The organism is Burkholderia sp. Bp8984 (assembly GCF_003853755.1).
Lineage (GTDB): Bacteria > Pseudomonadota > Gammaproteobacteria > Burkholderiales > Burkholderiaceae > Burkholderia.
On record NZ_QTQN01000030.1, the window covers coordinates 1 to 56,055 of the forward strand.

53 protein-coding genes and 1 pseudogene (1 of these 54 only partly in view) are annotated in these 56,055 nt (G+C 68.7%); 33 read left to right on the forward strand and 21 right to left on the reverse strand.

The genetic code is table 11. From position 1 onward, the window contains the following. From glyA to DID98_RS26170, 7 genes and pseudogenes are all read left to right on the forward strand, one after another. Window positions 1-324 (forward strand): annotated as a pseudogene (gene glyA / locus DID98_RS26140) (serine hydroxymethyltransferase); the annotation flags it as partial. A gap of 6 nt (window positions 325-330) precedes the next feature. After that, the gene (gene nrdR, locus DID98_RS26145; protein ID WP_006760615.1) at window positions 331-810 is read left to right on the forward strand and encodes a transcriptional regulator NrdR; all 480 of its coding nucleotides are present in this window, start codon (window positions 331-333) and stop codon (window positions 808-810) included. A gap of 153 nt (window positions 811-963) precedes the next feature. Next, complete coding sequence (locus DID98_RS26150) at window positions 964-1,521, forward strand: GspH/FimT family pseudopilin (protein WP_124571654.1); 558 nt, start codon at window positions 964-966, stop codon at window positions 1,519-1,521. Continuing rightward, a complete protein-coding gene (locus DID98_RS26155) occupies window positions 1,518-1,940 on the forward strand; it encodes a hypothetical protein (protein WP_044844097.1) in 423 nt (140 codons plus the stop codon). Before DID98_RS26150 ends, DID98_RS26155 begins: the two co-directional genes overlap by 4 nt. Then, window positions 1,924-2,763: a PilW family protein gene (locus tag DID98_RS26160; RefSeq protein ID WP_124571655.1), complete on the forward strand. Its 840-nt coding sequence runs from the start codon at window positions 1,924-1,926 to the stop codon at window positions 2,761-2,763. The genes DID98_RS26155 and DID98_RS26160 overlap by 17 nt, the downstream gene beginning before the upstream one ends. A 106-nt stretch (window positions 2,764-2,869) precedes the next feature. Next, a complete protein-coding gene (locus tag DID98_RS26165) occupies window positions 2,870-3,418 on the forward strand; it encodes a pilus assembly protein (RefSeq protein WP_124488706.1) in 549 nt (182 codons plus the stop codon). After that, complete coding sequence (locus tag DID98_RS26170; protein ID WP_124571656.1) at window positions 3,415-3,867, forward strand: type IV pilin protein; 453 nt, start codon at window positions 3,415-3,417, stop codon at window positions 3,865-3,867. Before DID98_RS26165 ends, DID98_RS26170 begins: the two co-directional genes overlap by 4 nt. Before the next feature lie 79 nt (window positions 3,868-3,946). Here DID98_RS26170 and DID98_RS26175 read toward each other — a convergent pair whose 3' ends face one another. From DID98_RS26175 to DID98_RS26185, 3 genes are all read right to left on the reverse strand, one after another. Beyond that, window positions 3,947-4,390 carry a DUF3318 domain-containing protein gene (locus DID98_RS26175; protein WP_124571657.1) on the reverse strand — a complete coding sequence of 148 codons (444 nt, stop codon included), beginning with the start codon at window positions 4,388-4,390 and terminating at the stop codon, window positions 3,947-3,949. A 43-nt stretch (window positions 4,391-4,433) separates the two neighbouring features. Continuing rightward, window positions 4,434-4,823 (reverse strand): phage holin family protein, encoded by a 390-nt coding sequence (locus tag DID98_RS26180; protein ID WP_044844100.1) that lies wholly within the window; start codon window positions 4,821-4,823, stop codon window positions 4,434-4,436. A gap of 124 nt (window positions 4,824-4,947) precedes the next feature. Continuing rightward, a complete protein-coding gene (locus DID98_RS26185) occupies window positions 4,948-5,250 on the reverse strand; it encodes a YqjD family protein (RefSeq protein ID WP_044844101.1) in 303 nt (100 codons plus the stop codon). A gap of 319 nt (window positions 5,251-5,569) precedes the next feature. Here DID98_RS26185 and DID98_RS26190 point away from each other — a divergent pair, with 319 nt between their 5' ends. Next, window positions 5,570-6,208 (forward strand): peroxiredoxin, encoded by a 639-nt coding sequence (locus tag DID98_RS26190; RefSeq protein WP_034182833.1) that lies wholly within the window; start codon window positions 5,570-5,572, stop codon window positions 6,206-6,208. A 138-nt stretch (window positions 6,209-6,346) separates the two neighbouring features. Here the strand turns inward: DID98_RS26190 and DID98_RS26195 are convergent, their stop codons facing one another. Next, the gene (locus DID98_RS26195) at window positions 6,347-7,534 is read right to left on the reverse strand and encodes an acyl-CoA dehydrogenase (RefSeq protein WP_044844102.1); all 1,188 of its coding nucleotides are present in this window, start codon (window positions 7,532-7,534) and stop codon (window positions 6,347-6,349) included. Window positions 7,535-7,657: 123 nt separating this feature from the next. Here DID98_RS26195 and DID98_RS26200 point away from each other — a divergent pair, with 123 nt between their 5' ends. Next, a complete protein-coding gene (locus DID98_RS26200; protein ID WP_044844103.1) occupies window positions 7,658-8,449 on the forward strand; it encodes an IclR family transcriptional regulator in 792 nt (263 codons plus the stop codon). Between the two features lie 144 nt (window positions 8,450-8,593). Here the strand turns inward: DID98_RS26200 and DID98_RS26205 are convergent, their stop codons facing one another. Then, complete coding sequence (locus DID98_RS26205) at window positions 8,594-9,397, reverse strand: EAL domain-containing protein (protein WP_044844104.1); 804 nt, start codon at window positions 9,395-9,397, stop codon at window positions 8,594-8,596. A 380-nt stretch (window positions 9,398-9,777) separates the two neighbouring features. Here DID98_RS26205 and DID98_RS26215 point away from each other — a divergent pair, with 380 nt between their 5' ends. The 5 genes from DID98_RS26215 to fahA are packed head-to-tail and all read left to right on the forward strand — an operon-like array spanning window position 9,778 to window position 15,735. Continuing rightward, window positions 9,778-11,466 carry an FAD-dependent oxidoreductase gene (locus DID98_RS26215; RefSeq protein WP_124571658.1) on the forward strand — a complete coding sequence of 563 codons (1,689 nt, stop codon included), beginning with the start codon at window positions 9,778-9,780 and terminating at the stop codon, window positions 11,464-11,466. 29 nt (window positions 11,467-11,495) lie between these two features. Next, window positions 11,496-11,726, forward strand: a complete 231-nt coding sequence (locus DID98_RS26220) for a DUF2783 domain-containing protein (RefSeq protein ID WP_044844106.1) — start codon at window positions 11,496-11,498, stop codon at window positions 11,724-11,726. Then, window positions 11,723-13,084, forward strand: a complete 1,362-nt coding sequence (locus DID98_RS26225; RefSeq protein ID WP_124571659.1) for an MFS transporter — start codon at window positions 11,723-11,725, stop codon at window positions 13,082-13,084. The genes DID98_RS26220 and DID98_RS26225 overlap by 4 nt, the downstream gene beginning before the upstream one ends. A 15-nt stretch (window positions 13,085-13,099) precedes the next feature. Continuing rightward, window positions 13,100-14,434 (forward strand): homogentisate 1,2-dioxygenase, encoded by a 1,335-nt coding sequence (gene hmgA / locus DID98_RS26230; protein WP_124571660.1) that lies wholly within the window; start codon window positions 13,100-13,102, stop codon window positions 14,432-14,434. Next, complete coding sequence (fahA, locus tag DID98_RS26235) at window positions 14,431-15,735, forward strand: fumarylacetoacetase (RefSeq protein ID WP_124488714.1); 1,305 nt, start codon at window positions 14,431-14,433, stop codon at window positions 15,733-15,735. The genes hmgA and fahA overlap by 4 nt, the downstream gene beginning before the upstream one ends. Before the next feature lie 231 nt (window positions 15,736-15,966). Here fahA and DID98_RS26240 read toward each other — a convergent pair whose 3' ends face one another. From DID98_RS26240 to DID98_RS26265, 6 genes are all read right to left on the reverse strand, one after another. After that, a complete protein-coding gene (locus DID98_RS26240; protein WP_124571661.1) occupies window positions 15,967-17,127 on the reverse strand; it encodes an MFS transporter in 1,161 nt (386 codons plus the stop codon). A gap of 125 nt (window positions 17,128-17,252) precedes the next feature. Continuing rightward, window positions 17,253-18,422 carry an MFS transporter gene (locus tag DID98_RS26245; RefSeq protein WP_124551394.1) on the reverse strand — a complete coding sequence of 390 codons (1,170 nt, stop codon included), beginning with the start codon at window positions 18,420-18,422 and terminating at the stop codon, window positions 17,253-17,255. 321 nt (window positions 18,423-18,743) lie between these two features. Further along, complete coding sequence (bluB, locus tag DID98_RS26250) at window positions 18,744-19,505, reverse strand: 5,6-dimethylbenzimidazole synthase (protein ID WP_124571662.1); 762 nt, start codon at window positions 19,503-19,505, stop codon at window positions 18,744-18,746. Between the two features lie 154 nt (window positions 19,506-19,659). Beyond that, window positions 19,660-20,658, reverse strand: coding sequence for a 2-hydroxyacid dehydrogenase (locus tag DID98_RS26255; protein ID WP_124522820.1), 999 nt, complete (start codon window positions 20,656-20,658; stop codon window positions 19,660-19,662). A gap of 30 nt (window positions 20,659-20,688) precedes the next feature. Beyond that, window positions 20,689-21,675: a LysR family transcriptional regulator gene (locus tag DID98_RS26260; protein ID WP_124571663.1), complete on the reverse strand. Its 987-nt coding sequence runs from the start codon at window positions 21,673-21,675 to the stop codon at window positions 20,689-20,691. A gap of 273 nt (window positions 21,676-21,948) precedes the next feature. Then, window positions 21,949-22,194 (reverse strand): hypothetical protein, encoded by a 246-nt coding sequence (locus DID98_RS26265; protein WP_124571664.1) that lies wholly within the window; start codon window positions 22,192-22,194, stop codon window positions 21,949-21,951. A 234-nt stretch (window positions 22,195-22,428) separates the two neighbouring features. On the opposite strand from DID98_RS26265, the gene DID98_RS26270 reads away from it, so the two are divergent. Further along, window positions 22,429-23,640 (forward strand): alanine--glyoxylate aminotransferase family protein, encoded by a 1,212-nt coding sequence (locus tag DID98_RS26270; protein ID WP_124571665.1) that lies wholly within the window; start codon window positions 22,429-22,431, stop codon window positions 23,638-23,640. A 68-nt stretch (window positions 23,641-23,708) separates the two neighbouring features. Here the strand turns inward: DID98_RS26270 and DID98_RS26275 are convergent, their stop codons facing one another. Beyond that, window positions 23,709-24,644, reverse strand: coding sequence for an AraC family transcriptional regulator (locus DID98_RS26275; protein WP_124522823.1), 936 nt, complete (start codon window positions 24,642-24,644; stop codon window positions 23,709-23,711). 133 nt (window positions 24,645-24,777) lie between these two features. Between DID98_RS26275 and DID98_RS26280 the strand changes: the two genes are divergently transcribed. Together DID98_RS26280 and DID98_RS26285 are read left to right on the forward strand one after the other, a co-directional pair. After that, window positions 24,778-25,668 (forward strand): DMT family transporter, encoded by an 891-nt coding sequence (locus DID98_RS26280; protein ID WP_124571666.1) that lies wholly within the window; start codon window positions 24,778-24,780, stop codon window positions 25,666-25,668. Between the two features lie 7 nt (window positions 25,669-25,675). Further along, complete coding sequence (locus DID98_RS26285) at window positions 25,676-26,089, forward strand: RES family NAD+ phosphorylase (RefSeq protein ID WP_260428112.1); 414 nt, start codon at window positions 25,676-25,678, stop codon at window positions 26,087-26,089. A gap of 27 nt (window positions 26,090-26,116) precedes the next feature. On the opposite strand, the gene DID98_RS26290 is transcribed toward DID98_RS26285, so the two are convergent. After that, window positions 26,117-27,331 (reverse strand): MFS transporter, encoded by a 1,215-nt coding sequence (locus tag DID98_RS26290; RefSeq protein WP_124571667.1) that lies wholly within the window; start codon window positions 27,329-27,331, stop codon window positions 26,117-26,119. Window positions 27,332-27,679: 348 nt separating this feature from the next. Between DID98_RS26290 and xdhA the strand changes: the two genes are divergently transcribed. From xdhA to DID98_RS26310, 4 genes are all read left to right on the forward strand, one after another. Beyond that, the gene (gene xdhA, locus DID98_RS26295) at window positions 27,680-29,224 is read left to right on the forward strand and encodes a xanthine dehydrogenase small subunit (protein WP_124571668.1); all 1,545 of its coding nucleotides are present in this window, start codon (window positions 27,680-27,682) and stop codon (window positions 29,222-29,224) included. An 18-nt stretch (window positions 29,225-29,242) separates the two neighbouring features. Further along, a complete protein-coding gene (gene xdhB / locus DID98_RS26300) occupies window positions 29,243-31,606 on the forward strand; it encodes a xanthine dehydrogenase molybdopterin binding subunit (RefSeq protein ID WP_124571669.1) in 2,364 nt (787 codons plus the stop codon). A 1-nt stretch (window position 31,607) separates the two neighbouring features. Further along, window positions 31,608-32,225, forward strand: a complete 618-nt coding sequence (gene xdhC / locus DID98_RS26305) for a xanthine dehydrogenase accessory protein XdhC (RefSeq protein WP_124571670.1) — start codon at window positions 31,608-31,610, stop codon at window positions 32,223-32,225. A gap of 97 nt (window positions 32,226-32,322) precedes the next feature. Continuing rightward, window positions 32,323-32,724 (forward strand): polyketide cyclase, encoded by a 402-nt coding sequence (locus DID98_RS26310; RefSeq protein WP_044844123.1) that lies wholly within the window; start codon window positions 32,323-32,325, stop codon window positions 32,722-32,724. 54 nt (window positions 32,725-32,778) lie between these two features. Here DID98_RS26310 and DID98_RS26315 read toward each other — a convergent pair whose 3' ends face one another. From DID98_RS26315 to DID98_RS26325, 3 genes are all read right to left on the reverse strand, one after another. After that, a complete protein-coding gene (locus DID98_RS26315; protein ID WP_044844124.1) occupies window positions 32,779-33,726 on the reverse strand; it encodes a LysR family transcriptional regulator in 948 nt (315 codons plus the stop codon). 68 nt (window positions 33,727-33,794) lie between these two features. Then, window positions 33,795-34,433: a 2-hydroxychromene-2-carboxylate isomerase gene (locus DID98_RS26320; protein ID WP_044844125.1), complete on the reverse strand. Its 639-nt coding sequence runs from the start codon at window positions 34,431-34,433 to the stop codon at window positions 33,795-33,797. Window positions 34,434-34,540: 107 nt separating this feature from the next. Further along, window positions 34,541-35,992 carry a TAXI family TRAP transporter solute-binding subunit gene (locus DID98_RS26325; RefSeq protein ID WP_124571671.1) on the reverse strand — a complete coding sequence of 484 codons (1,452 nt, stop codon included), beginning with the start codon at window positions 35,990-35,992 and terminating at the stop codon, window positions 34,541-34,543. A 452-nt stretch (window positions 35,993-36,444) separates the two neighbouring features. Here DID98_RS26325 and DID98_RS26330 point away from each other — a divergent pair, with 452 nt between their 5' ends. From DID98_RS26330 to DID98_RS26345, 3 genes are all read left to right on the forward strand, one after another. After that, entirely contained in the window at window positions 36,445-36,810 is a 366-nt protein-coding gene (locus tag DID98_RS26330) for a BON domain-containing protein (RefSeq protein ID WP_044844127.1), read from the forward strand. A gap of 241 nt (window positions 36,811-37,051) precedes the next feature. Continuing rightward, window positions 37,052-39,142: a D-(-)-3-hydroxybutyrate oligomer hydrolase gene (locus DID98_RS26335; RefSeq protein WP_124522825.1), complete on the forward strand. Its 2,091-nt coding sequence runs from the start codon at window positions 37,052-37,054 to the stop codon at window positions 39,140-39,142. Window positions 39,143-39,753: 611 nt separating this feature from the next. Beyond that, the gene (locus DID98_RS26345) at window positions 39,754-41,589 is read left to right on the forward strand and encodes a S10 family peptidase (protein ID WP_124571672.1); all 1,836 of its coding nucleotides are present in this window, start codon (window positions 39,754-39,756) and stop codon (window positions 41,587-41,589) included. A gap of 374 nt (window positions 41,590-41,963) precedes the next feature. Here DID98_RS26345 and DID98_RS26350 read toward each other — a convergent pair whose 3' ends face one another. The 5 genes from DID98_RS26350 to DID98_RS26370 form a co-directional block, all read right to left on the reverse strand. Next, window positions 41,964-42,752, reverse strand: a complete 789-nt coding sequence (locus DID98_RS26350; protein WP_124522827.1) for a sulfite exporter TauE/SafE family protein — start codon at window positions 42,750-42,752, stop codon at window positions 41,964-41,966. A gap of 277 nt (window positions 42,753-43,029) precedes the next feature. Continuing rightward, entirely contained in the window at window positions 43,030-44,469 is a 1,440-nt protein-coding gene (locus DID98_RS26355) for a DHA2 family efflux MFS transporter permease subunit (protein ID WP_124571673.1), read from the reverse strand. A 126-nt stretch (window positions 44,470-44,595) separates the two neighbouring features. After that, complete coding sequence (locus tag DID98_RS26360) at window positions 44,596-45,330, reverse strand: DsbA family oxidoreductase (protein WP_124571674.1); 735 nt, start codon at window positions 45,328-45,330, stop codon at window positions 44,596-44,598. 235 nt (window positions 45,331-45,565) lie between these two features. Continuing rightward, the gene (locus DID98_RS26365; RefSeq protein ID WP_124529000.1) at window positions 45,566-46,360 is read right to left on the reverse strand and encodes a transcriptional regulator; all 795 of its coding nucleotides are present in this window, start codon (window positions 46,358-46,360) and stop codon (window positions 45,566-45,568) included. Then, a complete protein-coding gene (locus DID98_RS26370) occupies window positions 46,357-47,319 on the reverse strand; it encodes an ornithine cyclodeaminase family protein (RefSeq protein WP_124571675.1) in 963 nt (320 codons plus the stop codon). Before DID98_RS26370 ends, DID98_RS26365 begins: the two co-directional genes overlap by 4 nt. A gap of 380 nt (window positions 47,320-47,699) precedes the next feature. Here DID98_RS26370 and DID98_RS26375 point away from each other — a divergent pair, with 380 nt between their 5' ends. The 9 genes from DID98_RS26375 to DID98_RS26420 form a co-directional block, all read left to right on the forward strand. Next, on the forward strand, window positions 47,700-48,479 hold the full coding sequence (locus DID98_RS26375) for an ABC transporter substrate-binding protein (protein ID WP_124571676.1): 780 nt from the start codon (window positions 47,700-47,702) through the stop codon (window positions 48,477-48,479). Between the two features lie 67 nt (window positions 48,480-48,546). Then, window positions 48,547-49,791: an FAD-binding oxidoreductase gene (locus tag DID98_RS26380; protein WP_124571677.1), complete on the forward strand. Its 1,245-nt coding sequence runs from the start codon at window positions 48,547-48,549 to the stop codon at window positions 49,789-49,791. 479 nt (window positions 49,792-50,270) lie between these two features. Continuing rightward, window positions 50,271-52,787 (forward strand): hypothetical protein, encoded by a 2,517-nt coding sequence (locus tag DID98_RS26390; RefSeq protein WP_124571678.1) that lies wholly within the window; start codon window positions 50,271-50,273, stop codon window positions 52,785-52,787. Window positions 52,788-53,063: 276 nt separating this feature from the next. Beyond that, entirely contained in the window at window positions 53,064-53,423 is a 360-nt protein-coding gene (locus tag DID98_RS26395; RefSeq protein WP_124488735.1) for a hypothetical protein, read from the forward strand. 46 nt (window positions 53,424-53,469) lie between these two features. Beyond that, window positions 53,470-53,985: a sigma-70 family RNA polymerase sigma factor gene (locus DID98_RS26400; RefSeq protein ID WP_044846302.1), complete on the forward strand. Its 516-nt coding sequence runs from the start codon at window positions 53,470-53,472 to the stop codon at window positions 53,983-53,985. Continuing rightward, the gene (locus DID98_RS26405; protein WP_409362345.1) at window positions 53,985-54,770 is read left to right on the forward strand and encodes an anti-sigma factor family protein; all 786 of its coding nucleotides are present in this window, start codon (window positions 53,985-53,987) and stop codon (window positions 54,768-54,770) included. The genes DID98_RS26400 and DID98_RS26405 overlap by 1 nt, the downstream gene beginning before the upstream one ends. Before the next feature lie 28 nt (window positions 54,771-54,798). Then, a complete protein-coding gene (locus DID98_RS26410; RefSeq protein ID WP_124488738.1) occupies window positions 54,799-55,212 on the forward strand; it encodes a quinol oxidase in 414 nt (137 codons plus the stop codon). Next, entirely contained in the window at window positions 55,209-55,841 is a 633-nt protein-coding gene (locus DID98_RS26415) for a DUF1571 domain-containing protein (RefSeq protein WP_124522837.1), read from the forward strand. Before DID98_RS26410 ends, DID98_RS26415 begins: the two co-directional genes overlap by 4 nt. Before the next feature lie 33 nt (window positions 55,842-55,874). Next, a protein-coding gene (locus DID98_RS26420; RefSeq protein ID WP_124488740.1) for an SRPBCC family protein crosses the window boundary here: on the forward strand, window positions 55,875-56,055 show its 5' end (the start). The gene runs 329 nt beyond the window's last position; the window shows 181 of its 510 coding nt (coding positions 1-181); its start codon is at window positions 55,875-55,877; its stop codon lies beyond the right edge, outside the window.

Below are 56,055 nucleotides of genomic sequence, written 5' to 3' on the forward strand. Positions count from 1 at the left end.
TCGGGGCGCACCGAAAGCCACGTGATGCTGGTGGACCTGCGCGCGAAGAACATCACGGGCAAGGCAGCGGAAGCGGCGCTCGGCGCGGCGCACATCACGGTGAACAAGAACGCGATCCCGAACGATCCGGAGAAGCCGTTCGTGACGAGCGGCATCCGCCTGGGCTCGCCGGCGATGACGACGCGCGGCTTCGGCACGGCGGAAGCCGAGCAGGTCGGCAACCTGATCGCCGACGTGCTCGAGAACCCGGAAGATGCAGCGACGATCGAGCGCGTGCGCGCGCAAGTGGCCGAGCTGACCAAGCGTTTCCCGGTCTATCGCTGATCCGGCATGCGCTGCCCGTTCTGCCGGCATGAGGACACGCAGGTCGTCGACTCGCGCGTGTCCGAAGATGGCGCCGCGATTCGTCGGCGCCGTCGTTGCTCGGCTTGCGACAAGCGCTTCACGACGTACGAACGGGTCGAGCTGAACCTGCCGGCCGTCGTGAAGAAGGACGGCAGCCGCACGGAATTCGACCGTCGCAAGATCGTCGCCAGCATGCAACTCGCGCTGCGCAAGCGGCCGGTTGCGGCTGACGCGATCGACGCGGCGGTTGCCCGCATCGAATATCAGCTGCTCGCAACCGGCGAGCGTGAAGTGCGTAGCGAGAAGCTCGGCGAGCTCGTGATGAACGAGCTGCGCGGTCTCGATACGATCGCCTATGTCCGTTTCGCGTCGGTTTACCGCCGGTTCGAGGACGTTTCCGAATTTGCCGACGTGATCGAAGAGTTCCGTCGCGCGTCCCCCTCCAAGCCTCCGCGTAAGCGCTGACGCGCTGCGTCCGTTCATCGTCTTCTCCGTGGGTTCAGTTCGCGCCGATTGTGTCGGCTGCGATCGCATGTCGCCAGTCGGCCGTTCGGCCAATGGCGCGCGTTCGCTCGCGTCGCTACAGTCGACGCATCACGTTGACGGAGGGCGATCGCGATGGGACTGCACCGGCAGGGTGTTGAAAAATGCATGCGATGCGGCGGCTTCACGCTCGTCGAGTTGATGGTCGCGATCGCGCTGGCAGCCGCGATCGGACTTTACGCCGCACCCGCATTCGATCAGTGGCGCATGCGCGAACGCGTGGAGGCCCGCGCGCTCGCGCTGCTTGGTGCGCTGTCGTTCGCGCGCACCGAGGCGACGCGTCTCGGCGTGCGTGTCACGCTGTGCAGGGCCGGGCGCGATGGCGACTGCGTGCGGCCCGGCGAGCGGTGCCATCCGGCGGAATGGTCGTGCGGCTGGATCGTCAGCGGGCAGTTCGACGGGCAGTCGCGCGTGCTGCGGCGCTATCCGCGCGATGCCGACGTCGCTATCGCGGGCGCGGCGCACGATCTGGCATTTGCGCCGTCGGCAGGCCAGGTGATCGGCGGGATCCGGCGTTTCGAATTGCGTCCGCAGCGTGCGCTGCCCGGCGATGACGCACGCGTATCGCGCTGCATCCGGATCGCGGCGGGCGGTCGGGCACGCGTCGTCGCCGGTCGTTGCGACGCGGCATGACGTGCGCACGCAAGTCGATGCGCGGCACGTCGCTGCTCGAAGCGGTGCTGGCCATCGCGTTGCTCGCAACCGTGATGCTGGCCGTGGCCGGCAGTCAGCTCGCGATGACGCGCACGCAGCGGGCGACGATCTGGCGTGAACGCGCGCTGTGGCTGGCCGACGCTCGCATCGAGCGCCGGCGCGCGGCGACGGGCGCCGACGACGGCATCGCGGCGCTCGCGGCTGCATCGCTGCCCGGCGGCACGATGACGCTCGACGATGGGCCGGCCGGTGTCCGCTACGTGGTGGTCGGCTGGCGCGACACCAACGCCTACGCGGCGACTTCCACGCGATGTGAAGGTGCGGGCGCTACGGTCAAGCCGGCGTCGTGCGTGCGGATACCGTTTCGGGAGGCCCATGCCGATGCGGACGAACGCTGATCGCCGCAGCCGCGCGCATACGCTGCTCGAAGTGCTGATCGCGATGACCGTCGGCCTGCTCGTGCTTGCCGCGGCCGGTGCGCTGTACCACGCCCAGCGCATCGCGCAGCGGCGCGCGGAAGACGGGTTCCGGATGCGCGATGCGGCCGCGACCGCGCTGATGCTGATCGGCCAGCAGATCCAGATGGCCGGGTTTCGTCCGCTCGATGTCGAAGGGGCGTCATCGCTGCCGCCGGTGTTCGGTTGTTCCGCGGGGCGCGTGCGAGGCGATGGCGCGCAGGTGCGCTGCGAAGCCGTGCGCGCAGCGTCGGATGCGGTGCTGGTTCGGTATGTCGGCGATGCCGTGTCGACGTGGCCGACGGTCGGTGCACAGGTGTCGGATTGTCTCGGGCAGGGTGTCGGCGCTCCCGGTGAGCGGCCGCTCGTGGAAAACCGTTTCGACGCGCATGTCAGCCCGTCGACCGGCGAGCCCGAGTTGTACTGCGAGGGAAGCGGGCGCCCGGGTACGCCGCAGCCCGTCGTGTCCGGCATCGATCAGTTGCGGGTCCGTTACCTGCGTCGCGAAGGCGCGCGGTTCGTCGACGCGGAGGCGATGGGTGCAGGCGACTGGCACGATGTCGTCGCCGTGCATGTATGCGTGCGGGCGCGTGGCGAACCGATTGACGGGCCCGCGCGTCATGTCGATTGCGACGGCCGCACGGCCGTTTCGCGGGATGATCGCGCGCATCTGGTGCTGCATCGAATCGTCGCGTTGCGCAATGCCGCGGTCGCCTTCGCGGATCCCGTCCGTGACGCGGCGCAGGACCACGAGGTAGCGCGATGATCCATGCAACCGGATTCGTCGGCGAGCTTGCGATGCGAATCGCGGCCGTCCGCGCAAGGGGGCGCATCGTTGCTTTCTTCGACTCACGGCAAGCGGTGAGGGCCTCATGCTGAGCGGAAGAACGACGCGCGCACGCTTTCCATCCGCCAGCCGCGGCTGGCGTCGCGACGCGGGCCTTGCACTGCCTGCCGTGATCGCTGTCGGCGCGGCGGTCGCCGCGCTGACCGGTACATGGTTCGAATCCGCGCTGACGGAATCGCGCCGCACGCGTGCATTGTCGGACCGGTTGATTGCATTTCACGCGGCCGACGCAGCACTGGCAGCCTGTACCGCGCGATTGCTCCGCGGCGGGGCGCCGTACATGGACGAACCGCTATCACCCGGCGAGCCGGATGCATGGCGGCGTACGCCCGCGCTGGGCGTCGACGATGCATTCGCGCCGTTCGCCTCCTGGCCGATGGCGGCCCAGCCGCCGCGTTGCCTGATCGAAGCCTGGCGAGGCGTCGGTCCGCAAGGGAGTCGCGCTTACCTCGTCACCGCGCGTGGTGTCGGTGGCCATGCGTCGAGCGTGGTCTGGCTGCAGAGCCAGGTCGCGCTGCGCGACGGACGCATCGTGGCGCAGCGCTGGCGTCGCGTCGCGGCGGTGCATCGATGAAAGCGCCTGGATTGCTGCGCCGGTTGGCGGCGTTCACGTTGCTCGAACTGATGATCGTGCTTGCGATCGTCGCCGTGCTGGCCGCGTGGGGCGTCCCGTCATATCGCGAACATGTCGCGCGCATGCATCGCGCGTCCGCGGTCGCCGCGCTGTATCGCGCCGCTCAATATCTCGAAACGCTCGACGGCCCGGCGCCGCAGACGTTGCCGGACGCATACGCACAGGCACCGCCGGACGGGCAGGCGATTTACCGCGTGGGGCTGAAACGATCGGTCGGCGACGATGCGCAGGTCGTCTACGAACTCGTTGCGAACCCGCTCGAGGCAGGCCCGATGCGCGCCGATGCATGCGGCGCATTCACGCTGCGTTCGGACGGCACGAAAGGCAATACGGGATCGAGCGACGCAGCGTCCGAGACACTGGAGCGGACATGCTGGGGCGTGCGCTGATCGCCCGATTACCCGATCGTCCGATCACGCACGGAAAAACGCGCACCGCCGGATGGCCGTGCACGCCCGTCGTTGCGTATCAGTCGTCGCTCGCGGCCATTGCGCGTTCATCGCGCGACTGTTTCCAGATCCGGTAGAACTCCCACGCGGCGAAGCCGACGGTGCCCCACTTCAGCGCGGGGCCCGCGCTCGCGCGCAGCAGCGATCGAATGGGTTTCGCCAGCACGAGCGACGCGAGCGAACTCAGCATCGGATACTGATTGACGAGCTGGCCGAGGTTCGCGTTCAGGTTCTTGGCGGACTGGCTCAACTTGCCGCTCGACAGGCCGGGGATGAACACCTTGAGCCAACTGAAGCGCGTGACGGCGTGGCGCATTTCGGCGGCGGCTTCGGCAAGCTCGAGCCGCTCGACCTCGGATCGCAGGATCAGCAATTCCTTGCGGAGCGCGCGATGCTGCGACGCGCTCCACTTCGATCGCGACGAATGGGGGCGGGGCGAGTGGCCCGTGACGTTCTGGCTCATGGCGCGTCGGCGAAGTAGGTGAGAGGGGTGAACGCGACTGCGTTCACGGCTTGCCGCGGAAAGCCTCGCGGTCTTTCTCGAGCTCGGCGAGCGTTGCTTCGAACACGGTCGGCGCCTCGCGCAGGCCCGTGCGCGCCTTCAGCGCACATGCGATACCGGCGATCGCGTACAGCGCGGTGATGACCGCGAGCGATTGCCACCGGTAGGTGTCCCAGAACGCGATCGTGACGAGCACGGTCAGGCTGATGAGCGCCATCGTCGCGAGCATCATGGCCGCGAGCCCGAGGAACAGCACGCCCATCAGGCGTTCCTTCTCCTCGGCGAGTTCGATGCCGACCAGTTCGAGGCGCGTCTGCAGCAGGCCGATCGCGGAGCCGACGAAGCGGCGCAACGGTCCCTGGCCGGACGGCTGCGAGTGGGTGTCTGTCGTCATGAATAAGGCGCTTGCGCGCGCAGTGAGCGTCTAGGTCAAAGCTGGCCGGCGGCGAACCGCCGGCCGGCTTCGGCGCCCATGTGCCGCACCGGGCGGCGCATGGGGCGGAACGGCGCCGAGCGCGTTACTTGCGGTTGATCAGCAGGCCGATCAGCACACCGACGCCGGCGGCGACGCCGATCGACGTCCACGGATGCTCGTGCACGTAGTCGTCGGTCGCGCGCGCGGCCTTCTTGCCTTTCTCGACCACCACGACCTGGACGTCGGTTGCCTTTTCCTTGGCCTGCTTCAGGCGCGACAGGGCTTTTTCGCGCAGTTCGGCCGCACGGTCGCCCGTGCTGCTCGCCGCTTGCTTAAGCAGATCCTCGGCGTCCGCGAGAACGGTTTTGATATCCGACATCAGTTTCTCCTTGTTGATTTCCGACATTGCAACTCCCTTCATGCTGTCATGCTGCAGGTTCACATCCTAGCGAAACGCCTGCCCGCTGGCGAGCCGGGACAAATAAACGGCGGCAGTGCAAGACTGCATGGTAAACGACTCGTAATCGTCAACAGAGCTTCAGACGATACGAAAAGTTTCCCTGGGCGCCATTCGTGCCGCGCCGCCACCCGGCAAAAATGACAAAAAAGTATGAATATCAAACGTAATAATCGTTCGCATGTCTCATTGCTTCCCGTAAGCTGATGGACTGTCCCGCGCCATCCAGCGCGCGGTTTCAACCAGCATCGTTCGAGGAGGGAACATCATGAGTCTGCGTCTTGGCGACATCGCACCGGATTTCGAGCAGGAATCGAGCCTGGGCCCCATCAAGTTTCACGAGTGGCTGGGCGACAGCTGGGGTGTCCTGTTCTCGCACCCGGCCGATTACACGCCGGTGTGCACGACTGAACTCGGGCTGACCTCGAAGCTGAAGGGCGAATTCGAGAAACGCAACGTGAAGGTGATCGCGCTGTCGGTCGACGGCGTCGAATCGCACAAGGGCTGGATCAACGACATCAACGAAACGCAGTCGACCGTGGTCGGTTTCCCGATCATCGCCGACGCGGACCGCAAGGTTTCGCAGCTGTACGACATGATCCACCCGAACGCGAACGAAACGCTGACGGTGCGCTCGCTGTTCGTGATCGACCCGAACAAGAAGGTGCGGCTCACCATCACCTATCCGGCCAGCACCGGCCGTAACTTCGACGAAGTGTTGCGCGTGATCGACTCGCTGCAGCTGACCGACAATTACAAGGTCGCGACGCCCGGCAACTGGAAGGACGGCGACGACGTCGTGATCGTGCCGTCGCTGCAGGATCCGGAAGAGCTGAAGAAACGCTTCCCGAAGGGTTTCAACGCCGTGCGGCCGTACCTGCGCCTCACGCCGCAGCCGAACAAGTAAGGAGCGGCTGCCGCATCGGCGGCGCGTGACGAACGCGCGTCGATGAAAACGGCCCGCCCGGCAGCGATGCCGGGCGGGCCGTGTCGTTTCAGCGGCGACGATGCGGCGCGAAGGGCGCCGCGCCGCGCATCAGAATGATCAGAAGAATGCCTGGATGCCCGTCTGGGCGCGGCCGAGGATCAGCGCATGGATGTCGTGCGTGCCTTCGTACGTATTCACCACTTCGAGGTTCACGAGGTGGCGCGCGACGCCGAATTCGTCCGAGATGCCGTTGCCGCCGAGCATGTCGCGCGCGAGCCGCGCGATGTCGAGTGCCTTGCCGCACGAGTTGCGCTTCATGATCGACGTGATCTCGACGGCCGCCGTGCCTTCGTCCTTCATCCGGCCGAGACGCAGCACGCCTTGCAGGCCGAGCGTGATTTCGGTCTGCATGTCGGCGAGCTTCTTCTGGATCAGCTGGTTCGCGGCGAGCGGGCGGCCGAACTGCTTGCGGTCGAGCACGTACTGGCGCGCGGTGTGCCAGCAGGACTCGGCTGCGCCGAGCGCGCCCCAGGCGATCCCGTAGCGCGCCGAGTTCAGGCACGTGAACGGGCCGCGCAGGCCGCTCACGTCGGGCATCAGGTTCTCTTCGGGCACGAACACTTCGTCGAGGACGATCTCGCCGGTGATCGACGCACGCAGCCCGACCTTGCCGTGGATCGCCGGCGCCGACAGTCCCTTCCAGCCCTTCTCGAGAATGAAGCCGCGGATTGCGTCCTTGCCGTTTTCTTCCAGTTTCGCCCACACGACGAACACGTCGGCGATCGGCGAGTTGGTGATCCACATCTTCGCGCCGGACAGCGAATAGCCGCCGGGCACCTTCTTCGCGCGCGTGACCATGCTGCCCGGGTCGGAGCCGTGGTTCGGCTCGGTCAGCCCGAAGCAGCCGATCCATTCGCCGCTCGCGAGCTTCGGCAGGTATTTCTGCTTCTGCGCGTCCGAGCCGAATTCGTGAATCGGCACCATCACGAGCGACGACTGCACGGACATCATCGAGCGGTAGCCGGAGTCGACGCGCTCGACTTCGCGCGCGATCAGCCCGTAGCTCACGTAATTGAGACCGGGGCCGCCGTATTCTTCAGGAATCGTCGGGCCGAGCAGGCCGATCTCGCCCATCTCGCGGAAGATCTCGGCGTCGGTGCGCTCGTGGCGGAACGCTTCGGTCACGCGCGGCGCGAGCTTGTCCCGCGCGTACGCGTGCGCGGCATCGCGCACCATCCGCTCTTCTTCGGTCAGTTGCTGGTCGAGCAGCAGCGGATCGTCCCAATGAAAGGTTGCAGCAGCCATCGTTTCATCTCCTGTCGGCCCCGGGTTGGCGCTTCGCCGCCTGGCCCGATGTCTAAAGTTCGCTTGACTCAGGTTCCGCTGTGCGGAACAATGTTTTGCAAAACGAACCCAGTGTAGCATCAGATGACGCTTTCAACCATCGACGAAACCACGATCGACGAACGCAAGTTTGTCGTTGCGCTCGCGCGCGGGCTCGACCTGCTGCGCGCCTTCCGGCCCGGCGAGACGATGCTCGGCAATCGCGACTTCGCGGAGCGCACCGGGCTGCCGAAGGCGACGGTGAACCGGCTCGCGTACACGCTGACCGTGCTCGGCTACCTGCGCTACGACGAGACGCTCGGAAAGTATGCGCTCGACGCCGGCGTGCTGTCGCTCGGCTACGCGCTGCTGTCCGGCTCGGGCACCCTCGATCTCGCGCGGCCGCACATGCAGGCGCTCGCGCGCGAGATCGGCGCGGCCGTGTCGCTCGGCTGCCGGGACGGGCTCGACATGATCTATCTGGAGACGATCCGCAGCGAAACGGCGCTGACGCTCGGGCTGGCGCCCGGCTCGCGGCTGTCGATGCTGACGAGCTCGATGGGGCGCGCGTACCTGGCCGTGCAGCCGGAGGACGTGCGCCGCGCGCTCTACGCGGATCTGCACCGGGCGGCGGGCGGCGCGGCCGATGCGGATGCACTCGTCGCGGCAGCCCAGGACGCGGTGGCCGAATTCTCCGCGGGCGGATGCTGTTATTCGTTCCGCGCGTGGCACATGGACGTGAACGCGGCGGCCGTGCCGTTTCGCGAGCCGCGCGAGGGGCGCTGGCTGATCCTGAGCTGCAGCGGGCCTGCGTCGTCGATGGACGAGGACGTGTTCCGCACGCAGGTCGGGCCGAAGCTGAAGGCGCTCGCGCAGCGGCTCGGGCAGACGGTCTGAAACAGGCCCTGCGCGGCGTGTCGCCGGGGCGCCCGAGCACGCGAGCGGGCGCGCCGACATCCCGATCCTCACCGCTACCCACTCGCTGAATCGAATCCACGATCCTGCGCGGCGCTCCCCGCGCGCCGGCAGCCACACCGCCAATCAGGCCGTGACGACCTTCGCGAACACCGGCCCCTGCATGAACCGCACGTCGTGCTGGCGCAGCAGCTCGCACTGCGTCTCGTCGACGACGCCGTCGAAAATCAGCGGAATCCGCACGCGCTGCGCATACGCGACCAGCGCCTTCACCATCCCGTCGCGCAGCGCGATGCCCGCATCCATCTTGATGTAGTCGGGCCGCGCCATCTCCGATTCGACCGCGAGGATCCGGCCCGGGTCGGGCAGCTTGTCGGCGACCTTGAAGCCGTGATGCTGGTAGCTACGCGTCAGGTAGCCGAGGAAGGTCTTGTGCGCGACCGCGACGGCCGGCAGCTCGATCACGATCCGCTCGGTCGGCAGCCCGAAGCGCTGCAGCACCGACGAGAAATGCTTGCCGTGGTCGTACTTCACGCTCTTGAGCAGCCGTTCGTGCACGCGCAGGAACAGCAGCCCGTGACGTTGCGCGCCGAAGAAGTTGATCGCGTGCAGCGCGCGCGACAGCCGGTCGATCGCGACGAGCGTCTGGTCGTCGACGGCCGAATCGACCGGGTCGTGCGGCGTGCCCGTGACCAGCGTGACGGCCTGGAAGCCGAGTTCGTCGCCGTAGCGCTCGATCGCGTCCGCGAACGACGTCGACTGCGGCGCGCCGGGCATCGTCACGTCGTAGATCGGTTCATAGGCGCTCGCGAGCGTGCGCTCCGGCAGATTGGCGCACGCGGTGCCGCCCTCGGCGAGCGCAAGGTGTTCCCGCAGATACGGCAGTTGCCCGGCACGGACGACCAGCTCGGGAATGTTGGGCGGAATCATCGGCGTGGGAAGGAAAAAATGGCGGCCGAAAGGGCCGCCTCATCTCTCGATATTAGCAGCGCGAGCCCGGCTCGGCTTGGCGTTTCGCTCATATGGTTATCCCGTTCCGAAACCGGCGGCTAGGGTTTACGTTGATTTCACTATTCGTAATTGGTTTTACTATTCGTAAATCCAAGAATGTGTCGCCGATCAAGAAAAGCGGCGTTCGGGCGCCCGCAGCGGTGCCGTTTCCCGAATCGGATCAACAGGAAGCAAGGAGCGAGACGTGGCGGTTGACAGGAAGTGGACGGAACAGGGCGGGCCGCGGCGGCGGCGGGCAACGGGCCTGAGCGGAACGACGCTGCGCGCGCCGGCATGCGCACGGCAGGGTTGAGGAGCGGATGGCGACCATGAGCATCGATTACCAGACGCTGAAGTTCGACTACCGGCCGCGCGCGACGCGCGCCGCCGGCGATGACGCGACCCTCCACCCGGTGATCGTCGTCGGCGCGGGCCCGGTGGGCCTGTCGGCCGCGATCGACCTGGCGCAGCAGGGTGTGCCGGTCGTGCTGCTCGACGACGACGACACGCTGTCGACGGGCTCGCGCGCGATCTGCTTCGCGAAGCGCACGCTCGAGATCTTCGACCGGCTCGGCTGCGGCGAGCGCTTCGTCGACAAGGGCGTGAGCTGGCATGTAGGCAAGGTGTTCCTGCAGGACGAACAGCTGTATGCGTTCGACCTGCTGCCGGAGGAAGGCCACGCGCGTCCCGCGTTCATCAACCTGCAGCAGTACTACGTCGAAGGCTATCTGGCCGAGCGCGCGTTCGCGCTGCCCAACCTCGACATTCGCTGGAAGCACAAGGTGACGGGTGTCGCGCAATCGGCGGAACACGCGACGCTCACCGTCGAGACGCCGGAAGGGATCGAGACGCTGCGCGCGCAATACGTGATCGCGGCCGACGGCTCGCGCAGCCCGATGCGCGCGGCGATGGGCCTCGAGAGCCGCGGCCGCACGTTCAAGGACCGCTTCCTGATCGCCGACGTGAAGATGAAGGCGGAATTCCCGACCGAACGCTGGTTCTGGTTCGATCCGCCGTTCCATCGCAACCAGTCGGTGCTGCTGCACCGCCAGCCCGACAACGTGTGGCGCATCGACTTCCAGCTCGGCTGGGACGCCGATCCGGTCGCCGAGAAGCAGCCGGAACGCGTGATCCCGCGCGTGCGCGCGCTGCTCGGGCCGGACGTCGAGTTCGAGCTCGAATGGGTGAGCGTCTATACGTTCCGCTGCCAGCGGATGGACACGTTCCGTCATGGCCGCGTGCTGTTCGCGGGCGATTCCGCGCACGGCGTGTCGCCGTTCGGTGCGCGCGGCGCGAACAGCGGCGTGCAGGACGCGGACAACCTCGCGTGGAAGCTGAAGCTCGTGCTCGACGGCCGCGCGCACGACCGCCTGCTCGACACCTACGCGAGCGAGCGCGAGTTCGCGGCCGACGAGAACATCCGCAATTCGACGCGCTCGACCGATTTCATCACGCCGAAGAGCGCGGTGTCGCGCGTGTTCCGCGACGCGACGCTGAAGCTAGCGCGCGACTGCGAATTCGCGCGCAAGCTCGTGAACAGCGGCCGCCTGTCGGTGCCTGCCGTGCTGACCGATTCGCCGCTGAACACGCCGGACCGCAACGGCGACGCGTTCGCGTGCGCGATGCGGCCGGGCGCGGCGGCGGCCGATGCGCCGGTGCGCGCGCAGGGTGCGTCCGGCTGGCTGCTGCGGCATCTGGGCGACGGCTTCGCGGGCATGCTGTTCGGGCTGCCGGGCGACGCCGCCGCGCTCGCGCAGGCGCTCGACGGCCTCGCGCTGCCGGTGCGGCCGGTGCTGGTCGTGCCGGCCGGGCATGCGCAACCGGTGGCCGGCGTCGACGTCGTGGAGGACGTCGACGGTTTCGTCGCGCAACGCTACGACGCGAAGCCCGGCACGTTCTACCTGCTGCGTCCCGACCAGCACGTCTGTGCACGGATGCGCACGCTCGAGCGCCAGGCGATCGCCGACGCACTGGCGCGCGCGACCTGCGCACGCGCAACCGCGCATTGACTACGACAACGATACCGGAGACACCCGTCATGCCCCGACTCGACACCCGCCCGCGCCTGGCCGATCCGGACGCGTTCTACGAAGCGCTGATCGACATGCATCGCGACCTGTCGGACGCCGACAGCCAGCTCGTCAACGCGAAGCTGATCCTGCTGCTCGCGAACCAGATCGGCGACGCCGACGTGCTGCGCGAAGCGATGGCGCTCGCGCGCCAGGGCGTGACGCCGCCCGTGCATCCGGCCGCCGAGGCGGCGCAATGAGCGCGGCGCCGGCCGACGCGCGCGTGCTCGAAGTCGAGCGCGTGATCGACGACACGCATCGCCCGGGCTTTCACTGGATGCTGCTCGTGTTGTGCGGGCTGTGTCTCGTGATCGACGGCTTCGATGCGCAGGCGATGGGGTATGTCGCGCCGAGCGTGATCGCCGAATGGGGCGTGCCGAAGCAGGCGCTCGGGCCCGTGTTCAGCGCGAGCCTGTTCGGGATGCTGCTCGGCGCGCTCGGGTTGTCGGTGCTGGCCGACCGGATCGGGCGGCGCCCGGTGCTGATCGGCTCGACGCTGTTCTTCGCGGTGACGATGCTCGCGACGCCGTTCGCGGGTTCGATCCCGGTGCTGATGGCGCTGCGCTTCGTCACGGGCCTCGGCCTCGGCTGCATCATGCCGAACGCGATGGCGCTGGTCGGCGAGTTCAGCCCGGCCGCCCATCGCGTGAAGCGGATGATGATCGTGTCGTGCGGCTTCACGCTCGGCGCCGCGCTCGGCGGCTTCATCAGCGCCGCGCTGATTCCGGCGCTCGGCTGGCGCTCGGTGTTCTTCGTCGGCGGCGCGGTGCCGCTGGTGCTGACGCTCGCGATGTTCGCGCGGCTGCCCGAATCGCTGCAGTTCCTGGTGCTGAAAGGGCGCGACGCGCAGGCACGCGCCTGGCTCGCGCGCTTCGCGCCGCAGGCCGGCATCGACGCGACCACGCGCCTCGTCGTGCGCGAGCGCGCGGCGAGCGGCGCGCCGGTCGCCGAGCTGTTCCGTCATGGCCGCCTGCCGGTCACGCTGCTGCTGTGGGCAATCAGCTTCATGAACCTGATCGACCTGTACTTCCTGTCGAACTGGCTGCCGACGGTGATGCGCGACGCGGGCTATTCGCCGGGCACGGCGGTGATCGTCGGCACGGTGCTGCAGACGGGCGGCGTGATCGGCACGCTGTCGCTCGGCTGGTTCATCGAACGCTACGGCTTCGTGCGCGTGCTGTTCGCGTGCTTCGCATGCGCGGCCGTGTCGGTGGGGCTGATCGGCTCGGTCGCGCATGCGCTGCCGTGGCTGCTGCTCGTCGTGTTCGCCGGCGGGTTCTGCGTGGTCGGCGGGCAGCCGGCCGTGAACGCGCTCGCGGGCCAGTATTACCCGACGTCGCTGCGCTCGACCGGCATCGGCTGGAGCCTCGGCATCGGCCGGATCGGCTCGGTGCTCGGGCCGCTCGTCGGCGGACAACTGATTGCGCTCAACTGGACCAACGGCGCGCTGTTCCATGCGGCCGCGGTGCCCGTGCTGTGCTCGGCGCTGTTCGTGCTGGGCCTGGCCGGCGTCACGCGGCGCAGCGGGGCGCAGGCGCCGAACGCCGCCTTGAATTGATGGAGAAAGGAAACGATGACGCTTGACCTGTCGAAACCGGCGACCGCCGGCTACCTGAGCGGATTCGCGAACGAATTCGCGACCGAGGCGCTGCCCGGCGCGCTGCCGCACGGCCGCAACTCGCCGCAGCGCGCGCCGTACGGGCTGTATGCGGAGCAGCTGTCGGGCACCGCGTTTACCGCACCGCGCAGCCACAACCGCCGCTCGTGGCTGTACCGGATCCGGCCGGCGGCCGTGCACCGGCCGTTCGAGCCGTTCACGGGCCCGCAGTGGCTCGTGTCGGAATTCGGCGATTCGGCCGACGTGCCGCCGACGCCGCCGAACCAGCTGCGCTGGGATCCGCTGCCGATGCCGGTCGAGCCGACCGATTTCGTCGAAGGGTTCGTGACGATGGCCGGCAACGGCTCGGCGGCCGCGATGAACGGCTGTGCGATCCACCTGTACGCGGCGAACCGCTCGATGCAGGACCGCTTTTTCTACAGCGCCGACGGCGAGCTGCTGATCGTGCCGCAGCAGGGGCGGCTCTTCATCGCGACCGAATTCGGCCGGCTCGACGTCGAGCCGTTCGAGATCGCGGTGATTCCGCGCGGCGTGCGTTTTTCCGTCGCGCTGCCGGACGGCGATGCGCGCGGCTACATCTGCGAGAACTTCGGCGCGCTGCTGCGCCTGCCGGACCTCGGCCCCATCGGTTCGAACGGCCTCGCGAACCCGCGCGATTTCCTCACGCCGCAGGCCGCGTACGAGGATCGCGAGGGCGCGTTCGAGCTGGTCGCGAAGCTGAACGGGCGCCTGTGGCGCGCGGACATCGGCCATTCGCCGTTCGACGTCGTCGCGTGGCACGGCAACTACGCGCCGTACAAATACGACCTGCGCCTGTTCAACACGATCGGCTCGATCAGCTTCGACCATCCCGATCCGTCGATCTTTCTCGTGCTGCAGTCGCCCAGCGACACGCCGGGCGTCGACACGATCGACTTCGTGATCTTCCCGCCGCGCTGGCTCGCGGCCGAGGATACGTTCCGCCCGCCCTGGTTCCACCGCAACGTCGCGAGCGAGTTCATGGGGCTCGTGCACGGCGCGTACGACGCGAAGGCCGAAGGCTTCGTGCCGGGTGGCGCGAGCCTGCACAACTGCATGTCGGGCCACGGGCCGGACGCGGACACGTTCGAGAAGGCGTCGGCGAGCGACACGACGAAGCCGCACAAGGTCGACGCGACGATGGCGTTCATGTTCGAAACCCGCACGCTGATCCGGCCGACGCGCTATGCGCTCGACACCGCGCAGCTGCAGGCCGACTACTTCGAATGCTGGCAAGGCATCAGGAAACACTTCAATCCGGAGCAACGATGAGCGATACCCAAGACTGGCGCGCGACGCTCGACCCGGCTCGCAAGAGCTGGGTCGAGACGGCGAACGATCCCGCCTGCGATTTCCCGATCCAGAACCTGCCGTTCGGGATCTTCAGCGATGCGAAGCAACCGGCGCGCCGCGCGGGCGTCGCGCTCGGCGACCAGATCGTCGACCTCGCCGCGCTCGCGCGTGCGGGCCTCGTGACGCTGCCGGCCGGCGCCGACGTGTTCGCCGCGCCGACGCTCAATGCGTTCATCGCGCTCGGCCGCGATGCGTGGCGCAGCGTGCGTGTGCAACTGTCGACGCTGTTTTCGCGCGACGACGCGCGACTGCGCGATGACGCTGCGTTGCGCGCGCAAGCGCTCGTCGCACAGCGCGATGCGACGCTGCACCTGCCGGTCGACATTCCCGGCTACACCGATTTCTATTCGTCGAAGGAGCATGCGACCAACGTCGGCTCGATGTTTCGCGATCCGAAGAATGCGCTGCTGCCGAACTGGTCGGAGATGCCGATCGGCTACAACGGCCGTGCGTCGTCGGTGGTCGTGAGCGGCACGCCGGTGCGGCGCCCGAATGGGCAGCTGAAGCTGCCCGACCAGGAGCGTCCGGTGTTCGGCGCGTGCCGCAAGCTCGACATCGAACTGGAGACGGGCTTCATCGTCGGCCGCGGCAATGCGCTCGGCGAGCCGATCGCGTGCGAGGATGCCGAAGCGCACATCTTCGGGATGGTGCTGCTGAACGACTGGAGCGCGCGCGACATCCAGCAGTGGGAATACGTGCCGCTCGGCCCGTTCAACTCGAAGGGCTTCGCGACGACGATCTCGCCCTGGATCGTCACGCTCGACGCGCTCGAACCGTTTCGCGTCGCGCAGCCCGAACAGTCGCCGCAGCCGCTCGCGTATCTGCGGCACGCGGGCAAGCATGCATTCGACATCGCGCTCGAAGTGACGCTGCGCGCCGAAGGTGCGCCCGAAGCGACGTCGATCTGCCGCACCAACTTCAGGCACATGTACTGGACGATGGCGCAGCAGCTCGCGCATCACACGGTCGCAGGCTGCAACACGCGCGTGGGCGACCTGATGGGTTCGGGCACGATCAGCGGGCCGACGAAGGATTCGTTCGGCAGCCTGCTCGAACTGACGTGGAACGGCAAGGAGCCGCTCGCGCTGAACGGCGGCGGCAGCCGCGCGTTCATCGAGGACGGCGACGAGCTCACGCTCGCCGGGTGGTGCCAGGGCGATGGTTATCGCGTCGGCTTCGGCACCTGTGCCGGCAAGATCCTTCCCGCGCGGGGCGCGTGACGGATCGCGGCGCGACACGTAGCGCGTAGTCCGGAAGGACAGGGCGGCCCGCATTAAGTGGGCCGTTTTCGTTTTGTCGGCGGGGCGCGCGTGTGCGTCGATGCGTGCTGGTGGGTGATGCTGCGCACGCGTTTCAGTGTCAGGGTGTCTGAGTCGGCGCCAGCGTTAGCGTCGGCATCGGCATCGGCATCGGCATCGGCGTCAGCATAAACGCCAACGCCAACGCCAACGTCAGACCGCGCGCTGCAACGCGGCGCGTCGTTCCCACAGCGCTGCCGCGACGAACGCGGCGACGCAGACGACCAGCACGCCGATCAGCGCGTTGCTGCCGAGTTGCTCCATCAACGCGCCGGCGACCAGCGGACCGCCGAAGCTCGCGGCGCTCCACGACGCCGACACGAGCGAGCTCGCGGTGACGAGCGCCGCGCCGCGAAAGCGTTCGCCGCACGCGACGAGCGACAGCGTGTAGATGCTGCCGGCCGCCGCGCCCAGCACGAACAGCAGCGGCCAGCATAGCCACGGGTTCGCGATCACGAACGGCAGCAGCGGCAGGCCTGCGAGCACGATCCAGCCGGCGCCGAGGTGCACGCGTTCGCGGCCGAGCTTGTCCGCGAGCCAGCCGATCGGGAACTGCATCGCGGTGTCGCCGAACAGCATGATCGACGCGAGCAGCACGGCGGTCGCGCTCGCAACGCCGTGATCCATCGCATAGAGCGGCAGCAGCGACAGCGCGAGCGTATCGAACAGCGCGAAGAAGCCCGTGCCGATGATCAGCGCGGGCATGCGCGGCAGTACGGCGAACCAGCTGTCGTGCGCTGCGTGATGTGCGTCGTCGCCGGCGAGCGGCGCGCGCCGGATCGTCGCGAGCGCCGGCAGCGCGAGCAGGAACAGCGCGCCGCACAGCGCGAAGCGGATGCGCGTCGCGCCGGCGATCTGGCTGACGAGCACCGGGCCCGTCATCTGGAACAGCGTGAAATTGGTCGCGTAGATCGCGACCACGCGGCCGCGTGTCGAGTCGTCGGCGAGCTGGTTGACCCATGCCTCGCCGATCGTGAACAGCAGCATCAGCGCCGCGCCGCACAGCACGCGCAGCGCACCCCACACGATCAGGTTCGACGTGAACTGCATCAGCGCGGTGGCCGCGGCGAGCAGCACGACCGACACGACGATCGCGCGGCGCGCGCCGATGCGCCGTGCGAGTGCGGTGACGAACGGGACGATCGCGAGACCGCCCAGGGCCTGCGCGGCCGTCAGCATGCCGACGACGTTGGTGCCGTGTCCGGCTTCGGTCAAGGCGAGCGCGGTGAGCGGCATCGTGGCGCCGGTGCCGAGACCGACCACCGCGACGCTGAGGATCAGCGCGAGGAAATCACGATTGAGAATGGCTTTCATCGGCCGCGATGCTACACCGTGGCCCCTGAAAGGTCCATGAAGGCCGTCAGGATCGAATGGGGTTGCGTGCGCAACGATCGCGGCGGCGCGCGGGCGCGGACGCGCGCCGTGCCGCCGCGCACGCGTCATACGTATCCGGTCGGCCCGCTCACCGGGCGGCGTTCGAGCGACGCCGACCACAGCGTGAGCGCGAGTGCGGCGACCGCCATCGCTGCACCGACCCACGGCAGGTTCACGAGCGACACGCCGGATCCGATCGCCATCCCGCCGAGCCAGGCGCCCGTCGCGTTGCCGAGGTTGAACGCGCCCTGGTTCAGCGTCGACGCGAGGTTCGGCGCGTCGCTCGCGCGATCGACGATCAGGATCTGCAGCGGCGGCACGATCGCGAACGCGAGGATGCCCCAGACGAAGATCGTCGCGAGTGCCGCGAACGGCAGGTGCATCGTGCCCGCGAACAGCGCGAGGACGATGCCGATCAGCGCGAGCGTCGCGATCAGCGACGGCATCCGGCGCCAGTCGGCGAGCTTGCCGCCGAGCGTGCCGCCGACGGTCAGGCCGAGACCGAACAGCAGCAGCACGTAGGTGACCTGGCGCGGCGAGAAGCCCGTCACGTCCTCGAGGATCGGCGTGATGTACGTGAACACGCTGAACAGGCTCGCCGACGCGAGCACGCTGATGCCGAGCACCATCAGCACCTGCGGGTGCTTCAGCACGCTGAATTCGCGCGTGATGCTGGTGTCGGGCATCGCGAGGTGCTTCGGCAGACACACCGCGAGCGCGGCGGCCGCGGCGATGCCGATGCCGGTGACGGCCCAGAACGTCGCGCGCCAGCCGTACGCCTGGCCGAGCGCGGTGCCGAGCGGCACGCCGAGCACGTTCGCGAGCGTGAGGCCGGTGAACATCAGCGCGATCGCCTGCGCGCGGCGGTTCGGCGCGACGAGGTTGCTCGCGACCACCGAGCCGATCCCGAAGAACGCGCCGTGGCAGAACGCCGTGACGACCCGCGCGGCCATCAGCACCGCATAGCCGGGCGCGATCGCGCAGAACAGGTTGCCCGCGATGAACAGCCCGATCAGGCCCATCAGCGCGCGCTTGCGCGGCATCTTCGCGGTGACGATCGCGAGGATTGGCGCGCCGATCGTCACGCCGAGCGCGTAGCCCGACACGAGCATCCCGGCGGCCGGGATCGATACGCCGAGGTCGCGGGCGACGTTGGGCAGCAGCCCCATGATCACGAACTCGGTGGTACCGATTCCAAATGCGGCGACGGCAAGGGCGAAAAGAGGTAATGGCATCGCGGTGGGCTACGGAAAAGGCCGCGGCCCGAGATCGGCGCGGCATGCGCGGAAGGGGCGAGGCGAGGAGATGTCAGCCGCGATTCTACTTCAGTGAAAACCCCTATGCTCGGGGTCAAAATGGTTGTTGCCGGCGTGCGACGGGTGACGGCCAAGGTGCGCCCAAAGTGTGGGATTTGGCGGTGCTCAGTGCTCAGTGCTCGGCGCTCGGCCAAGGCAAGGCAAGGGCGAGAGCGAGAGCGAGAGCGAGAGCGACGGGAGGCGTAATATCGGGTCGGAGCAAGACCGGCGAAGCGGCCGTTCCGCGCCTCGTGCATCCCGTCAGCGGTCGGACAGGGCGCCGGCGGGTGTCGAGCCGGAGCGGTCGTCCGCTGCGGCAACCTCGGGCGACGGCGATGATCCGCCGGTCGCGCCGGATGCTGCGTTGCCATCGGCGACCCCGGCCGCCGACGCATCCCAGCCGTTTTCGAACAGGCACGCCTCGATCGGCATCCGCGCGGCCCACCGCTCTTCCTCGAGCATCGGCTTCGCATAGAACGCGTCGACGTGCCCGACGCACAGCACGGCGATCGGCTTCGCGCCGGCCGGCATGCCGAGCAACGTGCGCAGCGCGTCGACATCGAACAGCGACACCCAGCCCATCCCGAGCCCTTCGGCGCGCGCGGCGAGCCACATGTTCTGGATCGCGCAGGCGGCCGACGCGAGGTCCATCTCCGGCAGCGTGCGGCGGCCGAACACGTGGCGCTCGCGGTCGTCGGTCAGCGCGACGACCAGCAGTTCGCCGCATTCGCGCACGCCTTCGACCTTCAGCCGCATGAATTCGTCCTGCCGCTCGCCGAGCGCGTCGGCGGTTGCGCGGCGCTCGGCCTCGACCAGCGCATGGATCGCGGTGCGCAGCGCGGGATCGGTGATGCGGATGAAGCGCCACGGCTGCATGAAGCCGACGCTTGGCGCGTGATGCGCGGCGCGCAGCAACCGCGCGAGCGTGGCCGGATCGACGGGCGCCGGCGTGAAGTGGCGCATGTCGCGCCGTTCGAAGATGGCGCGGTAGACCGCGGCAATGGCGGAGTCGTCGAAACGCATGAGCGGCAGAAGCAGGGGGGAGGTCGGCGCAACGATAGCAGACGCCGCGCGCGCGGCGTTACATCAGTCGAAATAAATTGACGAATCGTTGATGGATCGCGCGCGCTCAGGCGCCGCGCCAACGCTGCGCCACCGCCGTGCGGAACGACGCGCCTCAGCGCCCCGTCGTGACGACGTTGGTCGGCGTGCCGGCGTGCCACGCCTCGATGTTCAGCAGCGTCGTGTGCGCGATCTCGGCGAGCGCCTCGCGCGTGAAGAACGCCTGGTGCGACGTGACGATCACGTTCGGGAACGTCAGCAGGCGCGCGAGCACGTCGTCCTGCAGCGGCAGGTCGGAGTGATCTTCGAAGAAGAGGCCGCTTTCCTCCTCGTACACGTCGAGCCCGAGATGGCCGAGCTGGCCGCTCTTGAGCGCGTCGATCAGCGCCGGCGCATCGACCAGGCCGCCGCGGCCGGTATTGATCAGCATCGCGCCGTGCTTCATCCGCGCGAGCGTCTGCGCGTTGATCAGATGGTGCGTCGACGGCAGCAGCGGGCAGTGCAGGCTGATGATGTCGGCATGGTGCAGCAGTTCGTCCAGCTCGACGTAGCGCGCGCCGTACGCGATCAGCTCCTCGTCGTACGGCGGCATCGAGTGTGCGAGCACATGCATCCCGAAGCCCATCATGATCTTCGCGAACACGCGGCCGATCAGGCCCGTGCCGATCACGCCGACGGTCTTGCCGTGCAGGTCGAAGCCGAGCAGGCCGTTCAGCGAGAAGTCGCCTTCGCGCGTGCGTGCCACCGCGCGCGGCAGCCGGCGGTTGAGCGCGAGGATCAGCGCGACCGCGTGTTCGGCGACCGCATGCGGCGAATACGCGGGCACCCGCACGACCGCGATGCCGAGCCGCTCGGCGGCCGCCAGGTCGACATGGTTGAAGCCGGCCGAGCGCAGCGCGATCAGGCGCGTGCCGCCGTCGGCGAGCCGTTCGAGCACGGCCGCGTCGACGGTGTCGTTGACGAACGGGCAGACGACCTCATAGCCGTGCGCGAGGATCGCGGTTTCCGCGTCGAGGTGCGACGGCTGGAAGTGCAGCCGATAACCGAATGACCGATTGGCGGCGGTGAACGATTCGTCGTCGTACTGCCGGCTGCTGAACAGGATCACGCGCACGCTGCACCTCCGATGGCTGTCGCGTGCAGTTTACTGCAGGCCCGTCTGCCGGCCCGCGACGATCTCGGCGCGATCGGGCGTGTGCAGGAAGCCGTAGCCGGTCCGCTCGCGGGCCGCCTGCGCGCCGAAATGCTCGAGCGCATGCTCGACGAAGCTGCGCGTGCGGGCCGGCACGTACTGGCGGTTCGGGTAGACGAGCGACAGCTGCGCGTCCGGGTCGTCGATCCGGTAAGCGGGCAACAGCCGCACCAGCGTGCCGGTGGCGAGTGCGTCGGCGACGCTCGGCTCGGGCAGTACCGCGATGCCGGACCCGGCGACGGTTGCAGCGTGCACGAGCGCCAGCTGGTTGACCGTGCAGGTCGGGCGCACCGTGACCGAATGCGTGACGCCGTCGTGGCCGACCAGCCGCCACGCGGGCGCATGCTGGTGCGGCGCGAGCGCGACCCAGTCGTGGCCCGGCAGGTCGTCGGGTGCGCGCGGCTCGCCGCGCCGTTCGAGATAGGCGGGCGCCGCGCAGGCGACGAACGGGTTCGGCGTGAGCGCGTGGCCGATCAGCGTCGGGTTGCCGTCGAGCCGGTTGCCGGTCACGATGCCGACGTCGTAGCCCGAATCGAGCACGTCGAGCGGCCCCTCGGCGACGGTGAGCTGCACGCGCAATTCGGGGTAGCGGTGCCGGAAACTGCTGACGAGCGGCGTCAGCGCGAGCGGCGACAGCAGGCCCGACGCGACGACGCGCAGCGTGCCGGCCGGCTCGCGCACCGCGTGCGCGACGGATGCCTCGAGATGGTCGAATTCCTCGAGCAGCGCACGGCAGCCGTCGAGGTAGCGCAGGCCGGCCTCGGTCAGCGACAGGTTGCGCGTGGTGCGGTGGATCAACCGCGTGTTCAGGTGAGACTCGAGCATCGCGATCGAGCGCGTGACGAGCGCGTTGGACACGCCTAGATGGTGCGCCGCGCGCCGGAAGCTCTGCTGCTCGGCGACGCAGACGAACACACGCATGGTCTGAATCTGGTTCATGGCTCGCGAATTTCTGGCCCGGTTGATTGATTTTGGTTGGGATTTTTCGTCAAACGACCTGGAAAACCGTCGCGCAACCCCCGGGTCTCGTTCGTCTCGAAAAATCGGTTTTCGATTCTGCAGACGATTGTTCATTACGGAAGCGATATCGTCAACCTGAGAAAAGGGGCGGCTTGCGTAAAATCGAAATCGCGGGTATCGATTTAACGGATCGGCGGCGCTGGCATGCGCCTGGGTTAGTCCGGCGTGTATTCGGAAGGTCCGCCTTGTATTTTAATATTGCTCATATAAATCAATATGTTGATGCGGTCTGGATGCGACGTCGTGCGGTAATGGGTGAAATCGCCCACCAATAGATGCTGCGATAGTGGATGTTTTTGTGCCGGTCTGGTTTTCGTGTGCCGATGCCAGTCGCGCGATTTTTGTCGTGGTGACCGGTATTCCGGTAGATGCATGCGGCATGCTGAACTCGGGCGTCAGGATGCGCGTCTCAATATTGCCGGAGAAAATCGCGGGCATCGACCGTCCGTTGGAACCGTTTCGCATGCGGCCGGCAATGCCGCGGCAATACGAAACCCGGTCGTGCGGCGCGGGCGCGGCCGGCTGGCCCGGTCCGTCGACCGGGCCAGCGTCACGCTGTCCGGGCGCGCGTGCCTCTTGCGCACGGGCGCGGAACGCGGAATGATCGATCAGTTCGCCGTGCCGTGCGGCGAACGACGTCCGAGCGTTTTCTCCGTTCCTCTTTTACCAGCCATGTCCATCGATTACTCGCCGATTCCCTGTCCCGTCGTCGTGCCGCTCGACGCGATCCTGCCCGAAGAACCGCTGCTGATGATGGGGGCCGGCCCGGTCCCGATCCCGGCCGCCGTCGCGAAGGCGAACACGATCGTGATCAACCACCTCGGCGCGACGATGGCGAAGATCATCGAGCAGGTGAAGGAGATGGCGCGCTACGTGTTCCAGACCCGCACGAAGTGGGTGCTCGGCGTCGCCGGCCCCGGTTCCGCCGCGATGGAAATGGCGATCTCGAACCTCGCGTGGCGCGGCACGCGCGTGCTGTCGATCCGCAACGGCTTCTTCAGCGCGCGGATGGCCGAGATGGCCACGCGCGTCGGCGCCGACGTCGCCACGCTCGAAGTGGCCGACCGCTCGGTCGCGAGCCTCGACGAGATCGCGGACGCGATCGCGCGCGAGCGGCCCGAGATCGTCACGATCGTGCAGGGCGAGACGTCGAACACCGTGTGGAACCGCGAACTGCGCGACATCGCGGCGCTCGCGAAGGCGGCCGGCGCGCTGGTCGTCGTCGACGCGGTGTGCACGCTGTCGACGATGCCGCTCGAGATGGACGCGTGGGGCATCGATGCGGTGATCACGGGCGGCCAGAAGGGGCTGTCGTCGATTCCCGGCGTATCGCTGATCGCGTTCTCGGACGCCGCGTGGGACCGGATGAAGCAGCGTCCGGAACCGAACGCGCACTGGTGCCTCGACATGGCGCTCGCGGAGAACTTCTGGCACAACGCGGGCTACCACTACACGGCGCCGGTGTCGGGCGTGCTCGCGCTGCACGAGGCGCTGCGGCTCGTCTGCGCGGAGACGCTCGAAAGCCGCTTCGCGCGCCACCTGCGCTGCTCGCTCGCGTTGCAGGCGGGCGTCGAGGCGATGGGGCTCGCGCTCTATGCGCCGAAGGACTGCCGGCTCAACTCGGTGGTCGGGATCGAGACGCCCGAAGGGCTCACGCCCGGGATGGTGTGCGGCCATATCTCGAAGCAGTACCAGGTCGAGATCTCGGGCTCGTTCGGGCTGCCGATCGTGCGGATCGGGCAGATGGGCGAACAGTGCCGCGAACACAACCTGTTCCGCACGCTGCACGCGTTCGGCCGCACGATGATGGACCTGAAGGTGCCGGTGGACCTGCCGGCCGGCGTGGCCGCGCTCGAGCAGGAATTGTCGCAGCGGGGCGCGTAAGCAGGGAGACGGTGATGCGTGCCGGGTGCGCGCTGCGCCAGCCGGCACGTTGAAGGTGCGCGCGGGGCTCAGCCGCCCTGCATCGCGCGCCGGTACGCGTTCGGCGTCGTGCCGTGCGCGTCGCGAAAGCGATGGCTGAAGTGGCCGGCGTTCGCGTAGCCGCATTCGGCCGCGACCTGCGCGAGCGGCAGCGCCGTCGTGCGCAGCAGCAGGCGCGCCCGCGCGAGCCGCTGCTCGGCCACCCACGCGTGCGGCGCGCGGCCGAACGACAGCCGGAACATCCGCGAGAAGTGGTATTCGGACAGCGCGGCGACCTCCGCCAGTTCGCCGAGCGTCAGCGGCTGCGACAGGTAGCTGTCGATGTAGTCGCGCACGCGGCGGCGCACGGCCGGCGCGAGTCCGCCGCGGAATGGCACGTCGGTGCGCGTCGTGCTCTGGCCGCGCAGCAGCAGGCTCAATACGTCGTGCGCGGCCTCGTTCACGCGCAGCCGCCCGTCGGCATCGTCCCAGCGCTCCAGCGCGAGCGAACGGAATTGCGCCGCGACGCGCGCATCCTCGAAATAGGTGCGGTCGGCGAGCTTCAGCTCGCGCGGCTCGCGATCGAGTTCGCGGATCGCGCGCTGCGTGAAGTGCTCGGGCAGGAAGTACAGGTGGATGAAGTGCATCTCGCCGCGCACCCACCAGCGCGATTCATGGTCACCCGGCAGCGCGCACAGCAGGCTCGGCGCGCCGTAGCGCGGCACGCGTTCGCGCTCCGTCCGGTAGCCGCCGTCGAGATAGCACGACAGCGTGTGGTGGCCCGGTTGTTCGTAGATCGTCTCGCTTTCGTCGGTGATGCGCGTCCATTCGGCGATCGCGAGATGATCGCCGAGCCACGTGAAGCGCTCGAGCGTCGCGTTCGCCTCGGCGAGCGTGCGGCACACCGACTGCAGGCCGAACGGCATCGCACCGCCGGCAAGGGCGGCGGCGTGATCGGCGGGCGGGGCGTACAGGGGCGGACTCATGGTGCGACGAGTATAAGCGCGCGCGCGACGCGCCGTGCGGCCGCCCGAAAAAGACCGCAATTCCGGACAATCCGCGCGGGCGGGGCGGCGGCACAGTCTGAGTCCGTTTCACTCGTTTCGCTTCGTTGCCGCCATGAACCTGTCGCTTTATTTCGTCACCGTGCTGATCTGGGGCACCACCTGGATCGCGATCAAATGGCAGCTCGGCGCCGTGCCGCCGCCCGTGTCGATCGCGTGGCGCTTCTGGCTCGCGGCCGCCGTGCTGTTCGCGCTGCTGCGCGTGATGCGCCGGCCGGTGCGTCCGCCGCGCGAGGCGTGGCGCTACCTCGTCGCGCAGGGCTTCGCGTTGTTCTGCCTGAATTTCCTGTGCTTCTACTACTCGGAGCAGGTCGTGCCGAGCGGCCTCGTCGCGGTGATCTTCTCGACCGCGCCGCTCTTGAATTCGATCAACGGCCGGCTGTTCATGGGCCGCCCGCTGCGGCCGTCCGCGATTGCCGGCGCGCTGCTCGGGCTGACCGGCATCGCCTGCCTGTTCTGGCAGCAGATGGCCGGCCACCTCGACGATCACGCGACCTGGACGGGCCTCGCGATCGCGTTCGCGGGCACGATGTGCTTCTCGGCCGGCAACCTGCTGTCGAGCCGGATGCAATCGATGGGGCTGCATCCGCTCGCGACCAACGGCTGGGCGATGCTGATCGGCGCGGCGATCCTGACGGTCGGCAGTGCGGTGGCCGGGCTGCCGTTCATGATCGACCCGAGCCCGCGTTATCTCGGCGCGCTCGTCTATCTGGCCGTGCCGGGCTCGGTGATCGGGTTCACCGCGTACCTGACGCTCGTCGGGCGGATCGGGCCGGAGCGCGCGGCGTACTGCACGGTGCTGTTCCCGATCGTCGCACTGGCCGTGTCGACGGTCTTCGAGGGCTACCAGTGGTCGCCGCTCGCGGTGATCGGGCTGCTGCTCGTGCTGGCCGGCAATCTCGTTGCGTTCGACCTGACGCGCCGGTTGTTCCTGCGCATGGCTTGACCGGGGCATCAGGCACTCTTGCGCATTCGCGGAGACGGTGCTGCACGACGAAGTCGCCGATCTGGTGCTGGGCGGTTTCCCGCTCGTCACGACCGAGCTCGATCGCTACGTGCTTTCATTCGACGGTGCGCCGTTGGCCGTGGCCGTCCTGCATGGCTTGCCGCTGAAGAACCTTGGCGGCGACGGTGCGTTGTCGACGATCGTGCCGGACGACGTTCCGCAGCAGTGGTCGCTGGCCGTCCACCGGCATCAGCGGCGGGTCGACGGGTTCCTGTACATGTCCCGCCATCTGAACACGTCGGAAGCCCTCGTGCTCTTCGATCGTGCCGAACCCAAGCTCTCGCTCCGGGACGCCGTTCCGTTCCGGCGTCATCCTCAAGCCGTCCGCGTATTGCGCGACTTCAACGTGTTGCTGCGTTGAACGGTGTTGCGCGCGCGGCAGCACGACTCACGCCGCCGCGCTGCTCCCGGCGAGCCGCGCCTGCCGCTGGTACAGCACCATCGACAGCGCGACGCCGGCCGCCGCGGCCACCGCCGCGAACAGGAACACCTGCGGATAACCGAACGCACCGGCCACATAGCCGGCGAGCGGGCCCGTGATGCCGAGCGACAGGTCGAGAAACACCGAATACGCGGACAGCGCCGCGCCGCGGCTCGCCGGCGGGACGAGCGCCACGGCCTCGACGCCGAGCGCCGGGAAGATCAGCGCGAAGCCGAAGCCGGTCAGCGCGGCGCCGACGAGCGCGACGTGCGGCACGGGCGCGAGCCACAGCAGCAAGAGGCCCGAGCATTCGAACGCGAACGACACGATCGCGACGCGGAAGCCGCCGTGAGTCTTGATCGTGTTCGCGAACAGCAGCCGCGCGCCGATGAACAGCGTGCCGAACACGGTCAGCGACAGCGCGGCGTTCGGCCAATGGCGCGCCGCGTAGTACAGCGTGACGAAGGTCGCGATCGAGCCGAAGCCGGCCGAGCCGAGCGCGAGGCCGAGACCGTGCGGCAGTACGCGCGTGAACACGCTCGCATACGACATCCGTTCGCCGTGCACGAGCGGCACGGAAGCGATCAGGCGCGCGAGATAGAAGCCGATCGCGGCGAGCGCGATCACGATTACGCCGATCAGCGCCGGATTCAGCGTGTGCGCGATCGCGACGCCGACCGGCGCGCCGAGCGCGAGCGCCCCGTAGGTCGCGATGCCGTTCCACGAGATCACCTTCGCGTTGTGCGCGACGCCGACCCGCCCGATGCCCCACAGGATCGCACCGGTGCCGCACAGGCTCTCGCCGACGCCGAGCACGAGCCGGCTCGCGACCAGCAGCACGAGGCTCGCGACCGGCCAGTGGGCCAGCAGCAGCGCGACGAGCAGCAGCACGCCCGACACGCCGCAGCCGATCAGCCCGCGCAGCACCGTCTGCTTCGGCCCGAGCGTATCGGCGAAGCGCCCGGCGAGCGGGCGCGACGCGAGCGTCGCGAAATACTGGACGCTGATCGCGCCGCCCGCGACGATCGCGGAAAAACCGAGGTCGTCATGAACGAAGCCCGGCAGCACCGCGAGCGGCAGGCCGATGGTCAGATAGCAGATGAACGTGAAACAGACGACGGACACGATTTGCAGCGTGACGGCAAACCCGCTGCGCGGCGGTGTGGCGGAATCGGTTGACATGGGGTCGGATCGAATGGGCGAAACGGAGCGGAAAGCGGCGAAAAACGGAATCGGGATTTTCCCATGGAACCGGTTTTCACGCAGGTACCATTTAGTTAATCGCGACCCATTTTCATCATCGAAGAATGGCCGACGGGGCGCTGCGGGCAGGCCGGAACCCAGGCCGGGCAAGGCGCCCGACGCCTGCCGGGCGGCCGCGGCGCGCATATCGCGGCAGTTATATGGGCCCCATGCGTGATGGGCTATGGGTTGCGGAATTTGACGGTGATAGCGTGCAAACTGTCAGAGAAACGTCGGTCGAGCGCCCCGCGCAGGCCGCCTTGCCCCCACCGGAAGAACGATAGAGACATGAGTGAGCCGATCCGCTTCTACCATCGTCACGCGGTCCGCGAAGTCAGCGGCGCGGACGTCACCCGCACTGTGCTGCAGTACCTGCGCGAGGATGCGCACTGCACCGGCACCAAGGAAGGCTGCGCGGAAGGCGACTGCGGCGCGTGCACGGTCGTCGTCGGCGAGCTGACCGACACGGGTACGGTCGCGTTCAAGGCCGTCAATGCCTGCATCCAGTTCCTGCCCACGCTCGACGGCAAGGCGCTGTTGACGGTGGAAGACCTGCGCCAGCCGGACGGTTCGCTGCATCCGGTGCAGCAGGCGATGGTCGATTGCCACGGCTCGCAATGCGGGTTCTGCACGCCCGGTTTCGTGATGTCGATGTGGGCGCTGTACGAGAAGCACGGCCATGAAGGCTGCGCCGGCACGTGCGCGAAGGCGAAGGACGTGCCGACGCGCACCGAGATCGCCGATGCGCTCACCGGCAACCTGTGCCGCTGCACCGGCTATCGCCCGATCGTCGATGCGGCCGTGCAGATGTTCGGTGCGCCGGCGCCGACGGCACCGGTCGATACGGCCGCGCTGGCCCGCACGCTCGCGTCGCTCAAGCGTGACGACACGTTCGACTACACGACGCGCGACGGCGCGCGCTTCGCCGCGCCGCGCACGCTCGACGCGCTGGCCGCGCTGAAGGTCGAGCGCCCGGATGCACGGCTGCTCGCCGGCAGCACCGACATCGGCCTGTGGGTCACCAAGCAGATGCGTCGCCTCGACGACCTGATCTACGTCGGCCAGATCGCCGAACTGCGGACCGTCGTGCACGGCGACGACTGGATCGAGATCGGCGCGGGCGTGACGGTCGAGGACGGCTATGCGGCACTCGCCGGCACGTATCCGGAACTGACCGAAATGTGGAAGCGCTTCGCGTCGCTGCCGATCCGCAACGCGGGGACGATCGGCGGCAACGTCGCGAACGGCTCGCCGATCGGCGACTCGATGCCGGGCCTGATCGCGCTCGGCGCGCGGGTCGTGCTGCGCGGCGGCGACACGGTGCGCGAGCTGCCGCTCGAGGCGCTCTACACCGGCTATCAGCAAAAGGACATGGCGCCGCACGAATTCGTCGTCGGCCTGAAGGTGCCGACCCGCACCGGTGCGCGCGCGAAGCTGCAGTTCCGCACCTACAAGCTGTCGAAGCGCTTCGACTCCGACATTTCGGCGGTGTGCGCGGCGTTCGCGTTCATCGCGGACGGCGAGCTGATCCGCGAGCCGCGCATCGCGTTCGGCGGGATGGCCGCGACGCCGAAGCGCGCGACGCATACGGAGAGCCTGCTCGACGGCGCGCAGTGGCACGAAGCCACCGCGCAGGCCGCGATGCAGGCGCTCGAGCGCGACTACCAGCCGCTCACCGACATGCGTGCGACGAGCGCGTATCGCCTCGATACCGCGAAGAACCTGATGTACCGATTCTGGCTGGAGACGCGCCCGCACGACCCGCTGCCGCCGCAGGCGCTGAACGTGCGTGAAGTGGCCGCCGAAGTTGCCAACGACGCGGCGCGCGTCTGACGAGGGAGAACACCGAACATGAACCAGCAGGCAGAACCGTTCCTGAACACCCTCGACCCGCAGGCCGACGCCGCGCAGGTGCACGTCTCGCGCGCGCACGAATCCGCGCACCTGCACGTGAGCGGGCGCGCGACCTACACCGACGACATCCCGCTCGTCGCGGGCACGCTGCATGCGGCGCTCGGGTTGTCCGCGAAGCCGCACGCGAAGATCGTGTCGATGAACTTCGACGCGGTGCGCGCGACGCCCGGCGTGGTCGCCGTGTTCACGGCCGACGACATCCCCGGCGTCAACGATTGCGGCCCGATCATCCACGACGATCCGGTACTCGCCAAAGGCATCGTGCAGTTCGTCGGCCAGCCGATGTTCATCGTCGTCGCGACGTCGCACGAAACCGCGCGGCTCGCCGCGCGCCGCGCGCAGGTCGACTACGAGGAGCTGCCCGCGATCCTGACCGCGCAGGAAGCGCGCCAGGCCGAAACCTATGTGATCCCGCCGCTGAAACTCGCGCGCGGCGACGCGGCCGCGCGGCTCGCCGCCGCGCCGCATCGCGAGTCGGGCGAGATGCTGCTCGGCGGCCAGGAGCAGTTCTACCTGGAAGGGCAGATCGCGTACGCGGTGCCGAAGGACGACGACGGGATGCACGTGTACTGCTCGACGCAGCACCCGAGCGAGATGCAGCACCTCGTCGCGCACGTGCTCGGCGTCGCGTCGCACAACGTGCTGGTCGAATGCCGCCGGATGGGCGGCGGGTTCGGCGGCAAGGAATCGCAGTCGGGCCTGTTCGCATGCTGCGCGGCGCTCGCCGCGTGGAAGCTGCTGTGCCCGGTGAAGCTGCGTCCGGACCGCGACGACGACATGATGATCACCGGCAAGCGGCACGACTTCCATTACCGCTTCGACGTCGGCTACGACGACGACGGCCGCCTCGACGGCGTCGCGCTCGACATGACGTCGCGCTGCGGCTTCTCGGCGGACCTGTCGGGCCCGGTGATGACGCGCGCGGTGTGCCACTTCGACAACGCGTACTGGTTGCAGGACGTCGCAATCGCCGGCTACTGCGGCAAGACCAACACGCAGTCGAACACCGCGTTCCGCGGCTTCGGCGGGCCGCAGGGCGCGTTCGCGATCGAGTACATCCTCGACGACGTCGCGCGCGCGCTCGGCCGCGATCCGCTCGACGTGCGCTACGCGAACCTGTACGGCAAGACCGAGCGCAACGTGACGCCTTACGGGCAGACGGTCGAGGACAACGTGCTGCACGAACTGCTCGGCGAACTCGAGTCGACGAGCGACTACCGCGCGCGGCGCGCGGGCGTGCGCGAATTCAATGCACGCAACACGGTGCTGAAGAAGGGCATCGCGCTCACGCCGGTGAAGTTCGGCATCGCGTTCAACGTCACGCACTTCAACCAGGCCGGCGCGCTGGTGCACATCTACACCGACGGCTCGGTGCTCGTGAACCACGGCGGCACGGAGATGGGGCAGGGGCTCAACACGAAGGTCGCGCAGGTCGTCGCGCACGAGCTCGGCATCCGCTTCGGCCGGATCCGCGTGACGGCGACCGACACGAGCAAGGTCGCGAACACGTCCGCGACGGCTGCGTCGACGGGCTCCGACCTGAACGGCAAGGCCGCGCAGGATGCGGCGCGCCAGCTGCGCGAGCGCCTTGCGGCGTTCGCGGCGAAGCAGTTCGGCGACGGCAAGGTCGATGCGGCCGACGTGAAGTTCGGCAACGACTTCGTGTGGATCGGCGGCGCGAGCGTGCCGTTCGGCGAGGTGATCGCGAAGGCGTATCTCGCGCGCGTGCAGCTGTGGTCCGACGGCTTCTACGCGACGCCGAAGCTGTACTGGGATCAGTCGAAGCTGCAGGGCCGGCCGTTCTACTACTACTCGTACGGCGCGGCCGTGTCGGAGGTCGTGATCGACACGCTGACGGGCGAGATGCGCACGCTGCGCGTCGACGCGCTGCACGACGTGGGTGCATCGCTGAACCCGGCGCTCGACATCGGCCAGGTCGAAGGCGCGTTCATCCAGGGAATGGGCTGGCTCACGACCGAGGAGCTGTGGTGGAACAAGGGCGGCAAGCTGATGACGCATGCGCCGTCCACGTACAAGATCCCGACGGTCAACGACACGCCGCCCGAATTCAACGTGCGGCTGTTCCAGAACCGCAACGTGGAGGACAGCATCCATCGTTCGAAGGCCGTCGGCGAACCGCCGCTGCTGCTGCCGTTCTCGGTGTTCTTCGCGGTGCGCGACGCGATTGCCGCGGTCGGCGACTACCGGGTGAATCCGCCGCTCGACGCGCCGGCCACCGGCGAGTCGATCCTGCGCGCGATCACTGCGGTGCGTGCTGCGCGCGCCGGTCAGGCAGGTTGAGATGAACGGGCCTGCACGTTCGTTTCGCACCGCGACGACCCCGGCATTCGCGCAGGGTACCGGCCAGCGCAACCGCGCGACCGGTACGTCCGCGCCGATGCACATCGTGCTGTTCGGCGCGGGGCACGTCGGCCATGCGCTCGTCACGCTGCTCGGCGCATTGCCGTGCGTCGTGCAGTGGGTCGATACGCGCGACGAGCTGTTCCCGGACGAATGTCCGCCGAACGTGCAGCCGGAGCCGACCGACATACCCGAGGCCGTCGTCGACGCGGCGCCGCCCGGCGCGTACTTCCTCGTGATGACGCACAACCACGCGCTCGACTTCTCGCTCGCCGCGCAGATCATGCGGCGGCGCGACTTCGCGTACTTCGGGATGATCGGTTCGCGTACCAAGCGCGTGAAGTTCGAGCGCCGGCTCGCCGCGCGCGGCGTCGATCCGGCGCGGCTCGCCGAGATGGTGTGTCCGATCGGCGTCGCGGGCATCGTCGACAAGGCACCCGGTGCGATCGCGGTGGCCGTCTGCGCGGAACTGCTGCAGGCCCGCTCGGGCATGCCGGTGGCCGACGCGAAGGCGGCTGCGGCGGAGCGCTTGCGCGACGACGCGCGTTGCGCGCGGTAACGATCAGGGGCGGCACGCCCGACCCACGTCCGCGCGTTTTTGCCTACACTGCACGGATTGCGCGGCAGCGGGCCGCGCGTCCTTTCGTGCAGGCACCATGTCCGATCATCAGGTCTATCTCGATGCGCTCGATGCGAGCCTCGTCGTCATCGAGCGCTGGCTGTCCGGCGCCGATACTTCCCCCGCGGCGCTCGATGCGCTGCTCGCGCCTTTCTCCGCCGAATTCACGATGATCATGACCGACGGTCGCGCGTTCGACCGCGACGACACGCGCGCGCTGTTCGCGAAGCTCGGCGGCGCGAAGCCGGGGCTGCGCATCACACTGTCGGACATCCGCGTGCTCGCGGCAGACGCGTCGCATGCGGTGCTCACCTATCTTGAAGCGCAGCAGGCGGCGTCGGGCGAACTGCCCGCGCGTCGCGCGACCGCCGTGTTCGCGCGCGACGCGGCAGGCGTCGTGCGCTGGACCCATCTGCAGGAAACCTTCTGCACGGCCTGAGCGGCCACGCCGCGTGATCGTGCGCGGGCGATTCCGCGCGGGTTGAGCGCCGCTTCAGCGCTTGCGGCCGCGTGCGGCGGTCAGCTCGTCGGACACGCTTTGCATCAGCGCACACAGCCACGCGATGTCGGTCGGGCGATCGGGGTGCGGGTGCGTGAGCAGGTAGCTCTTGATGCGCGGGAACGGCACAGGCGGCGCGACGACGACGAGCGGCAGCAGCTGCGCGTAGTGCGTCGCGAAGCGGCGTGTCGTCGTGAAGATCAAGTCCGACTGCAGCAGCACCTGCGGCACGATGCCGAAGTACGGCAGCGTCGTCACGATCCGTCGCGTGAGGCGGGCGCGGGCGAGGCCGATCTCGATCGCGTTGCGCTTGTCGCCGGTGTACGGCGTCGGCGCGACGTGCGCGGCCGACGCGTACGCTTCGCGCGTGAGCGGTTCGCGGGCGAGCGGATGCGCGTCGCGCATCAGGCACACGATCGTGTCGGAGAACAGGTCCTGGCGCGCGAACCGCGGGTCGGGCTTCGGCCAGTTGCCGATCACGAGATCGAGCGCGCCCGATTCGAGCGCCTCCGCGTGATCGAGCGCGGGATTCAATGAGTCGATTTCCAGATGCGCATGCGGCGCCGCGTCGCGAAAGCGCTCGATCAGCGTCGGCATGAAGAAATCGTTCAGGTAGTCGGGTGCGGCCACGCGGAACGTGCGCCGCGCGGACGATGGATCGAAGTCGCCGTGCGGCGTCGCGATGAAGTCGACCTCGCGCAGCGCGCGCGACGCGGCACCGAGCAGCGATGCGCCGTACTCGGTCGGCACCATCCCGGATTTGCCGCGCACGAGAATCGGGTCGTTCAGCGTCTCGCGCAGCTTGCGCAGCGCGGTGCTGATCGCGGGCTGGGTCTGGTTCAGCCGCAGCGCGGCCTGCGTGACGCTGCGCTCGAGCAGCAGCGTGCGCAATACGCGCACGAGCCAGATATCGAGCGAGGCGGTACGATCGTCGTCTTCCATCGGCGAGCGGTGTTCGGGAGAAGCGTAACCTTACCGCAGCCGCACGTTGCCGTGCGTGATACCGGCCATCACGTGCGCCCCTTCGGCAGCACGCTGATCCGCTTGACCTCGCGCGACTCGAGCCAGTTCGGCGTGCGCGCGCAGTACAGCACCATCGGCAGCGCGTCCTCGCCCCAGAACAGCTGCTGGTTCATCCAGAAGGTCGGTACGCCGAACACGCCGAGCGCGATCGCGTCGTCGGTGTTGCGGCGCAACTGCGCGCTCGTCTCCTCGAATTCGATCAGCTCGTCGCCGTGCCCGACGCCGACGCGCTCGCACAGCGCCGCGAACCCGTCCGGCGTCGACGGATCGTTGCCGTCGTGCCAGATGAAGCGGAACATTTCCAGCACGGTCGCGATGTCGGCGCGCAGCGCGATCGCGAGGCGCAGCACCTTGTCGGAGTCGAACGGATGCGCGGGCGGCATCTTGAAGCGGATGCCGAGCTGTTCGGCGCGAAACAGCGCGTGGCGGTACGTGAACACGCGCTTGGCCGGCACGTCGGCGCTCGGGCGCTGCCCCCAGTGGCGCTGCAGGTCGGGCAGCGACACGGCGACGGGGTCGAACGGCACGTCGGGCCACTTGTCGTGCTGTTCGAGCAGCAGGTAGGAGAACGGCGACACGAAGTCGAAGAACCAGGCAGGCTGGGCAGTGTCGAGGCCGGTTGTCATGGCGATCTCCAGAGGGTGGGGCGTGCGCGCCTGGCGGCGGCCTTCATGTTACGTTGCGGCGCGCGGATGCAACCGCGCGGATGCAGCAATGATCGCGGATCGGCCGCTCATGCGGAACCGGGAGTCGCCCGGGGGGGCTCGCCGGCCGGCGCCGCCGCGCCGCCGCGCGCCGCTGCACGGCCGCCGGCGCCGGGTGTGCCCGGCGTGCCCGATGCGACGTCGTGATCGTGCGCGGTGAGCCGCTCGCGCACGAAGCCGATGTGCTCGCGCAGCACGTAGAACTGCCCCGCGTACGCAAGCGGCATCTTCATCCGGTTCACGGCTTCCTCGATGTCGTCGAGTTCGTCGAGCAGCTGGACGCGCTCTTCGGCCGTATGCTCGCCGAGCGCGCGGCGCTCGAGCGCGATCAGTGCGCCGTACCAGCGGTAGATGCGCGAACGCACGCGCCAGCCGTACAGCGACGGCACCAGCCGCAACCCGGGGATCAGCACGACGATCAGCGGCACCACGACGACGAGCAGCCGGTCGACGAGACTCGCGACCCAGAACGGCAGCCGCCGGTACAGGAACGACTTGCCCGACTTGTAATAGCGCCCCGCGTCGTCGGACAGCGGGAAGCCGCGCGCGACGGCCGACGGGAATTCGCCCGCGTGCTGCAGGATCGTCGCGTGGCCGTGCACTTCGCGCGCGGCCTCGATCAGCAGGTCGGACAGCGCGGGGTGCAGCGTATCGCGCGCGACCAGCTCGATCGTCGGCGCGACCGTGTGGATGTCGGCGGGCGGCAGGTTGAGGCCGAGATCGTAGACGCCCATCGGCAGCGTGATCGCGGTCAGGTACGGAAAGCGCCGCGCGTAGGCCTCGGCTTGCGTGAACGAGTACACGTGCACGCCGGGCGCGCGGAACAGCTTCGCCATCACCGGGATCTGCGTCGAGTCGCCGGACAGGAACGCGGCGTCGATCTTGCCGTCGAGCAGCGCGGCCGCGGCGTCCTCGCCGGCGGTCGGCAGCAGCTCGGTCGAGCCGCCCGGCACGATGCCGTTCATCTTCAGCAGCGCCAGGCTCAATTCGCGCGCGCCGCTGCCTTCCGCGCCGAGCGCGAGCCGCTTGCCCTTGAAGTCGGACAGGCGTGCGACCACCGGCCCGCGGTACATGATCGCGAGCGGCACGTAGCCGATGCTGCCGAGCGAGACCAGGTGTTCATCGCGCTCCTTCGGGCCGATGCCGCTCTGCACGAAGCCGACGTCGACCGGCGCGTCCGGATTCGACAGCCGCGCGAGGTTCTGCGCGGATCCTTCGGATGACTGGACGTCGAGCGTGACGCCGTTCTTCGCGAGGATCGCCTTGTATTTCTGCGCGGCGTTCCAGTAGGTGCTGCCGGGCGGGCCGGACGAAATCACGAGCGTGGACGGCGGCGCCGGCTGGATCAGCTTGACCGCGAACCAGACCGCCGCGACCGCGAGTAGCACGGTGGGGCCGATCGACAGCGCGAGGTCACGCCACGACACCGCGACGAAGCGGGCGAGGATGCGGCGGGGCGGGCGGGGGCGGGCTGGCTTCATGGAGTCGGCGGATGACACGGGCGTGACGCAGCGATGACGGCCGTCGCGGACAAGGCACGCGATGCGCGTTCTGGCGGCGATGGTACCCGGTTTCGCCCGGCGTGCGCGAGTCCGGTGCCGTCGCGCGGCGGCGGACACGGGCGCGCGCGGGCGGATGGCGGGCGGCCACGCGTCAAAAGCTTTGCGCTTCGGCTGGCGCTGGATTACATTGTGCGACGCAGCCGCGCCCGATTCGCGCACGACCCGGCACGTTATGAGACCGGGCGCGCCCGGCCGGCGGCTGTCCGGCCCGGCCGGCCCGCATTCGCGCGCGCCGGCCGCCGGCCCGTGTCGCCTCTCTCGCATCGCCGTGGAAATCATCGGCCGTCCCGCCCGTTCGCGCGCGGGCCGGCTGCCTTTGGGGGTATCCGGCCGTACTGTGCACGGCCGTTCCGGAGTTACAAGGAGATAGCATGAAGTCGATCGTGTTGAGAGCGTTGGGTGTTGCGGCCGTGGCGGCCTGTCTGACGGGCAGCGTGTACGCGCAGTCGAGCGATGCGGCGGCCACCGAAGCGCCGGCCGCGGCAGCGAGCTCGCCGAAGGCGGCGGCCAAGACCGCGAAGAAGGCCAACCGCCAGCTCGGCTATGCGGTGCGCAAGGCCATTACGAAGGCAGGCGGCATCGACGTGGCGAACATCGTCGTGCGCTCGAAGGGCGGCGCGATCTCGCTGGAGGGCACGGTGCCCGACCAGGCACAGATCGACAAGGCGGAAGAGGCGGCGAAGGGCGTGAAGGGCGTGACGTCGGTCACGAACAAGCTGACGGTTCAGCAGCAATGATGCCGGGCGGCGGCGCGCCAGCGCCGCGCGCCCGCTTTCACGCGGGCCCCGGCGTGCCGGGGCCCGTTTGCACTTTTGAATGCCCCCCGGGCCCGCCGCTTCGCGCCAGGCCCCCGAGCGGGCGTCCCCCAAGGAAACTTCCTTCGGGGCGGAAAACCTTGGGCGGCCCGGCGTTTTCCCGACAGGCCGCGAGCCGCGCACGACGCAGCGGCGCACCGATAACGATATCGAGAGGGCGGCAATGACAACGCACGGGTGGGGCAGTCGGATTCTTTGGGGCGCGGCGCTGGTCGCGATCACGTTGCTCGGCGCCTGCAACGGCGACGAGTCGTCCGAACGCAATCGGCTGCCCGGGTTCGTGTCCGGCAGCGTGCGCACCACCGCCTACGACGGTACGAGCGACGACCTGCTGACTGCCGGTCTCGGCAAGACGGGCCTCGCCGCCGCCACCGCGCCGGCGTTCGCGAATCCGTCGCGGCCGACGAGCGCCGAGCTGCGCCGGCTCGCGATCTGGTCGAACTACCGCGCGCTCGTCGACATGAGCGCCAACGGCGGCTACGGCCGTTTCTGGGGACCGAACGTCGACCTCGACGGCAACGACACGCTCGGCGAAGGCAAGATTCCCGGCACCGAATATCTCGCGTATTCCGACGACGGCAGCGGCCGCAAGAACGTGACGCTGCTCGTGCAGGTGCCCGCGAGCTTCGACCCCGCGCAGCCGTGCATCGTCACCGCGACGTCGTCCGGTTCGCGCGGCGTGTACGGCGCGATCTCGGCGGCCGGCGAGTGGGGCCTCAAGCGCGGCTGCGCGGTCGCGTACAACGACAAGGGCGGCGGCAACGGCGCGCACGAGCTCGGCACCGACACGATCACGCTGATCGACGGCACGCTCGCCGACGCGGTGCTCGCCGGCAATGCGAGTCTCTTTACCGCCAATGTGACGAGCAGCGACCTGGCCGCGTTCAACAGCCGCTTCCCGAACCGCTACGCGTTCAAGCACGCGCATTCGCAACAGAATCCCGAGCAGGACTGGGGGCACGCGACGCTGCAGGCGGTCGAATTCGCGTACTGGGCGCTCAACGAACAGTTCGGGCCGTTCGTCGACGGCTCGCATCACGGCGTGCGCTACCGCCCGGGCGACATCACGACGATCGCCGCGTCCGTCAGCAACGGCGGCGGCGCGGCGCTCGCGGCGGCCGAGCAGGACACGCGCCGCTGGATCACCGCGGTCGTGGTCGGCGAGCCGCAAGTCAACGTGCGGATGGCGCCGAACGCGGTCGTGCGCGAGGGCGGCCAGCCGGTGCCGTCGTTCGGCCGGCCGCTGGCCGACTACGCGACGCTCGCGAACCTGCTGGAGCCGTGTGCGGCCGCGTCGTCGTCGCTCGCGGGCGCGCCGTACCTGAGCGCGCTGCCGGCCGCCACCACGCAGTCGATCCGCACGCAGCGCTGCGCGACGCTCGCCGCGGCCGGGTTCGTGTCGGGGGCCGATACGCAGAGCCAGGCCGCCGACGCGCTCGCGCAACTGCACGCGGCCGGCTATCTCGCGGATTCCGACCTGCTGCAGGCGCCGATGTGGGATTCGCAGGCGATTCCGGCGATCGCGGTCACCTATGCGAACGCGTACACGCGCTCGCGCGTGACCGACAACCTGTGCAATTTCAGCTTCGCGACCACCAATGCGGCGACGGGCGCGGTGGCGCCGCCCGCCGCCTCGCCGATGCCGGCCGTGTTCGGCCTCGGCAACGGCGTGCCGCCGACGGCAGGCGTCAATCTCGTGTTCAACACCGGTGCGGGTGTCGACCACCGGCTCGCGACGCCCGACGCGAGTTTCGCGGGCGCGCTGTGCCTGCGCCAGCTGTGGACCAACGGGATGCTCGACATGCCGGCGAACGTCGATGCGGTGCGCGTGAACGCGAACCTGCAGGGCAAGCCGGCGATCATCGTGCAGGGCCGCAGCGACGCGCTCGTGCCCGTGAATCACGCGTCGCGCGCGTACGTCGCGCAGAACGGCATCAGTGAAGGCGGCCGCAGCCAGCTCGTGTTCTACGAGGTGACGAACGGGCAGCACTTCGATGCGTTCCTGCCCGTCGCGGGCTTCGACACGCGCTTCGTGCCGGTCCACTACTACAACCTGCAGGCGCTGAACCTGATGTGGCGGCACCTGAAGAACGGTGCCGCGCTGCCGCCGTCACAGGTGGTCCGCACGCTGCCGCGCGGCGGCACGCCGGGCGCCGCGCCGGCGCTGACGAGCGCGAACCTGCCGCCGATCTCGGCGTCCCCCGGCGCGAACGCGATCACGGCCGGCGCGGGCGCGATCGATGTGCCGCTCTGACGGCACCCGCCCCACCGCGATACGGAAGCCGGACGCTCGTCCGGCTTTTTTATTTTCAGCGTCTGGAATCGGTCCCGCATTGCCCTTGGTCCGAATGGCATGCGCTGTAACAAATTATCGCTTTACGGCGGAAAATCCGGAATCTATTATGCGCCGATATTTTAACTTAATTTAATAAATTCCCGTAAAGACAATATTCCTTTCCGTATAGTTAATCGATCCTTTCGATTTTATTAAATCGGCTCGAGTTGCGGTTGGTCGCCCTTTCGCGATTGACCGGCATTTCGTCGAGGGAGTCGTTCGTCTGTTCGAAGCGAAGGCGCCTTGTCTGGCGGCCTTTGCAGGGGATGCTTTTGCTTGCGGTTTCCCGCGCGTGCGGATGGTGAGGGCGAATTCGCAGTGCCGCACATTATTGAATCGTCGTTTGCAATGGAATTGATTCCATTGTGCGATCGCGGAATATGGGTGGGGTAAATCATGCCGGTCGGTATTCGCCGATGCGGTAAAAAACTCGGGGTGCATCGCAAAACGAATGCGCTCCCGGTGCGGAGCGCCGGCGCAAATGATCCTTTGCGACCGGCGGTATTTATCGTTCTGTTCGAGAGGCAATAATGACGACACTGAAGTCCTTGAAAGACGGTTTCGCGCTATTTGGAACGACGCTGAGCGTGCCGCTCGCCGCAGCCGCGGCCGCGGCGCTGCTCGTCACGGGATGCGGCGGCGACGACGGGGCGGGCCCGACCGCCGCCACCGCGGCAGCCGCGACGACGTCGAACGGCAGCACGTCGGCCAGCACCAATGCAACGGCCGCCGTCCCGGCCGACCAGCCGTACGTCGACAACGACGTGTACGGCACCGGGCCGAACGACGCGGTCACGGATTCGACCGAAGGGGCCGCGGTCGTGCACCGCCAGGTCACGATCGGCGGCAAGACCGTCCAGTACACGGCCACCACCGGCCACCTGACCACGATCGACCCGATCACGTCGGCGCCGAACGCGAAGATGTTCTACGTCGCGTACACGCAGGACAATCCGGACCCGTCGAAGCCGCGCCCGGTCACGTTCTTCTACAACGGCGGCCCCGGCTCGTCGTCGGTCTACCTGCTGCTCGGCTCGTACGGGCCGAAGCGCCTGCAGTCGTCGTTCCCGAACTTCACGCCGCCGGCCCCGTACAAGCTGCTCGACAACCCGGACAGCCTGCTCGACCGTACCGACCTCGTGTTCATCAACCCGGTCGGCACCGGCTACTCGGCGGCGATCGCCCCGGCGAAGAACAAGGATTTCTGGGGCACCGACCAGGACGCGCGCTCGATCGACCGCTTCATCCAGCGCTACCTGACCAAGTACTCGCGCTGGAACTCGCCGAAGTTCCTGTACGGCGAGTCATACGGCACCGCGCGCAGTGCGGTCGTGTCGTGGGTGCTGCATGAGGACGGCATCGACTTGAACGGGATCACGCTGCAGTCGTCGATCCTCGACTATGCGAATGCGCTGTCCGCGCCGGGTACCTTCCCGACGCTCGCGGCCGACGCGTTCTACTGGAAGAAGACGACGCTCAACCCGACGCCGACCGATCTCGACGCATACATGGTGCAGGCCCGCAACTACGCGGACAACACGCTCGCGCCGCTCGCGCAGAAGCCGAACCCGCAGGACGGCGGCTTCGTGAACGTGCGGCTGAACCTGAACCTGCAGACCGCGCAGCAGATGGGTTCGTACATCGGCACGGATCCGACGTCGCTGATCCAGACGTTCGGCAACCCGGCCGCGCTCGGCAACGTGCCGTCGTCGGACGACAACCCGCCGTACACGTTCTTCCTGACGCTCGTGCCGGGCACGCAGATCGGCCAGTACGACGGTCGCGCGAACTTCACGGGCAAGGGCATCGCGCCGTACATCCTGCCGAACTCGGGCAGCAACGATCCGTCGATCACGAACGTCGGCGGCGCGTACACGGTGCTGTGGAACAGCTACATCAACACCGACCTCAAGTACACGTCGACGTCGTCGTTCGTGGACCTGAACGACCAGGTCTTCAACAACTGGGACTTCAGCCACACCGACCCGACCGGCGCGAACCGGGGCGGCGGCAATACGCTGTACACGGCCGGCGACCTGGCGTCGACGATGAGCGTGAACCCGGACCTGAAGGTGCTGTCGGCGAACGGCTATTTCGATGCGGTCACGCCATTCCACCAGACCGAGCTGACGCTCGCGCAGATGCCGCTCGATCCGACGCTCAAGGCGCAGAACCTGACGATCAAGAACTATCCGTCGGGCCACATGATCTACCTGAACGACGCGTCGCGGACCGCGCTGAAGGGCGACCTCGGCAACTTCTACGACGGGATTCTCGCAAACCGTACCGCGCTGCAGCGCGTGCTGAAACTGCAGGCGCGTACGCAACAGATGAAGCAGCAACAGTTGAAGCAGCAGGGGCAGTAAGGATCGCGAGCGACTTGCGCTGCCCGGCCGTGCGCCGGGCGGCCCGAGTTCGCGAGGCCCCGGATGGACGACAGCCCGATCGGCGCAGGCCGGTCGGGCTGTTTTTTGCGGCGGGGTGCCGGCGTCGCGTGCTGGCCGGTCATGCATCACATCGCGCATGTGGCTCGCGATGCTGTGATCTTCCACGGTGCCCGTGAGTCGTCGACCGACGGGGCGTTATCGGGTCCGCGTGAGATTCGCCGCGGCTTGATCCTCGAAAGGGGAATGCATGTCCCTGTATCGAGGGAAATTCTCCACCGACAAATCGTGCCGATCTCTTCCGTCAGGGGCGGGAAGATGGCGGTGTCCGCCGTGGCGGGCGGCCGCTGCGCCGCTTACGCGAGCACGAGCCGCACGCCGACCGCGACGAGCGTCGAGGCGAGCAGGTTGCGCAGCAGCCGCTCGGGCGCGCGCGCCGACAGCAGGCTGCCGAGCACGATGCCGGGCAGCGAGCCGAGCAGCAGCGACAGCAGCATCGACCAGTCGACCGAGCCGAGCAGCCAGTGGCCCATGCCCGCGACGAGCGTGAGCGGCACCGCGTGCGCGATGTCGGAGCCGACGATGCGCGCGGTCGCGAGCAGCGGGTACAGCAGCAATAGCACGGTGACGCCGATCGCGCCGGCGCCGACCGACGTCATCGACACGAGCGCACCGAGCACGGCGCCCGTCAGCACGGTCGACCAGAACGTGCGCGCGGGATTCGGCGGGAGCGGGTTGCGCGCGGCGAGCGCGGTCAACTGCGGGCGGAAGATCAGTGCGAGCGACGTGAGCAGCAGCGCGATGCCGAGCACCAGCTGGATCATTCGCGCGGTGCCGGGCGAGTTCATCCCGTGCGTGTGCAGCACCCACAGCGTGACGGCCGCGGCCGGGACGCTGCCGGCCGCGAGCCGGCCGGTGATGCGCCAGTCGATCGACCCCTTCAGTCCGTGGACGAGGGTGCCGGTGGCCTTGGTCGCGGCCGCATACAGCAGATCGGTGCCGACCGCCGTCGCGGGATGGACGCCGAACAGCAGCACGAGGATCGGCGTCATCAGCGAACCGCCGCCGACGCCCGTCAGGCCGACGAGAACGCCGACGAACAGGCCGGACAGGGAGTACAGCAGATCGATATGGGGAAGCGACATCGGAAGCAGGCGGTTATGCGGCGTTCGGCGGCGGCGCGCGGCCGCGGCGCGCGCATCAAAGTCCGCCATTGTCGCAAAAGTGGCGCTTCGGTGTACGACTACGTTAAAAATCGGCCGGGAAGGCCCGCCGGACGGGCCGTTCCCGGCAGGTCAAACGAACGTTTGAACGGGCGCCGGGCCGGGCGGGGTGGCGTGCCGGCGTTGCCGGGTTGCGACGCCGATGGCGGGCCATCGGGTGCGGCGGGGCGGAGCTGCTCCGATTCAGGCCGGACGGCCGTCAATGCATCGCGGGGCCGGCGCCCGCAACGGCGTCCTGGCGGCGGATGCGCAGCGCGAGGCCGAGCAGCCCGGCCGCGGCCGCAAATGCGGCGCCGACCGCGAACGCGGCGTGGTAGCCGCCGTTCAGCGCGTCGAGCGGCGAGGCGTGTGCCGCCGCGAGCGCATCGGTGCGCGCGGCCGCGAGGCTCGCGAGCACGGCGAGGCCGAGCGCGCCGCCCATCATGAACGCGGTGTTGACGATGCCCGACGCGAGCCCGGAATCGGCCGGATCGACGTCGCTCATCGCGGCGAGCAGCACCGGATTGAACGCGACGCCCGCGCCGATGCCGAGCAGCGTCATGCCCGGCAGCACGTGCCAGACGAAGCTGCCGTCGGCCGGCGCGCGCGCGAACAGCGCGAGGCCGCACGCCGCGATCAGCAGGCCGGCGGCGATCGGGCCGCGGATGCCGAAACGCATCACGATCCGCGCCGACAGCCCGAGCGAGAACGCGGCCATGATCAGGTTCGCCGGCAGGAACGCGAGCCCGACCTGCAGCGGTCCGTAGCCGAGCACGCGCTGCATGTAGAGCGCGGACAGGAAGAACCACGCGAACATCGCGGCCGCCCACAGCACGCCGATCACGTTCGCGAGCGCGACGTTGCGCGCGGCGAACAGCGTGAGCGGCATCAGCGGATGCGCGACGCGCGCCTCGATCGCGACGAACAGCGCGAGCAGCACGACGGCCGCGCCGATCAGCACGACGGTTTGCGTAGACAGCCAGCCGGCCTCGTTGCCGCCGACGATCCCGTAGACCGCGAGCATCAGCGACGCGGTCACGGTGATCGCGCCCGCGACGTCGAGCCGCGCGGCGCCGGCCGGCGCGCGCAGGCGCGGCAGCAGCGCGACGCACATCGCATAGACGGCGATGCCGATCGGCAGGTTGACGAGGAAGATCCAGTGCCACGACAGCGTGCTCGTCAAGAGCCCGCCGAGCAGCACGCCGATGCTGCCGCCGCCCGCGCAGACGAAACCGTAGACGCCCATCGCGCGCGCCCGTTCGCCCGGCTCGGTGAACAGGTTCATGATCAGCGACAGCGACACGGCCGACACGATCGCGCCGCCGAAGCCCTGCACCGCGCGCGCGGCGATCAGCATCGTCTGCGATTGCGCGAGGCCGCAGGCGAGCGACGCGAGCGTGAACACGACGAGGCCGGCGAGGAACATGCGCCGCTGGCCGTACAGGTCGCCGAGCCGGCCGCCGAGCAGCAGGCAGCCGCCGAACGTCAGCAGGTAGGCGTTGACGACCCACACGAGGGCCGTCTCGGTGAAATGGAGGTCGGTGCTGATCGACGGCAGTGCAACGTTTACGATCGTGCTGTCGAGCACGATCATCAGCACGCCGAGGCAGAGGACGATCAGCGCGTACCAGCGCTTCTCGCCGTGGATCCCGTAGGTCATGGCTGGCAGCCTTCTCTCTGATAGTTATTTGAAAGGCTGAATTGTAGACGTCGTTCGCGTGCGCTTCCTGCCGGTTTGTGGCAGGAGCGACGCGTAGCGGCGGCGCGTGTCGCGCGGCGCCGGACGTTATCCGCGCGGCGGGAGTTCGCAGCCGTCGGGGCCGCAAGCGGCGGCGTCGCCGCCGGCGAATTCGACGATGGCGCCGTCGCGCCATGCCTGCTCGAGCGCCTGCGCGAACACGTCGGCCGGCTGCGCACCCGATACCGCGTAGCGGCCGCCGAACACGAACAGCGGCACGCCGCGTCCGCCGATCTGCGCGGCGCGCGCGATGTCGGCCTCGACTTCGTCACGGTATGCATCGCTGCGCAGCACGGCTTCGACGGCCGAGCGCTCGAGCCCCGCTTCGACCGCGAAGTCGATCAGCGCCGCATGGTCGAACAGCGAGCCGTGCTCGCAGAAATAGGCGCGGTACAGGCGCTCGGTCAGCGCATGGGCGCGGCCGGTGGCTTCCGCGAGCTTCACGAGCCGATGGCCGTCGAGCGTGTCGCCGACGAACGTGCCGGGCAGGTCGTAGCTCAGCCCGACGCTCGCTGCTGCGTCGGTCACCTGGCGCAACATCTGGTCGACCTGCGCGGGCGACATCCGGTACTTGCCCGCGAGCATCGCCTCCACCGGTTCGACCGGCTGGCCCGGCATCAGCCGGTACGCACGCAACGCGACGTCGACGTGCTCCGCGTGCGCGAATGCGGCGAGCGCCTCGTCGAAGCGGCGCTTGCCGATCCAGCACCACGGGCAGATCAGGTCGGACCAGATTTCGACGGTCAGGATCGGGCGGGCAGTCGGGGCGGGGGTGGTCGTCATGGGCGGTCCGGGGCGGCAAATAAATGTAACCGGGACTATAGCATTTTGTGCTTCGACGCTTCGATGCTTCGCCGTGGGCTGGCCCGCGTGGAACGGGCCGGCCCCTGACGTATCACGAAGCATAGTCACGGACCGCGCGAACCGGTAGCGGCGCCGATGTTAGTGATGGTGAACGGTGAAGGCGGCAAGCTTGGCGACCAAGCGACCAAGCAACCACGCCCGCAGCACACGTCGCTCACACGTCGCCCTGCGTTTCCTTCAGATGCTTCAGGTGCTTGTAGACGGTCGCGCGCCCCATCCCGAGCACGTTCGCGACGTAGTTCGCGGCGCTCTTGCCGCGGAACGCGCCTTCCGCATAAAGCGCCTCGACGAGCTCGCGCCGGTGCTCGCGCGTGAGGCCGTTCAGGCCGACCTGCCGCTCGCGCAGCCAGCCGTGCAGGAACGTGTTGATGCGCTCCTGCCAGTCGTCGCGGAACAGCTCGTCCGGTTGCGCGACGATGCCCGCGCCCTTGATGAACACGTCGAGCGTCGCGCGGACGTCGTCGAACACCGCGATGTTGAAGTTGATGCACATCATCCCGGCCGGCCGGCCTTCGTCGTCGAACAGCACGTTGCTCACGCAACGCATGCGCCGGCCGTCCCAGTTCAGTTTCTCGTACGGGCCGATCACGCGCTCGCGCGCCGAATGATCGATTTCCTCGAGCGCCGAATCGTCGCCGACCTCGCGCTTCGACAGGTTGTTCGCGAGGTACAGCACGGTCTGGTCGTGCAGGTCGTGGATCACGACTTCCGCGTACGGGAAGAACAGCGCCGCGATGCCGTCGGCGATCGGTGCGTAGCGGGTGAGCAGCAGGTCTTTGACGGGGGATTGCTTCTTGCGCATCGGAATCGCCATCTCGGGTGAGCGGGGGCCGGGCGGTGCGTCGGCACGGCGCGCCGGCGTGCCGTCCACCGGCTCGCCCGTGCGCCCCCGCGCTGCCGCCGCGGCGGTTGCGCCATTGTATCGGCCCCGCGTGCGCGTGCCGCTCATGCGCGCGTCAGATGCATGTACAGCGCGTGTGCGATCGCGATGTCCTCGAGCCCGAGGCCGATCGAGCGGAAGAACGCGTGACGCGTGCGCGACGGCGCCGCGCAGGTGCCAGCGACGAGCGCGGGCAGGTCGCCGACGATCCGCTCCGGCGTCCAGCCGTGCCCGGCCGCCGCGATCTGCATCTCGCCCGCGCTCGCGGGCGTCGTGTGCCGGTAGTCGCAGTACACGTCCATGTCGGGCAACCATGCCGGCGGGATCTCGTGCGCGCGCGCGACGTTGGTGCTGATCGAGGTGACGAGCGCGGGGCGCGTGAGCATGCCGTCGGCGAGCACCGGCGTGCCCGACGACGTGCACAGCATCACGACGTCCGCGTCGCGCACGCACGCCTCGACGCTGACGGCCGCACGGGCGCGCGGATCGATCCGCGCGAGTGTCGCCTGCAGCGCCGGGTCGCCGGCGAGCGCGGGCGAATGGACGCTGATCGATGCCCAGTCGCGCAATGTCGCCGTATGGCGCAGATGTGCGAGGCCCACCGCGCCCGCGCCGATCACGGCGAGCCGGCGCGCATCGCGCGGCGCGAGGCAGTCGACCGCGAGCGCCGTCGTGCCGGCCGTGCGCTCGACCGTCAGCAGCCCCGCGTCGCACCACATCAGCGGCTGGCCGGTGCGCATCGACATCAGCGCGGTCCACGCCGTGACGATCGGTTTGCCGCCCGTCACGACGTATGGCGACAGCTTCGCGCCGAACACTTGCTCGTCGGCGAGTGCGCCGAGATACGTGATGAAATCGCCGGCCTGCTCGGGGAACAGCGTGAGGGTTTGCGGCGGCTGCACCGCGCGGGCCGAGGCGAGCGACGCGAACATGCGGCGCAGCGTGCCGAGCACGTCGAGCGACGGCAGCGCCGCGCGCACCGCGGCTTCGTCGACGGTCAGCGGCAGGGTCGGGGCGGGTTGCGTCATGGAACTTCTCCGGTCGGGGCCGGACAGGACAGTCTCGAAAGCGGGCGTCCGGCGGTGTTCGTGATGGATTAAAAGTCTAATATAGACAAAATAAGTCGGGTGAATTTTTCTTTTCAGGACAGGCCCGAGCCACTGTCAGTCGAAAAAACATCGATGAATCAAAGGCATTTTGCGTAATCGACGGAATCTCGATGGGCAGCAGCGAGGCCGCGATTATCGTATCCCCTATAGTCTATAGTAGACTAAGAGTCTATATTTCACATGCGGACCGGCATGTTGCCGCCCGGCGGCCGGCATGCATCGCATGCCGATCCGGCGCCCGGCGACGGCGTCGCGCGAACGGTCTTCATCGCCTCAATCCGGAATCGAAGGACATCGTCATGAACTGGAAGCTTTCCCTCTGCGCCGCCGCGGCGCTTGCGTGCGCGGCCGTCACCGCCCACGCGGAACAGACCACGCTGCGCTTCGGGATCGAAGCCGCCTATCCGCCGTTCGAGAGCAAGACGCCGGCCGGCCAGCTGCAGGGTTTCGACGTCGACGTCGGCAATGCCGTCTGCGCGAAGCTGAACATGAAGTGCGTGTGGGTCGAGAATGCGTTCGACGGGCTGATCCCGGCGCTGCAGGCGCGCAAGTTCGATGCGATCAATTCGGCGATGAACATCACCGCGAAGCGCAAGCAGAGCATCGATTTCACGCCGGCGATCTACGTGGTGCCGATCGTGATGGTCGCGCACCGCGGCTCGCCGCTGCGGCCCGATGCCGCGAGCCTGCGCGGCAAGCACGTCGGCGTGCTGCAGGGCTCGTCGCAGGAGGATTTCCTGAAGGCGCACTGGGCCAATGCGGGCGTGGACGTCGTGTCGTATCAGGACCAGGACCAGATCTATGCCGATCTCGTCGCCGGTCGTCTCGACGCGGCCGTGCAGGAAGCGCAGACCGCGCAGGACGGTTTCCTCGACAAGCCGGCCGGCCGCGACTACCAGATCGTCGGCGAGCCGCTGAAGGATCCCGCGACGCTCGGCGAGGGCACCGGCTTCGGGTTGCGCAAGGGCGACAAGGCGCTGCAGGCGAAGATCGTCGGCGCGCTCGACGCGCTGAAGAAGGACGGCACGCTGAGCGCGCTGTCGCAGAAGTATTTCAAGCGCGACATCGTCGCGAAGTAAGCCAGGCCGCGCGCCGGCCGCGGTGCCGGCGCGCGTCGCACCGAATCTCGACGCAGTACGGGGAAGCATGGATTTCGACGTCATCGTTCTGGGGGCCGGCATCGTCGGCGTGTCGTCGGCGCTGCATCTGCAGGATCGCGGGCTGCGTGTCGCGCTCGTCGACCGGCGCGCGCCCGGCGAGGAAACGAGCCACGGCAATGCGGGGCTGATCGAGCGCTCGTCGGTCGTGCCGTACGCGTTCCCGCGCCGGCTCGGCACGCTGCTGCGCTACGCACGCAACCGCTCGGTCGATCTCTATTGGGACTACAAAGCATTGCCCGCGTACGCGGGCTGGCTTGCGCGTTTCTGGCGCGAATCGTCGCCGCAGCGGCTCGCGGCCGCCGCACGCGACATGCTGCCGCTCGTCGCGGCGAGCGTCGTCGAGCACGACGCGCTGCTCGCGCGCACCGACGCGCAGCCGCTCGTGCATGACGGCGGGTGGATCGAGGCGTTCCGTTCGCCCGCGCTGTTCGACGCGGAAACGCGCGCGCAGCAGCGGGTGGTCGACGCGCACGGGTTGCGGATGAGTGTGCTCGACGCGCGCGCGTTGCGCGAACGCGAGCCCGGCATCGGCGACGCGTTCTGCGGCGCATTCCACTGGCAGGACCCGAAGACGGTGTCGAGCCCCGGCGGCCTCACGAAGGCGTACGCGCGGCTGTTCGAGCTCGACGGCGGCACGTTCGTACGCGGCGACGCGACGACGCTCGCGCAGGTGCGCGACGGCTGGCAGGTCGATACCGAGCACGGGCCGATTGCGGCCCGTTCGGCCGTGGTTGCGCTCGGGCCGTGGTCCGATCACGTGTTCGCGCCGCTCGGCTACCGGATTCCGCTGCGCGCGAAGCGCGGCTATCACATGCATTACCGGCCGACCCGCGCGTCGCTGAACGTGCCCGTGTGCGATACCGAGGAGGGTTTCGTCGTCGCGCCGATGGAAGGCGGCCGCCTGCGGCTCACGACCGGCGTCGAGATCGCGTTGCGCGGCGCGCCGCCGACCGGCGTGCAGCTCGCACGTGCAGAGCCGCTGGCGCGCGACGCGTTCGGCATCGGCGAGCGGCTCGATCCGGCGCCGTGGCTCGGGATGCGGCCGTGCACGCCCGACATGCGGCCCGTGATCGGGCCTGCGCCGCGCCATCGTCATCTGTGGTTCGCGTTCGGCCACTGTCACCACGGGCTCACGCTCGGCCCCGCGACCGGGCGTCTGCTCGCCGAGATGATGACGGGCGCCCCGACCTTCATCGATCCCCATCCGTACCGGCCCGCGCGCTTCGGCTGAACCCGTTGCGATACGACGGCCGCCGCGTGTGCGGCCGTCACAGTTTTTCATTCGGCTGTCCGTATTGAGTGAAGTCTTGCAGCCGGAAATGATCTGCGCAATTGACCGGAAAGAAATCGCGAAATAAGCAAAACAGAAAACACGCGATTTATTAATGCAATTTCATGAAGATGAAACGCGAAGCAGGCGGTCCGTCCGGGCCATCCGGCGACGTTTCGCAACGGACGTTCCGATGTGACCCGGGATGTACCGGAACACGTTACTTCCGGCCTCGCAAACGTTACGTTACATCCGCGCTCCCGACACATTTATCGTCAGATGATTGCGGCTGCGCGACCCGTTTATTTACCCGGAAATCCATATAAAACCGTTATTGGCTTGCAATAGGCCAACGAATCAATCCGTTTTATCCGGATGGCACACTTCGTGCAATCGATCCCCATGCTTTATCAACGTAGTGCCAACGAGATGGGGTAAGGATGAGACAAAACTTTAAATTGACGGGTGTGGCGCTGTCGGTCACGACGGTGTTCGGGGTACTGGTTTCCGGTTCGGCTGTCGCCGGGCCGCTCGATGCGCTGCCGATTCCGCAAGTCGTCGTGAATCCGCCGACCAACAGCGTATCGATCGGGTTGGCCGCGACCGGCACGTCGCCGCTGGGTTCGGTCACCGTTGCGACGGGTGGGGCCGGCGCGATTCAGACGTCGCTGGGCAATCCGGCGCAGGCGTTGTCGGGCGCGGTGAACGCGCTGCAGGGCGCGCTCGGCGGCGGTGGCGGCGCGGTGACGCCCCTCGCGCCGGTACAAGGCGTGGTGAACCAGGTGACGGGAGCGCTCGGTGGCGGCAACCCGGCCGGTGCGTTGAGCGGCGCGCTGAATACGGCGACGGGGACGTTGAGCAATGCGGTCGGCACGGTGACGGGCGGGCTGGGTAACGTCGGCGGCGGTGCGAATCCGCTGGCGCCGGTTCAAGGTGTCGTCAATCAAGTGACGGGGGCGCTCGGTGGTGGCAACCCGGCCGGCGCGCTGACCGGCGCCCTCGGTACGGTCACGGGTGCGTTGGGTAACGTCGGTGGCGGGTCGAACCCGCTGGCACCGGTTCAAGGTGTCGTCAATCAAGTGACGGGGGCGCTCGGTGGCGGCAACCCGGCCGGCGCGCTGACCGGCGCCCTCGGTACGGTCACCGGTGCGCTGGGTAACGTCGGTGGCGGGTCGAATCCGCTGGCACCGGTTCAAGGTGTCGTCAATCAAGCAACGGGCGCGCTCGGCGGTGGCAACCCCGCTGCTGCACTGACCGGCGCGCTCAATACGGCGACGGGTACGCTGAGTAACGGAATCGGTACGGTGACGGGCGCACTGGGCAACGTCGGTGGCGGCACGAATCCGCTCGCGCCGGTTCAGGGCGTGGTGAATCAAGTAACGGGTGCGCTTGGCGGCGGCAACTCGGCCGGCGCACTGACCGGCGCCCTCGGCACGGTGACGGGTGCACTCGGCAACGTCGGCGGCGGCAACCCGGCCGGCGCACTGACCGGCGCTTTCGGCACGGTGACGGGTGCGCTCGGCAGCGTCGGCGGCGGCAACCCGGCCGGCGCACTGACCGGCGCCCTTGGCACGGTGACGGGTGCACTCGGCAACGTCGGCGGCGGCAACCCGGCCGGCGCGCTGACCGGCGCCCTCGGCACGGTGACGGGTGCGCTCGGCAACGTCGGCGGCGGCAACCCGGCCAGCGCACTGACCGGCGCTCTCGGCACGGTGACGGGTGCACTCGGCAACGTTGGCGGCACGAACCCGCTGGCGCCGATCCAGAACGTCGTCGACCAGGTCGCGGGCACGCTGGGCAGCGGCAATCCGGCTGGTGCGCTGAGCAACGCGGTCAATACGATCACGGGTACGCTCGGCAACATCGGTGGCGCGTCGAGCCCGCTGGCACCGGTGCAAGGCGCCGTCACGCAACTCGCCGGCACGCTCGGCAATGGCAACCCGGCCAGCGCACTGACGGACGCTGTGAATTCGGTGACGGGCGCGCTCGGCAACCTTGGCGGCACGAACCCGCTGGCTCCGGTACAAGGCGTCGTGAACCAGGTCGTCGGCACGCTATCGGGCGCCGGCGGCGGCAGCCCGATCGCGCCGATCACGAACCTCGTCAGCGGCCTGCAAAACGCGCTGCCGACGGGCGGCAACCCGGCCGGCGCACTGGGCAACGCGGTCAACTCGGTCACGGGCGCACTCGGCAACCTCGGCGGCACGAACCCGCTGGTGCCGGTACAGGGCGTCGTGAACCAGGTCGTCGGCACGCTCGGCGGCAGCAACCCGGCCGGCGCACTGAGCAACGCGGTCAACTCGGTCACGGGCGCACTTGGCAACCTCGGCGGCACGAACCCGCTGGCGCCGGTACAGGGCGTCGTGAACCAGGTGGTCGGTACGCTCGGCGGCAGCAACCCGGCCGGCGCACTGAGCAACGCGGTCAGTTCGGTGACGGGCGCACTCGGCAGCCTCGGCGGCACGAACCCGCTGGCGCCGGTGCAGGGCGTCGTGAACCAGGTCGTCGGCATGCTGTCGGGCGCAGGCGGCAGCAGCCCGATCGCGCCGATCACGAACCTCGTCAGCGGCCTGACCGGCGGCAGCAACCCGGCCGCCGCGCTGACCGGTGCGCTCGGTTCGGTGACGGGGGCCCTGGCGAACGGTCCGGCGGCCCTCGGGCAGGCGGCCGGCGCGTTGTCGGGCGCGGCCGGTTCGACGGCTGCAGCGGGCGGCAGCCTGCTCGGCTCGGGCGCGAGCGCGGCGGGCAGCACGGCGGGGGCAGCCGGTTCGCTGCTGTCGACGGGCGGCAACGCGACGGCGACGGTCGTCAATGCGGCCGGCACGACGCTGGGCACGGCGCTGGGTTCCACGCCGAGCCTGTCGGTCACGCCGCACTCGGGCAACAACTCGGCGAACAATCCGCTCGCACCGGTGTCGACGCTGCTGCAGGCGGTGACGGGCGCATTGCCGAGGTAACCGGCCGGCGCGCGCGGCGACGGTTCATCGCGTCCCGCGCGCAACGGGTCGCACAACGCGGCATGACAGCAATGTCATGCCGCGTTTTTTTGGGGTTCCCGGTCTGTCTCACGGGAGGAATGGCACTGAATTGCGGGGCGGAATGGAATAACCGGCCGGATTCGTCCGTTTACTTACCGAGTCGCGGCGCAGCCGGACAGCGGGATAATGGTCATGACGTAGTCGACGTCCCGTCCGGCGCCGCCGTGCCGCGATGCCATGCCAAGGAGAACGGGAATGAAGACGATGCTGTTCGCCATCGCGCTGATGGCCGCGATCGTGCGGCCCGCGGCCGCCGAGCCGCCGCAGGCCGGTGACGGGAAACTGGTCGACGAAGATCACATGACGCTGTACGTGTTCGATCACGACGCGCCGGGCAAGAGCACGTGCACCGGCACCTGCGCGGCCAACTGGCCGCCGGCGCTCGCCGACGGATACGACAAGGCGTCGGGCGCACTGAGCCTCGTCACGCGCGACGACGGCAAGAAGCAATGGGCGTACCGCGGCCGTCCGCTGTACCGCTGGAAGATGGACCACAAGGCCGGTGACGCGGGCGGCGACGGCGTCGGCGGCATGTGGCACGTTGCGCGCCCCTGAGAACGGACTGACGGGCTGACGGCGCGGCGACGCGCAAGGCATCCGGATGAGCTACGAATCGGACCTGCTGGTGTGGCTGCCGCATCTCACCCGGTATGCGCGCGCGCTGACGGGCGATCGGGCCTGGGCGGACGATCTCGTGCAGGACACGCTCGAGCGCGCGCTGAACCGGCCGCCACGTGACGGCGGCAACCTGCGCGCGTGGCTGCTGACGCTGTTGCGCCACCGCTTCATCGACCAGTTGCGCGCGCGGCGCGAGATCGCGGTCGACGATGCGACCGCGCCGTGGCAGACGATGGCCGCGCCGAACGACGAGATCGGCGGCCTGCTGCTGCGCGACGTGCAGCGCGCGCTGTACCGGCTGCCGGTCGAGCAGCGCGAGGTGCTGCTGCTGGTGGCGCTCGAGGAGCTGAGTTACCGCGACGCCGCACAGGTGCTCGGCGTGCCGGTGGGGACTGTGATGTCGCGGCTGTCACGGGCGCGTGAACAGATGCGTGCGCTGTTGTCCGGCGAGCCGCCGGCGCACGGCGCGGCCGCGTTACGGGTGATCGGGAAGACATGATGGACGACGACGATCCGCGCAAACCTTCGAACGATCGGGACGATGTCGTGTCGGCCCAGCTGCTGTCGGCGCTGCTCGACGGCGAGCTGTCCGGGCAGGAGCGCCGCGAGGTGCTCGAGCGGCTGCGGTCCGATCCGCGGGAGGCCGACCGGTTCGCGCATTACGGCGCGCAGCGCGATGCGTTGCACGCGCTGTTCCCGCTGCCGGCTGCCGCACCCGCGCTGTTCGTGCAGCGGCGCGCGCCGCGCTGGCGTGGCCTTGCCTATGCGTTCGCGGGGCTGGCGGTCGGGCTGGTGATCGGCATCGCGCTGCACGCGGGCTGGACGACGTTCGGCGCCGAGCCGGCATTCGCCGCACGCGCGGACGTCGCTTACGCCGTGTACGCGGCCGAGCGGGAGCATCCGGTCGAGGTCGACGCACGCGATCCGGCGCGCCTTGCCGCGTGGCTGTCCGCGCGTCTCGGGCGGCCCGTGCGCGCGCCGTCGCTCGACGAATACGGCTATGCATTGCTGGGCGGCCGGCTCCTGCCGGGCGACGCGGGGCCGGCGGCGCAACTCATGTACCAGCGCGCGGACGGCAAGCGCGTGACGCTCTACATGACGGCCTACGATGCGCGGCGTTTCGCGCCCCAGGCGATGTCGGCCGACGGCCGCCATACGTATTTCTGGTCGGATCGCGGCATGGGTTTTGCGCTCTCCGGGCGCGCCGACGAACGACGCCTGCGCGAGCTCGCGATCGAGGCATGCGGCGCGCTCGGCGGGCCGACCGACGCGTGGAAGGGGTGATGCACGCGGCATCCGCAGGGAGCCAATGATGAACGCGAAGGTGGCGATGGTGACGGTGGCGCTCGCGGCATGCGCCGGGCTCGCGCGGGCGGACGGCGATGCCCCGGTGCGCGTGCCGGTCGACGCCGACGGCGTGCAGCGGGTGGCGATCGTCGGCGGCAGCTATTTCTTTCGCCCGAACCACGTGATCGTCCGCGCGCACGTGCCGGTGGAGCTGACCGTATCGGCCGAACCGGGCGTCGTGCCGCACAGTTTCGCGATCGACGCGCCGCAGGCCGGCATCGCGGTGCGCACCGAACTCGGCACGACGCCGCGCACGTTGCGCTTCACGCCGACGACGCCCGGCCGCTTCGCCTACTATTGCACGCATCGGCTGCTGTTCTTGCGCAGTCATCGCGAGCGCGGAATGGAAGGCGTGCTCGACGTCGAGGCGGCGCCATGATCGCCGCGTTGCTGGCCGCGAGCCTGATAGGAGCGAGCATGACAGCCGACCCCGTGACCGTCGCGCAGACGCATTTCGACCAGGTCCACTCGTACCGCGCGACGATCCGCTCGTCGGCGCGAAGCGGCGAGCACGCCGAATTCCACTATGCATACCTGAAACCCGGTTTCGTCCGGATGGACTTCGTGTCGCCGCATCACGGCGCGGTGCTCGCGTACGATCCCGGCGACGGCAAGGTCCGGCTGCGCCCGTTCGGCGAGCATGCGCTGCCCGCGCTGACGCTGTCGCCGTCCAATCCGCTCCTGCGCAATCGCAGCGGCCATCGCGTCGACCGGTCGGACGTCGGCGTGCTGCTGCGCAACGTGCATGCGCTGCAGCAGGGCGGTGCGACGGTGACGGAGGGCCAGGAAACCGTCGGCGGCCGCACCACGCTGCGCGTGTCGGTGACGGGCGCACCCGCGCACGTGGTCGACGGCGTCCATCGCTATCGTCTGTGGCTGGACACCGAGGACGGCTTTCCGCTGAAGGTGGTCAGCTTCGCGGACGACGACGGCGCGCCGCTCGAGACGGTCACGCTCGACGACGTCGAGATCGACGTCGCGTTTCCCGCCCGCTTTTTCTCCCCCTGATTCCTGATCCCGACGACTCATGCCGGAGGCAGCATGGCGGAATACCGGTTTTCGACGACGTGGCGCGTGGATGCGCCGCTCGCGGCGGTCTGGGACGCGATCTACCAGGTCGATCGCTGGCCCGACTGGTGGAAGAGCGCCGTGCGGACCGTCGAGATCGAACCCGGCGATGCGCGCGGCGTCGGCGCGCTGCAGCGCTACACGTGGAAAGGCG

Bases quoted from the DNA above. Each gene is read 5' to 3' on its own strand.
- nrdR (WP_006760615.1), top strand. From the start codon at position 331: ATGCGCTGCCCGTTCTGCCGGCATGAGGACACGCAGGTCGTCGACTCG.
- DID98_RS26150 (WP_124571654.1), top strand. From the start codon at position 964: ATGGGACTGCACCGGCAGGGTGTTGAAAAATGCATGCGATGCGGCGGC.
- DID98_RS26155 (WP_044844097.1), top strand. From the start codon at position 1,518: ATGACGTGCGCACGCAAGTCGATGCGCGGCACGTCGCTGCTCGAAGCG.
- DID98_RS26160 (WP_124571655.1), top strand. From the start codon at position 1,924: ATGCGGACGAACGCTGATCGCCGCAGCCGCGCGCATACGCTGCTCGAA.
- DID98_RS26165 (WP_124488706.1), top strand. From the start codon at position 2,870: ATGCTGAGCGGAAGAACGACGCGCGCACGCTTTCCATCCGCCAGCCGC.
- DID98_RS26170 (WP_124571656.1), top strand. From the start codon at position 3,415: ATGAAAGCGCCTGGATTGCTGCGCCGGTTGGCGGCGTTCACGTTGCTC.
- DID98_RS26175 (WP_124571657.1), bottom strand. From the start codon at position 4,390: ATGAGCCAGAACGTCACGGGCCACTCGCCCCGCCCCCATTCGTCGCGA.
- DID98_RS26180 (WP_044844100.1), bottom strand. From the start codon at position 4,823: ATGACGACAGACACCCACTCGCAGCCGTCCGGCCAGGGACCGTTGCGC.
- DID98_RS26185 (WP_044844101.1), bottom strand. From the start codon at position 5,250: ATGTCGGAAATCAACAAGGAGAAACTGATGTCGGATATCAAAACCGTT.
- DID98_RS26190 (WP_034182833.1), top strand. From the start codon at position 5,570: ATGAGTCTGCGTCTTGGCGACATCGCACCGGATTTCGAGCAGGAATCG.
- DID98_RS26195 (WP_044844102.1), bottom strand. From the start codon at position 7,534: ATGGCTGCTGCAACCTTTCATTGGGACGATCCGCTGCTGCTCGACCAG.
- DID98_RS26200 (WP_044844103.1), top strand. From the start codon at position 7,658: ATGACGCTTTCAACCATCGACGAAACCACGATCGACGAACGCAAGTTT.
- DID98_RS26205 (WP_044844104.1), bottom strand. From the start codon at position 9,397: ATGATTCCGCCCAACATTCCCGAGCTGGTCGTCCGTGCCGGGCAACTG.
- DID98_RS26215 (WP_124571658.1), top strand. From the start codon at position 9,778: ATGGCGACCATGAGCATCGATTACCAGACGCTGAAGTTCGACTACCGG.
- DID98_RS26220 (WP_044844106.1), top strand. From the start codon at position 11,496: ATGCCCCGACTCGACACCCGCCCGCGCCTGGCCGATCCGGACGCGTTC.
- DID98_RS26225 (WP_124571659.1), top strand. From the start codon at position 11,723: ATGAGCGCGGCGCCGGCCGACGCGCGCGTGCTCGAAGTCGAGCGCGTG.
- hmgA (WP_124571660.1), top strand. From the start codon at position 13,100: ATGACGCTTGACCTGTCGAAACCGGCGACCGCCGGCTACCTGAGCGGA.
- fahA (WP_124488714.1), top strand. From the start codon at position 14,431: ATGAGCGATACCCAAGACTGGCGCGCGACGCTCGACCCGGCTCGCAAG.
- DID98_RS26240 (WP_124571661.1), bottom strand. From the start codon at position 17,127: ATGAAAGCCATTCTCAATCGTGATTTCCTCGCGCTGATCCTCAGCGTC.
- DID98_RS26245 (WP_124551394.1), bottom strand. From the start codon at position 18,422: ATGCCATTACCTCTTTTCGCCCTTGCCGTCGCCGCATTTGGAATCGGT.
- bluB (WP_124571662.1), bottom strand. From the start codon at position 19,505: ATGCGTTTCGACGACTCCGCCATTGCCGCGGTCTACCGCGCCATCTTC.
- DID98_RS26260 (WP_124571663.1), bottom strand. From the start codon at position 21,675: ATGAACCAGATTCAGACCATGCGTGTGTTCGTCTGCGTCGCCGAGCAG.
- DID98_RS26265 (WP_124571664.1), bottom strand. From the start codon at position 22,194: ATGCCCGCGATTTTCTCCGGCAATATTGAGACGCGCATCCTGACGCCC.
- DID98_RS26270 (WP_124571665.1), top strand. From the start codon at position 22,429: ATGTCCATCGATTACTCGCCGATTCCCTGTCCCGTCGTCGTGCCGCTC.
- DID98_RS26275 (WP_124522823.1), bottom strand. From the start codon at position 24,644: ATGAGTCCGCCCCTGTACGCCCCGCCCGCCGATCACGCCGCCGCCCTT.
- DID98_RS26280 (WP_124571666.1), top strand. From the start codon at position 24,778: ATGAACCTGTCGCTTTATTTCGTCACCGTGCTGATCTGGGGCACCACC.
- DID98_RS26290 (WP_124571667.1), bottom strand. From the start codon at position 27,331: ATGTCAACCGATTCCGCCACACCGCCGCGCAGCGGGTTTGCCGTCACG.
- xdhA (WP_124571668.1), top strand. From the start codon at position 27,680: ATGAGTGAGCCGATCCGCTTCTACCATCGTCACGCGGTCCGCGAAGTC.
- xdhB (WP_124571669.1), top strand. From the start codon at position 29,243: ATGAACCAGCAGGCAGAACCGTTCCTGAACACCCTCGACCCGCAGGCC.
- xdhC (WP_124571670.1), top strand. From the start codon at position 31,608: ATGAACGGGCCTGCACGTTCGTTTCGCACCGCGACGACCCCGGCATTC.
- DID98_RS26310 (WP_044844123.1), top strand. From the start codon at position 32,323: ATGTCCGATCATCAGGTCTATCTCGATGCGCTCGATGCGAGCCTCGTC.
- DID98_RS26315 (WP_044844124.1), bottom strand. From the start codon at position 33,726: ATGGAAGACGACGATCGTACCGCCTCGCTCGATATCTGGCTCGTGCGC.
- DID98_RS26320 (WP_044844125.1), bottom strand. From the start codon at position 34,433: ATGACAACCGGCCTCGACACTGCCCAGCCTGCCTGGTTCTTCGACTTC.
- DID98_RS26325 (WP_124571671.1), bottom strand. From the start codon at position 35,992: ATGAAGCCAGCCCGCCCCCGCCCGCCCCGCCGCATCCTCGCCCGCTTC.
- DID98_RS26330 (WP_044844127.1), top strand. From the start codon at position 36,445: ATGAAGTCGATCGTGTTGAGAGCGTTGGGTGTTGCGGCCGTGGCGGCC.
- DID98_RS26335 (WP_124522825.1), top strand. From the start codon at position 37,052: ATGACAACGCACGGGTGGGGCAGTCGGATTCTTTGGGGCGCGGCGCTG.
- DID98_RS26345 (WP_124571672.1), top strand. From the start codon at position 39,754: ATGACGACACTGAAGTCCTTGAAAGACGGTTTCGCGCTATTTGGAACG.
- DID98_RS26350 (WP_124522827.1), bottom strand. From the start codon at position 42,752: ATGTCGCTTCCCCATATCGATCTGCTGTACTCCCTGTCCGGCCTGTTC.
- DID98_RS26355 (WP_124571673.1), bottom strand. From the start codon at position 44,469: ATGACCTACGGGATCCACGGCGAGAAGCGCTGGTACGCGCTGATCGTC.
- DID98_RS26360 (WP_124571674.1), bottom strand. From the start codon at position 45,330: ATGACGACCACCCCCGCCCCGACTGCCCGCCCGATCCTGACCGTCGAA.
- DID98_RS26365 (WP_124529000.1), bottom strand. From the start codon at position 46,360: ATGAGCGGCACGCGCACGCGGGGCCGATACAATGGCGCAACCGCCGCG.
- DID98_RS26370 (WP_124571675.1), bottom strand. From the start codon at position 47,319: ATGACGCAACCCGCCCCGACCCTGCCGCTGACCGTCGACGAAGCCGCG.
- DID98_RS26375 (WP_124571676.1), top strand. From the start codon at position 47,700: ATGAACTGGAAGCTTTCCCTCTGCGCCGCCGCGGCGCTTGCGTGCGCG.
- DID98_RS26380 (WP_124571677.1), top strand. From the start codon at position 48,547: ATGGATTTCGACGTCATCGTTCTGGGGGCCGGCATCGTCGGCGTGTCG.
- DID98_RS26390 (WP_124571678.1), top strand. From the start codon at position 50,271: ATGAGACAAAACTTTAAATTGACGGGTGTGGCGCTGTCGGTCACGACG.
- DID98_RS26395 (WP_124488735.1), top strand. From the start codon at position 53,064: ATGAAGACGATGCTGTTCGCCATCGCGCTGATGGCCGCGATCGTGCGG.
- DID98_RS26400 (WP_044846302.1), top strand. From the start codon at position 53,470: ATGAGCTACGAATCGGACCTGCTGGTGTGGCTGCCGCATCTCACCCGG.
- DID98_RS26405 (WP_409362345.1), top strand. From the start codon at position 53,985: ATGGACGACGACGATCCGCGCAAACCTTCGAACGATCGGGACGATGTC.
- DID98_RS26410 (WP_124488738.1), top strand. From the start codon at position 54,799: ATGAACGCGAAGGTGGCGATGGTGACGGTGGCGCTCGCGGCATGCGCC.
- DID98_RS26415 (WP_124522837.1), top strand. From the start codon at position 55,209: ATGATCGCCGCGTTGCTGGCCGCGAGCCTGATAGGAGCGAGCATGACA.